Consider the following 54775-nt stretch of genomic DNA (forward strand, 5'->3'; position numbering starts at 1 on the left):
ACGGTATGGCTACGAAACACCAAAACAACGCCTATTCGGCGGCTGAGGGTTGTCGCACTTGGTGGTTGAATTCACCGCTCATGAACCGAAGTGCCCCGACAGGCTCTTGCCGTATGCCAGGGATAGGCTAACGAACCAAGCGACCAAAGCCAGTGCAAGTAGAGCCACAGCCAAGGGAGCTACTGTCTCTAGTAGCGGCGAAGAAACCGCTAACACCGCCGCGCCAACAACGAAGAGGGCGCCGACGAATGCTCCCAGCGGCCGCGCCCACGACTGGAACCGGTAAAGCCCGATCAAGGCGATAAAAGCGGCAGGCAACCCGAAGAGTGAGAGCAAAGAGGCCACCGGCACCCAAAGCGGAGGACTGTCAATTTGAAAGGAGGCATTGACCGCTTGGCTGAACGGGACAAAAGCCGCCGCCACGGTCGCTAGCAAGGCAATGAGGAGCGCTGTTCGGAATGCTTGTTTCATGAGGCCTAACGCCAGAGTTAAGCTGACCCGCGATGGGCCGGCTAGCGAAGCGATGTTAGCGCAGACCGGCCCGAAGGCATGGAGCCACGAAGCGGGTTCGGCTTGAACGACTAGTTAGGGTGCAGCCGATACGACTCGCTCGGCCGTACCGGCGCGGCGAAGGGGCAGTGCGGCTTTCGTGGAACACCCCGGCCGGACCCGCGCCTAACGGCGCCAGGAAAAGCGGTGTAACCCAAGCCTGCAAAGCACGCTTTGCGCGCTTGGGTTACACCGCTTTTCTAGCAGCCCGCTCGCCATTCAGTCGATCGGCGGATGCCGCCTAGCCGTGTCCGACTTTTCTGACAGTAGCCGTGTCCGCCGCGAGAACTTCCGACGCTGCAGCCTAACGCCGGAATTAAGCCGACTTGCGTAGTGGAGGCAAAAGCGTGGCAAGCTTTTTCTGCCACGCTTTTGCTGTAACGAAGCAAGTTCGGCTTGAACGAATTGTTAGGCCTTAGCTGGTTAAGCTGCACGCTTAACCTCTCCGAGGACCAGTCTGTTGGCGCCGGACACCTGCACAGTAAACTCTACTTCACCGGGAAGGCCATCAGCGTCAATGTAGCTTATCTTGGCTATGCTCTGGTCTGTCGAGGCAAATTGTAAATCGACGGACACAATATCGTTTCTGGACACAAGTGCTAGGTTGTGATTTTTTGGACTCTCAAGAGGAGGTTCAAAAACCATGCGGAAATGGGTGGCCGTATTGCCAACATTTACAAGCTTTAATTTATAAGTGACGGTGCCACCACTGCTCCTCGTGCCGGAGTGCTGAGGAACAAATCGTGGCCGCGCAGCGTCACGCCTCAACTCCCGCTCCTCCTGTATGGCTTCATACTCCTGCTTCATCTGTTCGCGGCTGACCAAAACAAGCTGACTTTGCTGTTCGACCGAATTGCGAAGCTCTTCCGCCTGAAGCCGTAGTGCGTCTGTGCTGTGCTTTAGCTCCTCGCCTTGCTGCAAGTAGCCTATTACGAGCCAAAGAAACGCCAGTGGCGCGAAGAATCCTGCGAAGAAATCGCCCCAGGCATTTAGCGGGCCGGGACGTTCGTGTGCAAAGAGCATGTATGCAGCGAAGGCCAGCCAAGCTACGGTCACAACGATTCCGAACCAAAAGCGCTTGTCTTTCATGTTCTTCCCAGATCGCGAGAGTCGACCCTGAGGCCTAACGCCTGAGTTAAGCCGACTTGCGTAGTGGAGCCAAACACATGGCAAGCTTTTTCTGCCATGTGTTTGGTGTAACGAAGCAAGTTCGGCTTGAACGAATTGTTAGGCCTACCCGCCCGCAGGCATGCCTTTGATAATTGAATCGAGAACCGAGTTCTCGAAGTCTTGCAGCTTCTGCCACGTAACCATGTCTAGCTCCGACCAGTTGCCGCCAGCAGACAGCCGTTTGCCTGTCTTGTATGCATCTCGCCAGACGGCCGTACAGCCTGGAGTGCCGATAAGGCCCTGATTTTCGACGATGCGGGAGGCAACGGATCCGACCAATTCTTTGTCGGCTCCGAGCGCAAGCCCCGCAATCTCGCAGTGCCCGTAATCCGGTGCGGCATTGGCAGCAAACGATGCCAAGAACAGAGCCAGAATGGTTGTGGACGACCTCATACGTTGCTCCAAAGTAGGCCTAACGCTTGAGTTAAGCCGAACCGCGTAGTGGAACCAAAGGCATGGCAAGCTTTTCCTGCCATGCCTTTGGTGTAACGAAGCGGTTTCGGCTTGAACGAATTGTTAGGCCCCGGCCCGAGGGAGTCAAATGCATTGGGACCATCCGGAATCAGACATTCCCACGTAGTGGGCCACGCGCAGAATGTCTTCCTTGGAATACTCGGTTGCAGACAAAAATAACGACTCCCCGCTAATTGGAACTATTTGCAGTCCAAGCGTAGTGAGTGAGCTCTTCTCGTGGTCTATCTCGCCTACTTGTATGTTGATTAAGCCACCAAAGCTCGTAATTGCCTCGATCTTGCCATTATTTATTTCAACCCCGCTAAAGTAGGGTGCGGCAAAGCTTTTTATGAGCAGAAAGACAAGGGCAATTCCAAGGACAAAAACCAATACGAAGTACGTGTTGATGTCGTCTATTAGGAGGGTGGCTATGCAGAACAATAGAAGGAGCCCGAATGCTCCGGACAAGGTTACCTTACTTGGCTTCTTGTGAATCGTGATCTTCATGTCCCACCACCGGGGCCTAACGCCTGAGTTAAGCCGACTTGCGTAGTGGAGGCAAAGCCATGGCAAGCTTTTTCTGCCACGGCTTTGGTGTAACGAAGCAAGTTCGGCTTGAACGAATTGTTAGGCGGCGGCCCTTGACAGTTGCACCTATTTAGGTACAATGCGCGCATGCCACCTATCTTGTCTGTCCGCTTCTACTGTACGGCAACAGGCAAAGAGCCTGTCCGCGAATGGCTGATTGAGCAAGTCTCGCCTGGAGCGCGGAAAGCGATTGGTGCAGACATCAAGACTGTCCAGTTTGGCTGGCCAATTGGGATGCCGGTTGTGCGCAAGATGGAGTCAGGCCTGTGGGAAGTACGTAGCAAGATCCCGGAGGGAATTGCCCGTGTGCTTTTCACAGTAGTGGGTGCAGAAATGGTTTTGCTTCACAGCTTCGTGAAGAAGTCGCAGGCGACACCAAAGGCGGATCTCGCTTTGGCAGTGCTCCGCATGAAAGAGGTGAGGACATGAGCAAGAACAAGCACATTGGTAGTGATTTTGACGCTTTCTTGGCAGAGCAGGGCGAACTTGAAGAAGCCACGGCTGTTGCTGTTAAGCGCGTGATTGCATGGCAGATCGAGCAGGCTATGCAAACGACGGGCGTGAACAAAAGCGCTTTGGCCAAGCGTATGCACACAAGTCGGACTGTTGTGGATCGGATACTCGATGCGACTGATACTGGGTTGACGCTCGAGACCATGACGAAAGCGGCGACGGCTCTTGGCTTCAGGGTCAAAGTTGATCTGGTAGCCGCCTAACGCCAGAGTTAAGCTGACCAGCGATGGGCCGGCTAGCGAAGCGATGTTAGCGCAGACCGGCCCGAAGGCATGGAGCCACGAAGCGGGTTCGGCTTGAACGACTAGTTAGGGTGCAGCCGATACGACTCGCTCGGCCGTACCGGCGCGGCGAAGGGGCAGTGCGGCTTTCGTGGAACACCCCGGCCGGACCCGCGCCTAACGGCGCCAGGAAAAGCGGTGTAACCCAAGCCTGCAAAGCACGCTTTGCGCGCTTGGGTTACACCGCTTTTCTAGCAGCCCGCTCGCCATTCAGTCGATCGGCGGATGCCGCCTAGCCGTGTCCGACTTTTCTGACAGTAGCCGTGTCCGCCGCGAGAACTTCCGACGCTGCAGCCTAACGCTTAGTAGATCCCCAAAATGGGGTGTTATCCAATCCTCGCCCCGCTGTCAGGGCGCGGTCAATCAGGGAAATCCTACACGACACCAACGACTTATCCACTTACATCGTGATCGCCGCGGCCGGAAGCTGCCCGGGGAAAACGACGGATGCGGGGTGTCATGTCTTATCGGCCCGAAAGTGGGGTGTTATCTGGCGGTGAAACCGCGGCGGTTGAACGGCCGTCGCATCCGCCGCGCTTGCTGGAGCAAGTGCGGGATCGTTGCCGGTTGAAGCACTACAGCCTGCGCACCGAGCGGGTCTATCTGTACTGGATCAAGCGCTTCATCCTCGCCAACGAGAGGCGACATCCCCGCAACATGGGTGTGGCGGAGGTGGAGGCGTTCCTGTCGTCGCTGGCGACGCGCGATGACGTGGCGGCGAGCACGCAAAATCAGGCTTTGTCGGCGTTGTTATTCCTGTATCGGCAAGTGTTGGGGATCGATTTGCCGTGGATGGAGTCGGTGGTGCGGGCCAAGCGGCCTCAGAAGATTCCGGTGGTGCTGTCGCGTGATGAGGTGACGCGGCTGCTGGCGTTGCTCGATGGCCAGGTGTGGTTGATGGCGGGGCTTCTGTATGGCGCGGGGATGCGACTGATGGAATGTGTTCGGTTGCGGGTCAAGGATGTGGACTTCGGCCGCAACGAGATCTGCGTGCGCAACGGCAAGGGCGGCAAGGATCGCCGGGTACCGTTGCCGCGCAAATTGCGCGAGCGGTTGCGCGAGCAGGTCGAGCGGGTGCGGGTGATCCACGGGCAGGACCTGTTGCTCGGCCTTGGTGAGGTCCACCTGCCGCACGCGCTTGCACGCAAGTATGTCAACGCGGGTCGCGAGTTCGGTTGGCAGTACGTGTTCCCCTCGCCGCGCCACTCGCTGGATCCGCGCACCGGGCGCAAGCGGCGCCATCACGTCGACGAGGCGGTACTGCAACGCGCGGTCAAGACGGCGCGGTCACGTGCGGGGATCGACAAGCCGGCGACCTGCCATACGTTCCGCCACTCCTTCGCTACCCATTTGCTGGAGGACGGCCACGATATCCGCACGGTGCAGGAACTGCTCGGCCACAAGGACGTGGCGACCACCCAGATCTACACCCACGTGCTCGGGCGCGGGGCGGGCGGGGTGTTGAGTCCGCTGGACCGGGACTGACGACGCAACACAGTCGGATGCGGCGCCGGCTCGATCAGCGCAGCAACACCAGCGTCGCCAGCCCGAGGAAGCTCAGGAACCCCATCACGTCGGTCACCGTGGTCAGCACCACGCCGCCGGCCAGCGCGGGGTCGAAGCCGAGCCGCTTGAGCGTCATCGGCACGATCACGCCGCCGGCCGCGGCGGTCAGCAGGTTGATGGTCAGGGCGCAACCGATCACCAGCGACAGCATCGGGTCGTGGAACCACCACAGCACGATCAGCCCCAGGCCGATCCCCAGGCACAGGCCGTTGATCAGGGCCACCGCCAGTTCCTTGCGCAGCAGCACGCCGACGTTGGACGAGCCGATCTGGCCCAGTGCGAGGCCGCGGATCATCAGCGCCAGCACCTGGGTGCCGGCGTTGCCGCCCATGCCGGCGACGATCGGCATCAGGATCGCCAGTGCGACGATCTGCTCGATCGCGCCCTCGAAGCGGCCGATCACGCCGGCCGCCAGGAACGCGGTGCACAGGTTGACGCCAAGCCAGATCAGGCGCCGCCGGAACGCGCGGCGCACCGGCGAGAACAGGTCCTCGTCCTCGTCCAGGCCGGCCGCGCTCAGGGCCTGGTGTTCCGCCTGTTCGCGGATGATGTCGACCACGTCATCGATGGTGATGCGGCCGAGCAGGGTGTGGTTGTCGTCGACCACCGGGGCGCTGAGCCAGTCGTGGTCGGAGAACTGCCGGGCGACCTCGCTGGCCGATTCCTCGACGTCGATCGCGGGCTGCTCGTCGTCGATCAGCTGGTTGATCGGGGTGCCGGCCTCGTGGGTCAGCAGCGCGGCCAGCGCGATCCGGCCGAGGTACTGGTGGCGCCGGCTGACCACGTACAGGTGGTCGGTGTGCTCGGGCAATTCGCCGCGCAGGCGCAGGTAGCGCAGCACCACGTCGACGGTGGTGTCGGTGCGCACCGTCACCACGTCGGGGTTCATCAGGCGCCCGGCGGTGTCCTCGGGGTAGGACAGCACCTGTTCGAGGCGCTCGCGGTTCTCGCGGTCCATCGACTTGAGCACTTCGTCGATGACGGTGTCGGGCAGGTCCTCGACCAGGTCGGCGAGGTCGTCGATGTCGAGGTCCTCGACCGCGGCGACGATCTCGTCGGGGTCCATGTGCGCCAGCAGGCTCTCGCGGACCTCGTCGCCGACGTGGACCAGCACCTCGCCGTCGTCCTCGGCGTCGACCAGGCCCCACACCACCACGCGCTTGCCCGGCGGCAGCGACTCCAGCAGGTTCCCGATCTCGGCCGGCGACAGGGTGTTGACCAGCCGCTTGACCGGCCCGAGCCGCCCGCTGTCGAGCGCCTCGGAGAGCAGCCGCAGCTGGCGCGAGGTCTTGTCGTGGCGGTCGGCTTCGGCCATGCGGACTCCGGAAGGTCGGGCGGGGCGGCAGCCGTTGCGACGGATGCGCGACCGAATCAGGTGTTCATCGCGGCATTATCGCTGTTGCGGTGGGCGCTGCCCAGCACGCTCTTGTAGGAGCGGCTTCAGCCGCGATCGGAAGTCGGACGAGCGGCCAACTATCCGATCGCGGCTGAAGCCGCTCCTACGGGATTGCCAGGTCAATGACCCGTCTGCGCCTCGAGCCAGCGTTCGATCTCGCTACGGTCGCGCGCGCGCATCAGGGCCGGCGCGTTCGCACGCAGGCGGTCGAGGTCGCAATTGCGGATGGTCCGGCGGACCTCCAGCAGCGAGGTCGGATGCAAGCTGAACTGCTCCAGCCCCAGTGCCAGCAGCAGTGGGGCGAATTTCGAATCGCCGGCCAGTTCGCCGCAGACCGCGACCGGGGTGTTGCGGGCCGCGGCCAGCCGGATCACGTCGCGCAGCAGCCGCAGTACCGCCGGGTGCAGCGCGGTGTACAGGTCGCCGAGGGCCTCGTTGTCGCGGTCGGCGGCGAGCAGGTACTGGATCAGGTCGTTGGTGCCGATCGACAGGAAGTCGACCCCGCCGATGAACGTCGACAGCGAGATCGCCGCGGCCGGCACCTCGATCATCGCGCCCAGCGCCACGTAGTCGGCGATCTCGTGGCCTTCGCTGCGCAGGTCGCGGGCGATCCGCATCATCTCGGTGCGGACCGTGCGCACTTCCTCGCGGCTGCTGATCATCGGCAGCAGGATGCGCAGCGGGCCGTAGCCGGACGCGCGCAGCATCGCGCGCAACTGGGTTTCCAGCAGGCCGGCGCGCGCCAGCGACAACCGCACGCCGCGCAGGCCCATCGCCGGGTTGGGTTCGTCGCGCAGGGCCAGCCCGGTACGGTCGGCCTTGTCGGCGCCCAGGTCGAGCGTGCGGATGGTCACCGGGCGGCCGCTCATGCCGAGCACCACGTCGCGGTAGGCGCGGAACTGCTCGTCCTCGTCGGGCAGCTCCATGCGCTGCAGGAACAGGAACTCGGTGCGGTACAGGCCGATGCCGGTGGCGCCCAGCGCGTGCGCTTCGGCGACGTCCTCGCGCGACTCGGCGTTGGCGTAGATCTCGATCTCGCTGCCGTCGCGGGTGCGGTTGGGCTCGCGCCGCAGGCGGTTGAGCTCACGCCGCTCGCGGGCGTAGCCGCGCTGGCGCGCGTGGTGGCTGCGCAGGTCGTCGGGCGCCGGTTCCAGCACCACCCGGCCGGTGCCGCCATCGACGATCAGCGCGTCGCCGTCATTGACCTTCTGCAACACGTTGGCGACGCCGACCACCAGCGGCAGGTGCAGGCTGCGCGCCAGGATCGCGCTGTGCGACAACGCGCTGCCGGTGGCGGTGACGATCGCGACCACGCCCTGCGCCTGCAGCTGGGCGAGCTCGGCGGGCGCGACGTTGTCGGTGACCAGAATCTCGCCGGCGACGCCTTCCATGCCAGCGTCGCGGCGATGCAGGGCGGCATGCACACGGCCGATCACCTGGTCGATGTCGTCCAGCCGGCTGCGGAAGTACGCATCGTCCATGGTGTCGAACACCGAGGCGATGCGGTCGCGTTGCAGCCGCAGCGCGTAGTCGGCGCTGTAGCGGCCGGTCCGGATCAGTTCGTCGAGGCCCTGCAGCAACTCGGGGTCGTCGAGCAGCAGTGCGTGCAGGTCGAGGAACTCGCCGACCTCGCGCGCGAGCGCGCCATGCAGGCGCTCGCGCATGACGTGCATTTCGGTGCGAACGCGGTCGATCGCGTCGTGCAGGCGCTTCAGTTCATCCTCGACCACCGTGGCATCGATGCGTTCCTCGACCACGTCGAGGACATGCGGCAGCCGCACCCGGGCGCGGCCGAGCGCGCTGCCGCGCGACGCCCCGAGCCCGGAAAATTCCTGCCGCATCGGCGCTCCTACTGGTCTTCGTCGAAGCGACGCTCGAACAGGCCGGTGATCGCTTCGGCCACAGCCTCCTCGTCGTCGCCATCGGCCCGCAGCTTGACCACCGTGCCCTGGCCGGCGGCCAGCAGCATCACGCCCATGATGCTCTTGGCGTTGACCTCGCGGCCCTTGGCGATCAGCGTCACGTTGCAGCGGTAGCCCGACAGCAACTGCACCAGCTTGGCGGTGGCGCGCGCATGCAGGCCGAGGCGGTTGGAGACGGTCAGTTCACGTTCGATCATTTGGGGGTCCTTGCTTCCGTCTCAGGCATCGTCCAGCCGCACGCCGTTGCGCGCACCGGCGGCGGCGACCGCCGGCAGTTCGTCCAGCGGCAGCTCGGCGTAGTTCATCACGCGCAGCAGCATCGGCAGGCTCAGTGCCGACACCCGTCGCACCGGCGTGCCCAGTTGCGCGACCCGGGCGGCCAGGTTGCTCGGTGTCGCGCCGTACAGGTCGGTCAGCACCAGCACCCCGTCGCCACCGTCGACCTTGCGCAGGGCGGCGCTGGCACGCGGCAGCCATTCGTCCGGGTCGCCGTCGTACGGCACTTCAAGCGCTTCGGTGCGCAGCGGCAACGCGTCCATCAGGCGGGTCGCCACGCCCACCAGCGCGGTACCGATGCCAAGATGGGTGATGAGGAGGATGCCGACGGCCATCCCGGGAAGTTAACAGACCGGGGCTGATCCCCGGAAGTCGTTGGGCTCAGTCCAGCTCGCGATGGTGCACCGCGACCTCGTCCCAGCCGCGCTCGCGGGCGTGGGCGGCCAACCGCTCGGCCAGGTAGACCGAGCGGTGGCGGCCGCCGCTGCACCCAAAAGCCACGGTGATGTAGCTGCGGGTGGAACCCGATTGCATCCGCGGCAGCCAGGTGTCCAGCAGGTCGCTTATCTGGCCGGCGAATTCCTGCACCTCCGGTTGCGTGTCCAGGTACTCGGCGACCGCCGAATCGCGGCCCGACAACGGCCGCAGGGTCGGGTCCCAGTGCGGATTGGGCAGGCAGCGCGCATCGAACACGAAGTCCGCACCGGCCGGCAGGCCGTGGCGGTAGGCGAACGACTCGAACAGCAGCGACACCGTTCCGTCGTCGCCCAGCCCAAACTCGGTGATGACGTGGCGGCGCATTTGGTGGACGTTGAGGTCGCTGGTGTCCAGTTGGATGTCGGCGAGCTGCCGCAACGGCTTGAGCACCTGCCGTTCCAGCGCGATCGCGTCGGCCAGCGACAGGCCCAGCTGGCTCAGCGGGTGGCGTCGGCGGGTGTCGGCGTAGCGCTTGAGCAGGACGTCGTCGCGGGTATCGAAATAGATCAGCTTCGGGTCCAGTCCCATTTCGCCGACCGCCGACAGCCACGACGGCAGGTTGCCGAGGTCGCTGTGGCTGTTGCGCACGTCGATCCCGACCGCCAGCTTGGCGGCCGTGGCGCCATCCCCCGCGGCGCTGCGCACGAAGTCCGGCAGCAACTCGGCCGGCAGGTTGTCGACGCAGTAATACCCGAGGTCCTCGAAGGTCTTGAGCGCCACCGACTTGCCCGAACCGGACATGCCGCTGACGATTACCAGGGTGGCGTTGGAGGGAGCGTTCGTGGCCATTCAGACTTCGCCGCGTTCAAGGAAGTTGCTGTGCCGTGCGATGAACGCCGCCGCCGGGTCCATGCCTTTCATCCGCAGGCTGTGGAGGCGGGTCGCGGCTTCGGCCAGCACGGCCAGGTTGCGCCCGGGCATCACTGGCAGATGGGTGGTCGGCACGTCGAGGTCGAGTACGCGGCGGGCGCTGTTCTCGCCGGTCAGCCGCTCCAGACCGGTCACGGCCGGGGCATCGTCCGGTTCGTCCGTCGGCCGGGTCAGGTGGATGATCAGGCGCAGGTACTTGTTGTGCTTGACCGCGGTGTCGCCGAACATCTCGCGGATATTGAGAACGCCCAGGCCGCGTACTTCCAGCAGGTCCTGGATCATTTCCGGACAGGTGCCGTCGAGCACGTCGGGGGCGATCTGGGTGAACTCGGGGGCGTCGTCGGCGACCAGCCGGTGACCGCGGCTGATCAGCTCCAGCGCCAGCTCGCTCTTGCCGGCGCCGGCATCGCCGGTGATCAGCACGCCGATCGAGTAGATCTCCATGAACACCCCGTGCAGGGTGATCCGCGGCGCCAGCGTGCGGGCGAGGTGGTACTGCAGGTGGTTCAGCAGCTCGTGCCCGCGCAGCGGCGAACTCCACAGCGGCGTGAGCGATTCCTCGGCGGCCTCGGCGAGGTCGGCGGGGCAGGCCTGGCCCTTGCTGATCACCAGCGCCAGCGGCCGGAACTGCATGATCCTCTCGATCGTTTCCCAGCGGTGGCGCGAGTCCAGCGCATCCAGCCACGCCAGCTCTTCGGTGCCGAGGATCTGCACCTTGTTGGGATAGATCGCGTTGAGGTAGCCGGCCAGCGATGGGCGACGGGCCACGGTCTCGACCGATTCCAGCACACGATCGCGGCCTTCCTGGCCGGCGACCCATTTCAGGTTGAGGCGGTCGCGCTGCTGCTCGAACAGCTCGCCGGCACTGATCCGGGCGTTGCACATCGGCATCGTTTCAGGCCACCGTCGGTCGTTGGGTGCGGATATCGACACCGTCCAGCAGGTAGCGGCCCAGTTCGGCGACGGAGGATGCCGCGCGCAGTCGATCACGGAAGCCGGCGCTGGAAAAATGCTCGGCCAGTTCCGCCAGTTGTTGCAGGTGTTCCTGCAGCGAGTGTTCCGGGATCGCCATGGCGAGCACGAGGTCCACCGGTTCGCCGTCGATAGCGTCGAAATCGACCGGTTCGGCCAGTCGCAGGAAGGCACCCCGGCTCTCGCCAATCCCGGCCACCCGGCCGTGCGGGATCGCCACGCCGTGGCCGATCGCGGTGCTGGCCAACCGCTCGCGCGCCTGCAGGCTCTCGCGGATGGTGGCGCAGGCGGCGTTGCCGCTGGCGTACAGCGGGTCGGCCAGCAACCGGGCCGCGGCGTCGATGACCGAGACGCGGTTGCCCGGCTCGGTCAGGATCGCAATGCGGTCGACGCTCAACAACTCGTGCAACGGCATGGAGGGCTAGCCGAATTCGCCGCTGCGGGCGAGGCTCTCGCCGCGGTTGTGGGCGATCTGCTTTTCCTTGTGTTTCATCAGCAGGCGGTCGAGCTTGTCAGCGAGCAGGTCGATCGCGGCGTACATGTCGATCGCGGTGGCATCGGCATGCAGGGTGCCTCCGGCAAGGTTGACGGTCGCCTCGGCGCGGTGGTTCGGCTTGTCGAGGCTGAGCTGGGCACGGACGTCGAACGGCTGGTCGAAATGGCGTCCAAGCCGCTCGAGCTTGGTTTCCACGTAGTCGCGCAGGGCGGCAGTGACTTCGACATGCTGGCCGTGGGTTTCGATACGCATCGGAGACCTCCTACGTCGCGACTTGGGCCTCCAGCATAGCCCAGCCCGGTGTGAATGGCGGGCGGTCGACGACCGGCGTCACGCCATGCGTACACGGTCCTGTGAAGACGCGATTCCCATCGCTTCGCGGTACTTCGCCACGGTGCGGCGGGCAACCGGGATGCCGGTCGCTTTCAGGCTTTCGGCCAGGCGCGCGTCGGACAGCGGTTTGCGGGGATTTTCCGCTTCGATCAACTGGCGCAGCATCGACTGGATCGCGGTGCTGGAGGCCTCTCCGCCACCGCCGGTATCGATGCCGGACGCGAAGAAACCGCGCAGCGGGATGGTTCCGCGCGGGGTGCGCGCGTATTTGCGCGCGATCGCGCGCGACACCGTGGATTCGTGCAGGCCGATTTCCGCGGCGACCTCGCGCAGGGTCAGCGGCCGCAGCGCGCTGTCGCCGAATTCGAGGAAGCCTGCCTGCTGGCGCAGCAGGCAGCGGGTGACCTTCAACAAGGTGTCGCCGCGTGCCTCCAGGCTCTTGAGCAGCCACCGGGCCTCCTGCAGGTGGCCCTTGAGGTAGCTGGCGTCGGACGCGCTGGCGTGGCGGATCATGCCTTCGTAACCGCGGTGGATGCTCACCCGCGGGCGCATGCTGTCCGACAACGCGACCCGCCACAGGCCATGCTGGCGCCAGATGACCACGTCCGGGGCGACGTAGGTGTCGGTCGCGATCGCGCCGATCTGGGCGCCGGGGCGGGGGTCGAGCGAGCGCAGCAACTGGACGGCGGTGTCGACCTCGGTTTCGTCGAGCTTCATCTCGCTGGCCAGGCCGCTGACCCCGATCCGCGGCAGCCGCTCCAGCGGTCCGTTGGCGAGTTTCCAGGCCAGGTCCCGGCCCGGGGTGTCGGTGGGCAGTTGCTCCAGTTGCAACCGCAGGCATTCGGCCAGGTCGCGCGCGCCGACGCCGACCGGGTCGAAGCGCTGGATCTGGCACAGCGCCGTCTGGATTTCCTCGCTGCCGGCGTGGAGTTCGGCCTCGAGGCCGGCGGCGATCGATTCCAGCGGTTCGCGCAGGTAGCCGTTGTCGTCGATCGATTCGATGAGGGCGACCGCGATCTGGCGATCACGCGGTGACAGCGGGCTCAGGTGCAGTTGCCACAACAGGTGGTCGTGCAGGGTCTCGGCCTCGGCTACCTGTTCGGCTGCCGAGCCTTCGTCACCCGGGTCGCCGGGACCGACGCGCTGGTACCAGGTCTCGCCGTCGTTGGCACCCCAGTCCGCCTCGGGCGGGGGCGGGGTGTCGAGGCTGGAGTCCTGCGCATGGCCATCGCCATTCGACACTGCGTCTTCGGTGCGGTCACTGCTGATCGCGGTTTCCGTCCAGTCCAGCAGCGGGTTGCTTTCCACCGCATTGACCAGCTCGGCCTCCAGCTCGATCGCCGACATCTGCAGCAGGCGGATCGCCTGTTGCAGCTGCGGGGTCATCACCAGGTGTTGGCTGAGGGAGGTTTGGAGACGGGGCTTCATGATGGATTGCAAACGCGACCTGGCGAATCCGACGGCCGTTGCGTTGCATCATCACTACAGGCGGAAGGTTTCGCCCAGGTAGACGCGACGCACGTCGGGGTTGGCAAGCAGCGCGTCCGGAGCCCCCTGCGCGAGCACGCCGCCTTCGTTGAGGATATACGCACGGTCGCAGATACCCAAGGTCTCGCGGACGTTGTGGTCGGTGATCAGCACGCCGATGCCGCGATTCTTGAGGTGGCGCACGATTCGCTGGATTTCCCCGACCGAAATCGGGTCGACGCCGGCGAACGGTTCGTCGAGCAGCATCAGCCGCGGCTTGCTGGCCAGCGCACGGGCGATCTCGACCCGGCGTCGCTCGCCGCCGGACAGGCTTGCGCCCAACTGGTCGGCGACGTGGGTGACCTGCAGTTCGTCCATCAACGCGGCCAGTTCGCGCTCGCGGCCGGCCTTGTCGAGGTCGTCGCGCAATTCCAGCACCACCCGCAGGTTGTCGGCGACGCTGAGCTTGCGGAACACCGACGGCTCCTGCGGCAGGTAGCCGACGCCGTACTTGGAGCGCACGTACATCGGGTCGCCGGTGATGTCCTTGCCGTCGAGCGTGATCTGCCCGGCATCGGCCGGGACCAGGCCGACGATCATGTAGAAGCAGGTGGTCTTGCCGGCGCCGTTGGGGCCGAGCAGGCCGACCACTTCGCCGGCGTCGAGGGTCAGCCCGAAATCACGCACGATCTCGCGCGAGCGGTAGGCCTTGCGCAGGCCCTGGGCGACCAGCATCAGCCGCCCTCCGCGGGCGGTTCGGCGTCGTTGTCGGCGGGTTCGGCCGGCTCTTCACTGGCATCCGCATCCGCATCCGCATCCGCATCCGCACCGGCATCCGCATTCTTCGGCATGATCCGCATGTTGACCCGGCCGTTGCCTTCGCCACCGCTGGTGACCTGGCCGCTGGCCATGTTGTAGACCACGCGCTCGCCGCTGAGGGTGCCGCGTGGCTGCTTGATGCTCACGCTGCCGGTGAACACCACGGTTTCGTTGTTGACGTTGTAGTCGATCTTGTTGGCGACGGCGTTCATCGGCGTGCCGTCGTCGAGTTGCTGCTTCAACCGCGCCGGGCTGCCGTTGAACACCACCCGCGAGATCTCGCCGCCGCGGGTGCTGATCTCGGCGCGGCTGGCTTCGGCGTGCAGGGTGCCCTGGTCGATCGTTACGCCGCCCGACAACACGGTCGGGGTGGCGTCGTCGAGGCTGCCGACCTGCTTGCCGGCGTTGACGTCCATCGGCTTGTCGCGGTCGGACTTGCGCGCCATTGCCAGCGGGCTGGCGACGATCGCGATGGCGACGATCATCCAGCCGGCAAGTCGCCGCAGGGTGGCGCGTTGGGGGAAGTTGTCAGGGGACATAGCGGGAGCGGACCTCGGACTGGAGGGTGTACTGCTTGCTGGCCAGGTTCACCTCGAGACCATTGCCGCGAAGTATAGAGCCGGGCCGATTAATGGTGACCGCGACGGGCGAGGTCACCCGGTCGTCCTCGGGGAAGACGTTCAGCTGTTCGGTGTTGATCGTCACCTTGGGCTCGGTGCGGCCGTCGCTCTCGGCCCTGACCTTGCCGTTGAGGCGCAGCTCGTCACCCTCGGCGCTGACCCAGCCGCGCCTGGCCCGCACTTCCCAGGCATCGCCCTCGCCACCGCGCGGCGGGATCAGGAACAGCGGCGTCGCGATCTCCATCGTCTCGGTGGCCGGGTCGCGGGCGAGTTCCGGCGCGCGCAGGGTGAACGACTCCCGGCCCTGCGCATCCAGCGCGACCAGCTCGAAGTCGCGCAGCACGTAATCGGGCCGGCCACCGGCGGCCATCGCCTCCTCGGCCGGCGCGCTGCGCTTGGACCACAGCGACCAGCCACTGATCGCGGCCACCGCCAGCAACACCAGCGAGACCATCAGGCGCCAGCTCACATCGGGCAGTCTCATGCGGTGCCCTCGACCCGCGCACCCTCGATCCGGGAGACGTCATCCAGCAACGCATCGGCGCGACCCTGCGCCGCCAGCAGCAGATCGCAGAATTCCCGGACGGCGCCCTGTCCGGCCGCGGCGGCAGTGCGCCAGTGGACACGTTCGCGCACCCAGGGATGGGCGCTGGATGGCGCTGCGGCAAAGCCCACCTGCAACATCACCCGCAGGTCGGGCAGGTCGTCGCCCATGAACGAGACCTCGTCCATGCCGATGCCGAGCCGCGCGGCGATTTCGCCGACGCGCGCCAGCTTGTCCTTGACCGCGGTATGTACTTCGGTCAGTCCCAGCTCGGCGGCGCGGTGCTGGACGATGCTGCTCTCGCGCGCGGTGATGAAGGCGACCTCGATCCCCGCCTTGCGCAGCAGCACCAGGCCCAGGCCGTCGTGCACGTGGAAGGCTTTGGTCTCGCGTCCTTCGCTGTCGAACATCAGGCGCCCGTCGGTCAGGGTGCCGTCGACGTCGAAGCAGGCCAGCCGCACCCGCGAGGCGCGCTCGCGGACGCCGGCGGGATAGTCGTTGTGGTGCTGGTAGGGCATCGCTCAGACCACCCGCGCGCGCAGCAGATCGTGGATGTTGAGCGCGCCGACCACGCGCTGTTCGCGATCGACCACCAGCAGGCCGCCGATCTTGTGCGCCTCCATCAGCTGCGCCGCCTCGACCGCGAGCGCCTCGGAGTCGATGGTCTTCGGCGAGCGGGTCATCACCGCATCGATGCGGGTGGTGCGCAGGTCGACGTTGCGGTCGTCGAGGCTGCGGCGCAGGTCGCCGTCGGTGTACAGGCCAAGCAATTTTCCATCGGGCTCGACGATCGCGGTCATGCCCAGCCGCTTGCGGCTCATCTCGACCAGCGCTTCGCTGACGGTGGCAGCGGGACCGACCCGCGGCACGTCGTCGCCGCCGTGCATGATGTCGGCGATGTGCAGCAGCAGGCGGCGGCCGAGCGCACCGGCCGGGTGCGAGCGGGCGAAGTCGTCGGCGGTGAAGCCGCGCGCCTCCATCAACGCGACCGCCAGTGCGTCACCCATCGCCAGCGACGCGGTGGTGCTGGAGGTCGGGGCGAGGTCGATCGGGCAGGCTTCGGCGGGCACGCTGACGTCGAGGTGCACGTCGGCCGCGTGGGCCAGGGTCGAGGTCGGGCGGCCGGTCATCGTGATCAGCTTGTTGCCCTGCCGCTTGAGCACCGGCAGCAGCATCAGCACCTCGTCGCTCTCGCCCGAGTACGACAACGCGATGACGACGTCAGCGTCGGTGATCATGCCCAGGTCGCCGTGGCCGGCCTCGCCCGGGTGCACGTAGAAGCTCGGGGTGCCGGTCGAGGCCAGGGTCGCGGCGATCTTGCGGGCGACGTGGCCGGACTTGCCCATGCCGGTGCAGACCACCCGGCCACGGGCCCCGAGCATCAACCGGCAGGCGGCGCTGAAGTCGCCGTCGAGCCGCTCGGACACGGCGGCGAGCGCCTGTGCCTCGATTTCGAACACGCGGCGACCGCAGCCAGCCAGGGCGGCGTCGGTCGGGCCATCGGCCGGAGCATGGCCGTCATCGGCCATCGGTTTGCTGGGAGTGCTTGGGAATGTTGCCATTTCGGAGCAGGGGGCTTTCCGCTAGGCTAGAACGGTTGATTTTACGCGCATCCCCGCGCAAAAGCCCGCCCATCGCGGGGCGGTTCATTCAATGCTCACCCGTGCGATGCCCACTTGCGCATTGCCCACTCAACCGGTTCCGACTCCCTTGAATCCCGACACCATCAAATCCCTGATCGAGCAAGGCCTGCCCGGCGCCCTCGCCGACGTGCGCGGCGACGACGGCGTGCATTTCGAGGCGACCGTCATCAGCGACGCGTTTGCCGGCAAGTTGCCGCTCGCGCGCCATCGGATGGTCTACGCGACCCTTGGTGATCGCATGGGTGGCGAGATCCACGCGTTGGCATTGAAGACGCTGACACCGGTCGAACGTGCTTCTGCAACACAAGGGCAGGCCTGACCGATGCAGAAGATCGTGGTCGAGGGCGGCGTCCCGCTAAATGGCGAGGTAACGATTTCCGGCGCAAAGAACGCAGTGCTGCCGATCCTGTGCGCGACGCTGCTGGCCGACGCGCCGGTGGCGATCCGCAACGTGCCGCACCTGCATGACGTGGTGACCACGGCCAGGCTGCTGGCCGAGATCGGTGCCGGCGTCAGCTTCGACGAGCGCGCGCCAGGCGGAAGCGGGAGCATCACCGTCGACCCGACCACCGTGCACAGCCAGGTCGCGCCCTATGAACTGGTGCGGACCATGCGTGCCTCGGTGCTGGTGCTCGGTCCGCTGTTGGCCCGTTATGGCCACGCCGAGGTGTCGCTGCCCGGTGGCTGCGCGATCGGCTCGCGCCCGGTCGACCTGCACATCAAGGGCCTGCAGTCGCTGGGTGCGGACGTCACGGTCGAGAACGGCTTCATCAATGCCCGCGCCGACCGCCTCAAGGGCGCGCGCCACGTGTTCGAGATGGTCAGCGTCGGCGCGACCGAGAACGTGCTGATGGCGGCGACCCTTGCCGAGGGCACCACCATCCTCGAGAACGCCGCGCTGGAGCCGGAGATCGTCGACCTCGCCGAATGCCTGAAGGCGATGGGCGCGAAGATCGAGGGCGCCGGCACCGGACGGATCGTGATCGAAGGTGTCGAGCGGCTGCACGGCGGTACCCATTCGGTGGTGCCGGACCGGATCGAGACCGGCACCTTCCTGGTCGCCGCGGCGATGACCGGCGGCCGCATCACCGCGCGCTGCTCGCGGCCGGACACGATGAAGGCGGTACTGGACAAGCTGGTCGAGGCCGGCGCCGACATCGATTGCATCGACGACCGCATCACCCTCGACATGCACGGCCGTCGGCCGAAGGCAGTCAACATCACCACCGCACCGCACCCGGCGTTCCCGACCGACATGCAGGCGCAGTTCATGGCGATGAACTGTGTTGCCGACGGCGTGGGGGTGATCAACGAGACGATCTTCGAAAACCGCTTCATGCACGTCAACGAACTGCTGCGGCTCGGTGCCGACATCCGCGTCGACGGCCACACCGCGGTGGTGCGCGGCGTCGACCAGCTCAGCGGCGCGCCGGTGATGGCGACCGACCTGCGTGCATCGGCCTCGCTGATCCTGGCCGGCCTGGTGGCGCAGGGCGAAACCACCATCGACCGGATCTACCACCTGGATCGCGGTTACGAGAACATCGAGGAAAAACTGTCGGGGCTGGGGGCGAAGATCCGCCGCATCGGGTGACCCGCCGTCACCGGCCTTTCGGTCGCTGGCCTTTCGTAGGAGCGGCTTCAGCCGCGATCGGTAATCGGCATGGGCGACCCACCATTCGATCGCGGCTGAAGCCGCTCCTACGAAAGACCAGACAGCGTCGCTACGAAAAACGCCCCGCATTGCGGGGCGTTCGGGGCTCGAAGCTGATTCGGTCGCGCGTCAATGCACCGACTTCACCCGCAGGTCGATCGCGTCCTCGCCATCCTCGCGTTGCAGAATCCGCGCAGGCACCGGCATGCCGTCCACGACCCACGCGATGGTCTGCTTGTCGCCGTCGGTGTTGACCAGCTTGGTCGCCTGTTTCTGCTCGCCGCCGACGCTGATCTTCTCCTTGCCGGCGACCTTGTAGCTCATCTGCTTGACCCGGCCGTTGTCGACCATGCGGTAGTTCAACGGCTTGCCGGCTTCCAGGTCGCGCACCAGGGCGAGGTTGATCATCAGCGCGTCGAGATCGCCGGGCTTGAGCTTGACCGGGCCGGCACGATCGGCCTTGACGTCGCCGCTCCAGCTCGCGACGCCCTTGGACCAGTCGTAGGTCGCGTTCTTGTCGGACTTCTTGACCAGCACGTTGGACGAGTCCTTGCTGCTGACCGGACGCCACTGGCCGCCGTTCTCCTCGAACACGGTGCTCTGGCTCAGCGATGCCAGCGAGTTGCTGATGTCGAGGCTGTAGCGCCAACGGTCATCGCCGGCCGGGGCCAGGGTCATCTTGCCGTTGGCCTGCATGCCCATGTAGCTGGCCTGGTAGTCGGCGCTGAACGGTTCGACCGCCTGCGCGGGAAGGCTGGCCACGGCCAGCAACGTTGCCGCGGCAGTCGCGGCGAACAGTGCGTGCAGCCGCGAGCGGGGCTTGTCCAGCGTGCGTGCGTGCGTCGTCGTCATCGCCATTCAATCAACTCCTCTGTATTCGACCAGGCGCAAGTCATAGGTGTCTTCGCCGTTTTCGCGTTGCAGGATGCGGATCGGGGTGGGGACGTTGCGGGCCACCCAGATCACGGTCTCCTCGTTGGCGTCCTTGGCCCGGGTGGCTTTCATCGCCTTGTAGGACAGGTTGCCGACGGTGATGCTGTCGACCTGTCCGGCGACGACGTAGGTGTGGTCGCGCGTGCGGCCATCGTCGACGAACCGGTAGTGCAGGGTCTTGCCCGGCTCGGCGTCGCGGATCACCGCGAGGTTGATCAACAGGCCGGTCATGTCGCCGGCCTCCAGCGCGACCGGGCCCGGATGGTCCTCATCGACCTCGCCCTCCCAACGCGCCGCATTCGAACGCCAATCGTAGAAGCCGATGGTTTGCTTGCGCGTGAATATCGACTTGTTGACCGTCGCCTGGGTCAGCGGGCGGTAAGTTTCACCGGCCACGTCGAACACGGTGCTCTGTTCGGCGTTGATACCGGCCAGGCCGAACAGCCCGCGCGTGCCGCGCATGACCAGGTCGACCCGCCAGCGCGGCGGTTGCTGCCGGACCAGTTGCATGGTTGCCTCGCCAAGCGGCTTGCCGGCCTTGTAGACCAGGTAATTGGCGACGAACGGCTGCAGCGCCGGCTCGGGTGCCGGCACATCGGCTTGCGCGGCAGTCGCAACCGACGCCGCTTCCTGTGACGGGGCTGCCTGCGGTGGCGTTTGCGCCATTGCCACCAAGGGCAGCAACAGGGCGAGGGCGGCGGGAAGCAACGGTCGGCGCATCGGGTTCATCGCAGGAAAGGTGGAGGCGGACGGGTGGGGGTTGCCGGCGGCAGGGCCGGTTCGGGGAGGACAGTGCCAGTGCCAAGCTGAAGCGGAGCCGACAGCGGCTGGCCGTCGAGCTCGACCCGCGATCCGTTGGCCGGCCCGGCCAGTCGTACCCGGCCGGAAACCAGCCATTGCAGCGTCGCCAGCAACAGTGGGTGTTCACGGGCCAGCACGCGCTGCGCCAGTCGCTCGGCATCGTCACCGGGCTCGACGGCAACCCGGGCCTGTGCGATCACCGGCCCGCCATCGAGCTCGGGAGTCACGTAGTGGACGCTGGCGCCATGCACGCTGGCACCCGCATCAAGCGCCTGCTGGTGCGTGTGCAAGCCCTTGAACGCGGGCAGCAGCGACGGATGGATATTGATGATGCGGCCGTGCCGCGCGCTGACTTCGCGCGCGCTGAGCAGTCGCATGTAGCCGGCGCAGACGATCAGGTCGGGAGCAACGGCATCGACCTGGCTGAACAGATTTTCATCGCACGCCGTGCGGCTGGCGAAATCGCGCGGACGGACCGCGATCGCCGGCACGCCGATGTCGCGCGCGCGTTCCAGCGCGAACGCCGAGGGCTTGTCCGAAAAAACCCCGGCCAGCTCGGCGGCGAGGTGGCCGCCGTCGATTGCATCGATGATCGCCTGCAGGTTGCTGCCGCGGCCGGAGGCGAGGACCGCGATGCGGAAAGCCACGGTGTCGCCTCAGCCGATATGCACGCGCTCGCCATCGGCGGCCGGGACGACCTCGCCGATCCGGCGATGGGCCAGCGCCAGGCCTTGCAGTTCGGCCTCGACCGCGGCCACTTCGCCCTGCGGCACCACCAGCACGAAGCCGACGCCGCAGTTGAAGGTGCGCCACATCTCGACGTCGGCCACCGCGCCCTCGCGCTGCAGCCAGTCGAACACTGGCGGCAGCACGATGGCGGAGGCCTCGATCCGCAACCCGAGTCCGTCCGGGATCACCCGGATGATGTTCTCGCTCAGCCCGCCACCGGTGATGTGCGCCATCGCGTGGATGGCGTTGCCATGGGCGCCGCGCAGCAGCTCCAGCACCGGTTTGACGTACAGCGCGGTCGGCGCCATCAGCGCGTCGAGCAACGGCACGCCGCCGACATCGACATCGGCCGGCCGGCCTGCGCGATCGAAGATCCTGCGGATCAGCGAGTAGCCATTGGAGTGCGGACCCGACGAGGCGATGCCGATCAGCACGTCGCCGGCCTCGACCCGGGCGCCGTCGCGCAGTTCGGACTTTTCGACCGCGCCGACGGTGAAGCCGGCCAGGTCGTACTCGCCGGGGCCGTACATGTCGGGCATCTCGGCGGTCTCGCCGCCGATCAGCGCGCAGCCGGCTTCCTCGCAGCCGCGGGCGATGCCGCCGACCACCGCCACCGTGGTGTCGATGTCGAGCTTGCCGGTGGCGAAGTAGTCGAGGAAGAACAGCGGCTCGGCGCCCTGCACCAGCACGTCGTTGACGCACATGCCGACCAGGTCGATGCCGATGGTGTCGTGGCGGCCGAGTTGCTGGGCAAGTTTCAACTTCGTCCCGACGCCATCGGTGCCCGAGACCAGCACCGGCTCGCGGTACTTGCCCGACAGGTCGAACAGCGCGCCGAAGCCGCCCAGCCCGCCCATCACCTCGGGCCGGAAGCTGCGCTTGACCAGCGGCTTGATCCGCTCGACCAGTTCGTTGCCCGCGTCGATGTCGACACCGGCATCGCGGTAGGTCAGCGGGGTGGGGGGCGTGGGTGCATCGGGAGTGGAGGCGGTCACGTCGGGCTCGAGGGCGCGGGGAATCCTCGATTTTAGCAGCCGCCGTCGGCCCGGCGCTTCCCGCGTCAGCGCGGCTAGCCGCCTGGCTTCAATGGACGTACCGGCCCCCGTGGGGCACCATTTCCCGCACACCCACCCCCAGGGACAACGATGGCGCGCGCAAACGCTGTGGCAACCGATGCGGCAATCGGCCGCAACGCCCGGAGTACCGGCCTGCGATGGCTGCTCGCGGCAGGCGTGGCGATGCTGTTGCTGGCCAGCTTCGCCGCCTCGGCGCAGCGGGTCGAGGGCACGCGTGCCGCGGCGCAGGGCGTGTATTCGGCCGAGGTCGAGGTCAACACCCAGGGCGCCGGTGAACGCGACACCGCCTTCGCCCGCGCGCTGGCGCAGGTGCTGGGCAAGCTGTCGGGCGACCGCAACGCCGCGTCCCAGCCCGGCATGGCGCAGGAGTTGCGGCAGGCCGAGCGTTACGTCGAAGGCTTCGACTACCGCCAGGACGAAGGTGTTTCGGCCAGCGGCGCGCCCAGCTTCGACACCATGCTGGTGGTGCGCTTCGACCAGGACAAGGTCGATTCACTGGCCGCCGCGATGGGCCTGGCGGTCTGGCCGCAGCCGCGCCCCAAGCCGGTGTTGTGGCTGGCGATCGACGACGGCAGTGGCCCGCGCCTGGTCGGCCTGTCGAAAGCGGCCGCGGCGAGTTCGACCCTCGATCGCGCGAAGAAGCGCGGTTATCGGCTGGGCCTGCCCAATGGCAGCGCCGCCGAACAGGCCGTGGTCGGTGCGATCTGGCGTGGCGACACCGCCGCGGTCGCGCGCGCATCCCGCCGTTACAGCCCGCCGATGCAGCTGATCGGCAAGCTCTACCGCAACGACGGTGGCTGGAAGGCTGACTGGATCTTCGTCGACAACGGCAGGGTACTGTCGCGCTGGAGCGAGGAAGGCACCAACGCGCGGCAGGTCATGGCCACCGGCGCCGACGGCGCGGCCGATGCGTTGATGAAGCGCTATGCCAAGCGTTCCGAAGCGGGTCCGCCGGGAACCTACCGGGTCGCCTTCACCGGGCTCGACAGCGCCGATGACTACGTGCGCCTGTCGGGCTACCTGCAACAGCTGGCGGTGGTGCGCGGCATCACGCCGTTGAGCGCGACGCCACAGTCGGTGGAGTTCAACCTCGACCTGGTCTCGGGCCTGTCCGGCCTCGCGCGCATGGTCGCGGGTGACGACGTGCTGGCGGCAAGCGCCCTCGGCAGCCCGCTGGACGGCATGGACACGGCTGTCGATGGCCAGCCCGACGACGTTGGCGAGCGCGCCCCGGCCGTATACCGGCTGCGCTGAAGGACCTGCCTTGATGGAACACAACCATCCGCTGGACGACATCGCCCGGTTCCTGCGGCGGCTGCAATGGACGGCACTCGGGGTAGGCCTGTGCTGGCTGCTGTGGCTACTGGCGCCGATCCTGACCCCGTTCGTGCTCGCGGCCATGCTGGCGTGGCTGGGCGATCCGCTGGCCGACAAACTGCAGCGCGCCGGCCGCTCGCGCAACGCCGCCGTCGCCCTCGTGTTCACCGCGATGGCCTTGCTGGTGATCCTGGCGCTCGTGTTGCTGGTCCCGACCATCGAGGACCAGATCCACACCCTGGTGCTGTCGATGCCGAAGTACCAGGCCTGGTTCATGCAGACCGCGCTGCCGTGGGCCGAGGCCCGCACCGGTATCGAGCTGACGCGCTGGCTCGACATCGGCAGCCTGATCGACCTGGTCCGCGACAACTGGGAGCGCGCCGGCGGTGTCGCATCCACCCTGCTGGGCTACATGTCGCGATCGGGTTTCGCGCTGTTGGCGCTGGTCGCCAACGTGGCACTGCTGCCGATCATCACGTTCTTCTTCCTGCGTGACTGGGACCTGTTGGTCGCCCGCGTGGCATCGCTGGTGCCGCGCGACCACCTGGCTACCACCAGCCGCCTGGCGCGCGAGTCCAGCGAGGTGCTCGGCGGGTTCCTGCGTGGCCAGTTCCTGGTAATGCTGATCCTCGGAGTGATGTATGGCGTCGGGCTGTGGGGCGTTGGCCTCGATCTCGGCATCCTGATCGGCATCATCGCCGGGTTGCTGACGTTCGTGCCGTACGTAGGCCCCGCCAGCGGCATCATCCTGGGTTGCATCGCCGCGCTCGTGCAGTTTGGCGACTGGCAACACGTCGCGGGTGTGCTCGTGGTGTTCGGCCTCGGCCAGGTGATCGAGAGTTACTGGCTGACACCCAAGCTGGTCGGCGACCGGATCGGGTTGCATCCGGTCGCGGTGATCTTCGCGGTGCTGGCCGGCGGCCAACTGTTCGGATTCCTCGGCATGTTGCTGGCACTGCCGGTGGCCGCCATCGCCAACGTGCTGCTGCGCTATGCGCAGGAGCGCTACACCCACAGCCGGCTGTACGCCGGCGAGCAACCTGCGATCGTCATGGACCGTGCGACGGGCACCTATCCGCGCGAACCGGAAGGCGAGTGAAACCGGGGGCGCCCGGCGAGCGGCCGACGCCCGCGTCGCCCGGACCGCAACTGCCACTGGCGCTGCGTTATCCGCCGGACCAGCGGCTGGATACGTTCGTCGGCGCCGCCGCGGGCGCCATCGAGCAGTTGCAGGCACTGGCCGACGGCGGCAGTGGGGACTGGCTGTACCTGGCCGGTCCCGGGGGCGTCGGCAAGACCCATCTGTTGCTGGCCACCTGCGCCGCCGTGGAGGCATCCGGTCGGCGTGCCGCCTACCTGCCGCTGGCCGCCGCGGCAGGTCGCGCCGGGGATGCGTTGCACGCGTTGGAAGGCAACCACGTGTTGGCGTTGGACGGACTGGAGGCGATTGCCGGGAACCGTGGGGACGAGGTCGCCCTGTTCGACGCGCACAACCGCGCGCGCACCGCGGGCAGCCGGATCATCTACGCCGCCCGCGCGACGCCCGACGCGCTCGGAATCGGCTTGCCCGACCTGCGTTCGCGGCTCGCGCAGTGCAGCCGGATCGCCCTGCAACCGCTCGATGAGCAGGGCCGTCGCGAGGTGCTGCGCCAGCGTGCCCGTCGGCGTGGCTGGGTGCTGGAGGAGACCGCGCTGGACTGGCTGCTGAAGCGGGTCGAGCGCGACATGGCCGGCCTGACCGCATTGCTGGACAAGCTCGACCGCGCATCGCTGGCGGCGCAGCGGCGCATCACCGTGCCGTTCCTGCGGCAGTTGCTGGGTGGGTGAGCGGAGCCCGCTGATTCCGGCTCTGGCAGGGCTCCTTTATCCGGCTCTTTTCGGGTTCTTGTAGGAGCGGCTTCAGCCGCGATGGAGAGTCGGACGCACGCGCCGGCTCCAGATCGCGGCTGAAGCCGCTCCTACAACCGGCCGGGGCTGGCGCGCAGCTGTCCGTCCAGTTCGGCCAGCCGCCGTGGCGTGCCGACATCAGTCCAGCGGCCGCGATGGTGCTCGCCACTGACCCGCCCACGCGCCATCGCCGCGCGCAGCAGCGGCGCCAGCTTGAAGCGCGGCGGTTGTTGGTCGACGCCTTCGGCCGCGCCGATGACCTGTTCCCAGTCGTCCAGCAGCGACGGTCGATACAGGCCGATGCCGGCGAACGTGAGCCGTGGTTCGCCGTCGGCCGAGAGCCAGCCACCGTCGCCCAGCGAGAAATCGCCGCCGGGATGTTGCGGCGGGTTGTCGACCATCACCAGATGCGCATCACCGACCGGTTCATCGGGAAGCGCGGTGAAGTCGTAATCGGTCCAGACGTCGCCGTTGACCGCGATGAACGTTGCGTCCGGGCCGGCCCCGTCGCGGAGCAGGGCCAGCGCGTGGTGCATGCCGCCGCCGGTTTCCAGTGGAGTGGCGCCTTCGTAGGAAAAATGCAGCCGCAGGCCCCAGCGCGCGCCGTCGCCGAGCGCCTGCGGGAACTGGTCGGCCAGCCAGCTGGTGTTGACCACGACCTCGCGCACGCCGCGTGCCGCCAGTTTTTCCAGGTGCCAGGCGATCAGTGGCTTGCCGCCGGCTTCGAGCAGCGGCTTGGGCGTGCGATCGGTCAGCGGCCGCATGCGTTCGCCGAGGCCCGCGGCGAGGATGAGGGCTTTCATGCCATCGCCTTCATCACAGCGTCGGCCGCACGTGGCGGTCGATGATCGCGGCCAGTGGCGCAAACTCGGGATACTTCGGCAACACCGCGTCGAGATAGGCGACGAAACGCGGGGCGTCGGCGAGGTATTTCGGCTTGCCGTCGCGATGGTTCAGGCGCGCGAAGATTCCCATGACCTTGAGGTGGCGTTGCACTCCGATCAGGTCGGCATCGCGGCGGAAGCGCGCGAGCGCCGGTACCGGCAGCCCGGCTGCGAGCGCGCGGGCATGGTAGCGGTCGAGCCAGCCGTCCACCCGGGCTTCGGGCCAGCCCAGGAACGCGTCCTTGAACAGGCTCAGTGGATCGTAGGCGATCGGTCCGCGCACCGCGTCCTGGAAATCGAGCACGGCCGGGCCATCGGCGGGATCGCCTGCCACCGGCATCAGGTTGCGCGGCATGAAATCGCGGTGCACGAACACCTGCGGCTGCGCCAGCGCGGCATCGACCAGGCGGCGGTACGCCAGTTCCAGCTCCTCCAGTTCCCCGCAGTCGAGCGCGACGCCGAGGTGCCGGCCGAGGTACCACTCGTCGAACAGGCGCAGTTCACGGGCCAGCAAGGCCTCGTCGTAGGCGGGCAGGTCGGCGGGGCAGGGCAGTGCCTGCAGCTTCAGCAACTGGCCGATCGCGGCGTCGAACAGGGCGTCGGCGTTGTCATCGTCGATGACCTGCAGGTAGGTGTCGACGCCGAGGTCTTCCAGCAGCAGGAAGCCGGCATCGGTGTCCGTCGCCAGCACCCGGGGTACCCGTACGCCGTTGCTTTCAAGCAACTCGCGGATGTGCAGCCATGGCCGCGCGTCCTCCTTGTCCGGTGGCGAGTCCATCACGATCAGGGTGGGGGCGTCGATCGCGTCGCCGGCGCTGGCGCGCCAGTAGCTGCGGAAGCCGGCGTCGGTCGAGGCGCGGGCGAGCGCGAGTCCGGCATCACCGGTGGCGGCACGGGCCCAAGCCAGGCGCGCGGCGGCGCGATCGGGGCAGTCGACAGGCTGGGTCATGCGGGCTCCGGGGCGGCATCGGCCGCAGAGCGCACAGGTTACCGGTCTGCCATGCCGCAGGGAATCGCGCACAGCGGTGAATGCAAGACACCCCGGCAAGGGCCGGGGTGTCGGATAACGCGTGGCAATTGTGGAAAGACGTCAGCCTGGCCGGTCGACCTTCTTGCCGCTGACCATCTGGTAGATGACGAGCAGGATGATCGCAGCGATGATCGCGATCACCCACACCACGAACCGGTTGGAAACCCCGAGCATGCCGGCGATGTAGCCGCCGGCGACCGCGCCGAGGATTCCGAGCAGGATCGTCATGATCCAGCCCATCGGGTCGGCGCCCGGCTTGAAGAAACGTGCGAGGACGCCGATCACGGCGCCGCCGATGATGTACCCCAGAATGCCATCGAACATGATTGCTCCTCAGCCTTGGTTGGTACCGCCGCCCGATCCTAACAGCAACTGTCCTAGCAGCAACCGTGCTCGCCGCGCTCCTGGGTGCTGGCCGCGGCCGCCACGCCGGTGGTCTCGCCGCGCGTGCCGGCCTGGTGGTGGGCGGCGATCACGTGGGCGACGCAGGCGGTGACCCGCTTGCCCATCGGGATGTGCAGGAACTCGTTGGGGCCGTGCGCGTTGGAATGCGGCCCGAGCACGCCGGTGATCATGAACTGCGCGCCCGGGAACTTCTCGCCGAGCATGCCCATGAACGGGATCGAGCCGCCTTCGCCCATGTACATCGCCGGCTTGCCGAAGAACGCCTGGCTGGCGTCGTCGATCGCCTGGCTCAGCCATGGCGACAGCGCCGGGGCGTTCCAGCCGGTCGAGGATTTTTCCAGTTCCAGTTCGACATGTGCGCCATTGGGCGGGTTGTCGAGCAGGGTGCGCTTGAGGATCTCGCCGGCCTTCTTGCCATCCAGTGTCGGCGGCAACCGCAACGACAGCTTCACCGCGGTGTGCGGGCGCAACACGTTGCCGGCCGAGGCCAGCGGCGGGATGCCGTCGATGCCGGTCACCGACAGCGCCGGGCGCCAGGTGCGGTTGAGCACCAGTTCACCGAGGTCGTCGCTCATCGGCTGCATGCCGTCGAGCAGCGGGAACTTGTCGAACACCGCGCTGCCGAGCACCTCGGCGCACTTGCGGGCCTGCTCCAGACGCTCGGCCGGGACCTCGACGTGCAGGCCCTCGACGATGATCCGGCCGGTGTCCTCGTCCTCCAGCCGCGACAGCAGCTGGCGCAGCAGGCGGAAGCTCGACGGCACCACGCCGGAGGCATCGCCCGAGTGCACACCCTCGTCGAGCACTTTCACCGTGAAATTGCCGCCGGCCAGGCCGCGCAGCGAGGTGGTGCACCACAGTTGTTCGTAGTTGCCGCAGCCCGAGTCCAGGCAGACCACCAACGACGGCTTGCCGATGCGGTCGGCGAGATGGTCGACGTAGGCCGGCAGGTCGTAGCTGCCGGACTCCTCGCAGGCCTCGATCAAGATCACGCAGCGCGCATGCGGCAGGCCCTGCTCCTGCAGCGCCAGGATCGAGGTCAGCGAGCCGAAGATCGCGTAGCCGTCGTCGGCGCCGCCACGGCCGTACAGCCGGTCACCCTTGATCACCGGTTTCCACGGGCCGAGGTCGTCGTCCCAGCCGGTCATCTCCGGCTGCTTGTCGAGGTGGCCGTACAGCAGCACCGGGTCCTCGTCGCTGCCACCGTTGGCGGCCGGGATGTCGACGAAGATCAGCGGCGTGCGGCCTTCCAGCCGGACCACCTCGACCTGCATCCCGGCGATCGGCTGTGCCTTCGCCCAGGTTTCCATCAGCACGACCGCCTGCTCCATGTAACCGTGCTCGACCCAGTCGGCGTCGAACATCGGCGACTTGTTCGGGATGCGGATGTAGTCGACCAGTTGCGGAACGATCTCGTCATCCCACTTGCCCCCCACGAAGCTCTCGACAAGCGCGGAATCGAACGTGCTGGCAGCCATGGGCGGACCTCGGGAATGCAAAGAAAGCCATTGTAACGCCGTTGCCGTAGGGCTTTTCCTACACCGCGCGGCGGCATCGTCCGGGATGCGGGTGGAGGTTTCGCCAATGGGCGGGGAAGGGGCGTGGGCCGAGACTTTGGCCACCGGCAAAGGATTGCCTGCCGGAACACGAAACCCAACTTTCCCCAGGAGTCCACCATGAAATTTCTTTCCGTCGTCGCCAGGTCGCTGTTGCTGTCGTTGCTGTTCGCTGGCTCCGCCTTCGCTGCCGACCAGGTCAACATCAACACCGCCGATGCCGCCACCCTCGACGAGGTGCTGGTCAACGTCGGCCCGTCCAAGGCCAAGGCTATTGTCGACTACCGCGAGGCCAACGGCGCGTTCCGCAGCGCCGAGCAACTGGCGATGGTCAAGGGCATCGGCCTGAGCACGATCGAGAAGAACCGCGACCGGATCGTTGTCGGTGGCGCCAAGAGCAAGAAGGCCAAGAAGGCCAAGTAACCCACGTAACCCACGCGCGCGGGAATGAAATCCGCGCCGGGTGCGCAGATACGGGCCTGGATGCCCACTGGACATCGGGAGCTTCCCGGACATGGATGTGCGCCGGCCACCACGGAAGGATCCGCGGTGGCCGGCAACTTTTTGCACCTGCAAAATCGGCGTCGCTAGACTGGTCGCACTCCACCGGACCTTCCGCCCATGAGTGTCGCCCCCGGGTCGCGCGTCATCCCCGCCAACGAGTACCGCCGCGAGCGCTGGCGCAACCAGCTCGGCTGGACCCGCGAGATTTGCCGCGGCGGCGATGCCGACGATTGGGACTGGCGCCTGTCGATCGCCGAGATCGAGCGTGACGCGGCGTTTTCGACCTTTCCCGGCGTCGATCGCGAGCTGGTGCTGCTGGCGGGCAACGGCCTGCGCCTGCGCTTCGACGATGGCGATACGGTCGAGTTGCAGCCGCCGCACGACAGGCACCGCTTCGCCGGTGAACGTGCGGTCAGCGGCGAACTGCTCGACGGCATCACCCACGACTTCAACCTGATGTGGCGGCGCGAGCGCGTGCAGGCCGATCTGTGGCATCGGCCACTGGTCGGGCCGATGGTGATCTTTGCCGAACCGCGGGCGACCTGGGCGGTGCACCTGGTCGCAGGACAGGCGCGGTTTGCCGACGACTCCGGCCTGCCGCCGCTGGCTACCGGCGACACCGCGATCCTCGCTGCGGGCGAGGATCGCTTGCGGCACGTGCTCGAGGGCGGAGGCGAGGCGCTGTTGATCCGTATCGCGCCGCGCTGATCGTCCCCGGTACGCTTCGCCTCAGTACACGTCGCGCCGGTACCTTCCGTCGGCCGCCATCGCCTCCAGCGCCTCCACGCCGAAGATGTCTGCAAGCACCGCGTCAACTGCGGGGGCCATGCCTTCGAGGCTGCCGCAGACATAGATCGCGCCGTTGTCACCGAGCCAGCCGCGCAGGTCGTCGGCCGCCTCGGCCAGCAGGTGCTGGACGTAGCGTCGCGGCGCCTGGTCGCGCGAATACACAAGGTCGAGCCGTTGCAACTGGCCGGCGGCCTGCAAGCGTTCGAGTTCGTCGCGATGGAACCCGTCGTGGGCGGCGCTGCGCTCGCCGAACACCAGCCAGTTGCGGTGTTGACCGGCCCTGGTCCGCGCCTTCAGCACCGCGCGCAGGCCGGCCAGGCCGGTGCCGTTGCCGACCAGCAGCACCGGACGGTCGTCAGCCGGGGGATGGAACGACGGGTTGCTGCGGATCCGCAGGTCGACCGTTCCGTCGGGCGCCACGTGGTCGGTCAGCCACCCGCTGCCGCTGCCAAGCCGGCCGTCGGGCGTGCGCATCTGCCGGACCAGCAACTGCAGGCTGCCGTCGTCCGGCAACGAGGCGATCGAGTATTCGCGATGCGGCAGCGGCTTGAGCACCTCGGCGAGTTGCTGCGGCGTGTGGCCACGCACGCTGGCGGCTTCGGGAAGCTGCGAGCGGACGACGACGTCAGCTAGGGCTTCGTCCCGGCCGTCGCATTGCACCCGCACATCGCCGTCGAAGTGGCCATCGGCCAGCCATGCGGTGACGGTCGTCGCTGCGTGGCGCGGACCGATCTCGGCGATGTCGCCGGCCTGCCAGTCCATGTCAGCGGCGGCCTCGGGCACCAGCGCGAGATGGAAGGCCGGGCCGCCAGGACTGCCGGCATTGAGCAGCGTCCGCTCGACCAGCCGCCATTGGCCGTACTGCGGTGCGCTCCAGTCGGGCAGGTCGGGGCGGCCCCCCAGTTGCCCGATATGGTGCTGCCAATGACGCAGTGCGCCGGTGTCGTCGCCATCGACCTCGATCCGGTCGAACAACGGACGCGCACCCGCGTGGTGGAGCCACTGGTCGAGCGCACGGCCGAAACCGCAGTAGCTGTCGCCATACTCGCGGTCGCCGAGCGCAAGTACGCCGTAGCGCAAGCCCGACAGCGAGGACGCGTCGCCACGCATCTTCCGGGCGAACGCGCGTGCGGCGTCCGGCGCTTCACCTTCGCCAAAAGTCGACACGACGAACAGCACGCGGCGACCGTCGATGAGTGCGGCCGGAGCGAGCTTGCCCAGCGGTTGGACCTCGACCGCGCAACCGGCTTCCTGCAGGGCGGCGGCGGTCAGCCAGGCCAGTCGTTCGGCAGTGCCGGTCTGGCTGGCGTGGGTGATCAGGATCTCGTCGGTATCGACGTCGGCAGTGGTGTTGCCCGTCGCCGTCGGCGCTCCCGCATCTACACTGCGCGCCAACGCCCTGGCCGCGCGCTGCTTGCGGCGACGGTCGAGGTAGAGCATCCAGCCGCTGATGGTGAACAGCGGCATCAGCAGGCTGGCGAGCATGAACACCACCACGCCGCCGGTGCCGAAGAAGCTGCCGCGATGCAGCGCGAACATGCTGGCGCCGATCTTCTGCCGCCACGTGCCATCGTCGTAGCGCTGGTGCGCGACCACGTCGAAGTTCCAGCGGTCCAGTTGCAGTTCGTTGCGGGCGCGCTCGTGGGCGGGGTCGGCGTCGAGGTAGCGGAAGCTCAACGGCTCGCCGTCCTCGTCCTTCGGCCAACCCAGCGTGGCGGTGCTCCACGCCGGCGCCCTGTCGTTGAAGGCCTGCCAGGCCGAGTCGATGTCGAGCGGCGGCGGTGTGCCGCGATCGGTAGTTTCGCGCGGCTGCGCGCGCTCCTGCTTGCCGGCCCAGTCGTTGACCGCATCGCGATACCAGCCGTACGACCACCACAGGCCGGTCAGCGCCATCACCAGGTAGGCGACCAGCACCCAGGTGCCGACCACCGAATGCAGGTGCCACAGGAAGTTGCGGCCCTTCTGCCGCCAGTCCAGCCCCAGCCAGGTGCGCAGGCTGCCCCAGCGGCGGGGCCAGCGCAGGTACAGGCCCGAGAGGCAGAAGAACACCAGGATGACGGTCGAGGCGCCGACGATCTGCTTGCCGACGTCGTCGGCGACCAGCCAGCGGTGCAGCCGCATCGTGACGCTGAAGAACTCCTTGTAACGGGGTTCGGCCAGTACGTGGCCATCATAGGGATCGACATGCACGCGCTTGCCGCGGCGGCCGCCGTCCTTGGCCGCAAAGCCGACCACGGCGCTGTCGTCCGGTTCGTTCGACAACTGCAGCGAGGCGATCGCGTCCTCCGGCCGTTGCGTGCGCACGCGTTCGACCAGGGCCTCGGGTGACAGCGCTGCACCACGCGGCTCGACGGTCATCACCCCGGGGTTGAGCGCCTTCAGCAGTTCGTCCTCGAAACTGAGCATGCCGCCGGTGAAGCCGACCAGCGCCAGCACCACGCCGGCCGTGATGCCGAGCAGCCAGTGGACCTGGAATATCGCGTTGCGGAAGGTGAGGTTGGACAAGGTTGAACTCGACATCAGGTCTCCGCCCAGCGGCGCAGCAGGTTGTGGTAGACGCCGGTCAGCCGCAGCACGGCGTCCGGGTCGGCGTTGGAGGCGGTCAGTGCCTGGATCGATGCATCCAGTTCGAACAGCATCTGGCGTTGGCCGTCGTCGCGGACCAGGCTCTGCGCCCAGAAGAACGATGCCAGCCGTGCGCCACGCGTCACCGGAGCGACCCGGTGCAGGCTGCTGGACGGATACACGATCAGGTCGCCGGCGGGCAGCTTGACCTCGTGCTCGCCGTAGGTGTCGTTGATGATCAGCTCACCGCCGTCGTACTCGTCGGGTTCGCACAGGAACAGCGTGCACGACACGTCGGTGCGCAGGTTGAGTGGCGGCGAGCCGGCCGGCACCGCCAGCGCCATCACCGAGCCATCGACGTGGAAGCCGTACTGGCCGCCGCCTTCGTAGCGGTTGAAGCGCGGAGGCAGCGTCCGCGCCGGCAATACGGCCGAGAAGTACAGCGGGTTGCCGGCCAGCGCCGCCAGGACGGCCTCGCCCAGTTGCGCGCGCAGTGGCGACGACTCCGGCAGTTGCAGGTTGCGCTTGACCTTCGCCCCCTGCGGGCCGACGGTCTGCTTGCCGTCGGTCCAGTCGGCGCCATCCAGCGCCTGCCGGAACTGCGCCACCTGCCCGGAATCCAGGACGGCGGGAACGTGCAACAGCATGGTGGCCTCCTTGAACATGCGGACGCCTTCCCGCATCGGGAAGGCGTCCGTGCCGCATCGCCGGTTGCGCGACCCTTCGGGCCACGGCCGGCAACGTGTGGTCAGAAACTGAAGCTGGCGCTCAGCATCGCCGAACGAGGCGCACCCGGGGTGTAGCGGTAGCCGCTCTTGTTGATCGCCGCCACGTAGTCCTCGTCGAGCAGGTTATAGAGGTTCAGGCGCAGGTCGAGGTGTTCGTTGACCGCGTAGCTGGCGACCGCATCGACCACCCAGTAATCCTCCGTGAACGCCGGGGTGCCGACCGCGCCGTCATTGCCGCGCTTCATCTCGCCCGAATATCGCGCGCCGCCACCGACGGTCAGCCCGAACGGGAACTGGTAGGTGGTCCAGGCGGTGAACGCGCTGCTCGGGGTATAGGCCAGGTCGGTCGAGCCGTCGACGGAAACCGTCGGGCCCTCGACCACCTCGGCGTCCATCGTGGTGAAGCCGGTCGAGACCATCCACGCATCGGTGATCCGGCCGACCGCGCTCATCTCCACGCCGCGCACGCGCTTGCGGCCGGTCTGGTAGTACTGCTGGTCCACCGGGTCCTGCACGATCTCGTTGGTGACCTCGGTGTCGTACAGCGCGGCGGTCAGCAGCAATGCGTCGTTCCCGAGGCTCCACTTGGTGCCGATCTCGGCGGTGCGCGCCTTCTGCGGATCGAACAGCGGGTTGTTGGCGTTGTTCTCACGGTCGCTCAGCTCCAGGCTGCCGCCGCCCGGGGGCTGCTGCGAGATGGCGTAGTTGGCGTAGATGCTGCCGTTTTCGGCCGGCTTGTAGAGCGCGCCGAGCTTCCAGTTGATCAGCGTGTCGGAAGTTTCGGCGTCGACGCCGGGGAGGATCGAGCCTTCCGGAAGCGCGCCGCAATCCGGGCCGCGACGGCCTCCACACGGCACCAGGTTGCTGAACTCGGTGCTGTAGTGGTCGACGCGGACGCCGCCGTTGAGCTGCCACTGCGGGTTGAGCTTGATGGTGTCGAAGGCGTAGATCGCGGCGGTGTCGGTGCGGCCATCGCCACGCGCACCGGTGTAGGCCCACTGCAGTCCACCGACGGCGGGGTCGGGGTTGTACAGGTTGGCGGCCGGCCAGGCGCTGTCGCCGATCCCGTCGATGCCCTGGGTCTGCAGTTCCTCGCGGGTCAGCTCGATGCCGGTGCTCAGGTCGTGCTGCACGCGGCCGGTATCGAAGCGTGCGGTCAGGCTGGTCTGGTTGGTGAGGATCTCGTTGCGGTTGTCCTTGAACGTCGGCAGGCTGCGCGCGACCGTCCAGGTCGACGGGTCGTCGATGTCGGGCGTGACCAGGTTCGCGGTCGAGCCCATGAACGCGGTCAGCAGGTAATCCTGCTGCGTGCGGCCCCAGCGGGTGGTGTTGATCAGGCGGGCGTCGTCGGACAGGTCATGCTCGACGCGCACCGTGGCCATGTCGGCGGTGACGTCATCGTAGTCCGACAGGGTGCCGTAGAAGTTCTCCGGGTCGACCGTGGGCGCGGCTGCGATCTCCGGGCGGGTCGGGTCGGGCGAGGAGTAGCCGGGCAGGCCGATGGTCGGCACTCCGCCGTCGGGCAGGTTCTCCTGTTGCACGTGCAGCAGGTCGATGTAGATCCGGGTGGCGCTGTCGAGCCCGAAGCCGAGCGACGGCGCGACGCCCCAGCGCTTGTTCTCGACCACGTCGCGGCCGGGTACGCCGCTGTCCTGCGCCATCAGGTTGAGGCGGAACGCGTTGCCGTTGCCGAAGGTCTGGTTCCAGTCCGCGGTGGCGCGCTTCTGATCCTCGCTGCCAACGGACACCAGGCCGGAGACGCGGTCGCGCAGGAACGGATGTTTGGTCACCAGGTTGATCGCGCCAGTCGGCGCGGTGCGGCCGTGGTCGGTCCCGGCCGGGCCCTTCGCGACTTCGATCTGTTCGACGTTGAACACGTCGCGCGAGATCGAGCCTAGATCGCGCACGCCGTCGACGAAGATGCTGCCGGAGCTGTCGAAACCGCGCAGGTAGACGCTGTCGCCGGTGGTGGTGTTGCCGTTCTCGCCGACATAGAAGGTGCCGACGCCCGGGCTGTTGCGCAGCGCCTCGGTCAGTGTGGTCGCGCCCTGCTCGTTGAACAGGTCGCTGCCGATGACGTTGATGGTCTGGGTGGTATCGACCAGCGGCTGGGTGTACTTGGGCGACGACAGGTGGCCGGAGGAATAGGTCTTGACGCGCTTGCCTTCGACCAGCACCTGGTCGAGCGTGGTGGTCTGGGCGTCCGCGGCGGGGCCGCCGGTGGTCTGGGCCGAAGCGGCCATCGGCGCGCCGAGCGCGAGGCCGGCGACCAGCGACGCGGCGGTCAGCGACTGCGGCGATGCCGCGCGGGAGAAGGTGTGCTTGCGACTCTTGATGTGGGCCATGTCCATTGCCTTGGGGAAGTGAGCCGGACAATGGTAAACGCAAACAAGAATGATTCGCAATAAAGTTTGAGCAGGATGGGTCCGCTGTCGGGATGGCTCAGCGGTCGTCGCGGGTCCAGACCACGCCATCCTCGACCCTGACCGGGAACCTGACCACCGGCTCGTAGGCCGGCGCGCACAGGGCGCGGCCATCGCGCACGTCGAACTTGGCACCGTGCAGCACGCATTCGATGGTGGCCTCTTCTCCGTCGAAGTTGCCGGCCGACAGTTCGAAATCCTCGTGCGAGCACTTGTCCTCGAGCGCGTGGAAGTCTCCGTCGTAGTTCAGCACCAGGATCGGGGTGTCGCCGTCCCAGGCGACCGTGGATTCGCCGGGCAACAGTTCCGCGGTGGTGCAGACGCGGACCCAGTCGGTCACGGCAGTTCCTTTTCCAGTACCGCAAATCGCAGGTCGTCGCGCAGCGGCAGGCCGAAGCGCGGGTCGGTCGCGGGGAAGGGTTTCGTCTGGCCGGTACGGCGGTAGCCGCGGCGCACGTACCAGTCGATCAGCTCGATGCGCAGGTCGATCACCGTCATCCGCATCAGCGGCAGCCGCCAGTCCACGGCGGCGGTGCGTTCGGCCTCGCCGAGGATCGTCCGGCCCAGTCCGCTGCCCTGCAGTTCGGGGCGCACCGCGAACATGCCGAAGTAGCCGGCGCCGTCCTCTTCGGCGACGTGGGCGCAGCCCAGCAGCACGCCGTCGCGCTCGGCCAGCACGATGCGGCTGCGCGGGCGGTCGATGTCGGCCAGCAATACCTCCGGCACGATCCGGTTGCCGTCGAGCAGGTCGGCCTCGGTGGTCCAGCCGACGCGGCTGGTTTCGCCGCGGTAGGCGGAGGTGACGAATTCGACGAGCGCGGGGACGTCGGCGGCGGTGGCGTTGCGGAAGGTCAGGTCGGACATTGGGAGTTGCGTCGCGTTTGGTGTGCGCAATTGTAGGAGCGGCTTCAGCCGCGATCGTGGGGTCGTGTGCCCCGCCGGAGATTCAATCGCGGCTGAAGCCGCTCCTACAACAGCAATTTGCGGACCTTGTGGAGGGCGGCGATGAAGGCGTCGATCTCCTCGAAGGTGTTGTAGAACGCGAACGAGGCGCGGCAGGTCGCGGGCACGCCGAAGTGCTGCATCAGCGGGTGCGCGCAATGGTGGCCGGAGCGTACCGCGACGCCTTCGAGGTCGAGCAGGGTGGCGAGGTCGTGCGCGTGCGCGCCTTCGACCAGGAAGCTGATCACCGCCGCTTTCTCGCGGGCTCGGCCGAAGATGCGCACGCCTTCGACTTGGTCCAGCCGCTTCGTCGCATACGCCAGCAACCCCTGCTCGCGCGCCTCGATGTTGGCCATGCCGATCACCGACAGGTAGTCGACCGCGGTGCCGAGGCCGATGAAGCCGGCGATGTTCGGGGTGCCGGCCTCGAACTTGTGCGGCGCGTCGTTGAACACGGTGCCGTCGAAACGCACCTGCTTGATCATCTCGCCGCCGCCAAGGAACGGCGGCATCGAGTCGAGGTGCTCGCGCCGCGCCCACAGCACGCCGGTGCCGGTCGGGCCGGCCATCTTGTGGCCGGTGATGGCGTAGAAGTCGCAGCCGATCGCGGCCACGTCCAGCGGCCGGTGCGGCGCGGCCTGCGAACCATCGACCACGGTGACGATTCCGCGCTTGCGGGCCTCGCGGCAGATCTCGCGCACCGGGTTGACCGTGCCGAGCACGTTGGAGACGTGGGCGACGCCGAGCAGCTTCACCTCGGGCGTCAACAGCGAATACAGCTGCGCGAGGTCGAGGTCGCCGTGCTCGTCGATGTCGGCGACCTTGATGGTCGCGCCGGTGCGCTCGGCGACCAGCTGCCACGGCACGATGTTGGCGTGGTGCTCCATCCGGGTCAGCACGATCGCGTCGCCCGGCTGCAGCCGCGGCAACGCCCAGCTGTAGGCGACCAGATTGATCGCGAAGGTGGTGCCGCTGCACAGCACCAGTTCGTCGGCACGGACGTTGAGGAACTTCGCCAGCTTGCCCCGCGCGCCTTCGTAGGCCTCGGTCGCCTCGCTGCCGAGCGCATGCACCGCGCGGCTGACGTTGGCGTTGTGGTTGCGGAAGAAGTCGTCGACGGTGTCGATCACTACCGCCGGCTTCTGCCCGGTATTGGCCGAGTCGAGGTAGACCAGCGGCTTGCCGTGGACCTGCCGCCTGAGTACCGGGAAGTCGTCGCGGATGGCTGCCCAATCCACGCTTGTCGCCCCCCCTCCCGCTTGCGGGAGAGGGTTGGGGTGAGGGCGCTGTTGCTCCTGATTCATACCACCTCCATCGCGCTGGCCACCGAGCGCGCCAATGCCGCATCCAGCCGCGCCGCCACCGCCTCGCGCACCCCGGCATCCTCGAACACCGACAGCGTCTCGCGGCAGAACGCCGCCGTCAGCAGCGCACGTGCAGTCGGCTCCGGAATGCCGCGCGAACGCAGGTAGAACATCGCATTCCGGTCGAGCTGGCCAACCGTCGCGCCGTGCGCCGCCTGCACCTCGTCGGCGTGGATCACCAGCACCGGCTGGGTGTCGATCTCCGCGCCCTCGTTCAGCAGCAGGTTCTTGTTGGACAGGTTGGCGTTGGTGCCGTCGGCGCCTTCGCGGATCAGGATGCCGCCATGGAACACCACGCGGCCACGGTCGGTGCCGATGCCGCGCCAGGTCAGCTCGCAGGCGGTGTCGCGCGCGGCGTGGTCGATGCCGAGGCGGGTATCGAGATGGCGCTTGCCGTCGGCCAGCAGCACGCCGTTGGCATGCAGCCGCGCGTTGTCGCCCTGCAGGGTGACGTTGAGTTCGTGTCGCGACAGCGCGGCGCCGAGTTCGAGGTCGAGCCGGCGGTATTCGGAATCGCGCGCCAGCACCGCGTCGGTACGGTGCAGCAGGGTGGCGCCGGTCGACTCGTCCTGCACCCGCGCGTGCAGCAGGCGCGCGTCGCGGCCCAGGTGCACGTGCATCAGCGAGTTGCCGAGGTGGCGGTGGGCGCCGGTCGACAGCTGGTGTTCGACCACGCGCAGTTCGGCGCCGGCCCTGAGTTCGACGAGGTGGCGCAGGTGCCATGCCTGGTCGGTGTTGGCGGGGATACCAACGAACACCAGGTGGACGGGGGCTTCGGCGCGGACGCCGGCCTCCGCGCGCAGCACCACGCCTTCGTCGGCCAGCGCGGCGTTGACCTTGGCGAAGACCTCGTCGGCGCGCTCGAAGCGGCGTGCGAGGAAGTTGGCTTCGCGTGCGTCACCCTCGCGCAACACTTGCGACAGCGGCTGCAGGGTCACGCCTTCCGGCAGACCCGCGAGATCGGAGTGGCCGGCTTCGAAGCGGCCGTTGACGAACACGATCCGTGGCACCGGAATGTCCGTCAGCACGGCAGCATCGAATGCCGGCGTGGCCTCGGCGGGCGCGAACGTGCGACGCTCGAGCGCGCGCAGTGGCGTGTACTTCCACGCTTCGACCCGCGCGTGCGGCAGGCCGTCGTGCAGCGCGGCATCGAGCGCGGCCCGACGGGTTCCGCCAAGACCGGCTGCATCGCGCGCGGGCAGGGCGTCGAAAGAGGATGCAAGCGAGTCGAGCAGGGCGCTCATCAGGCGGCCGCCCCCGGCGTGATGCGGTCCTTCACCCACTCGTAGCCGTGCTCCTCAAGCTGCAACGCGAGCTCCGGTCCGCCGCTCTCGATGATGCGGCCGTCGGCCAGCACGTGCACCACGTCGGGCTTGATGTAGTCGAGCAGGCGCTGGTAGTGGGTGATGACGAGGAACATGCGCTCGGGCGAACGCAATGCGTTGACGCCCTCGGCGACGGTCTTGAGCGCGTCGATGTCGAGTCCCGAATCGGTCTCGTCGAGGATCGCCAGCTTCGGCTCCAGCAGCGCCAGCTGGAAGATCTCGTTGCGCTTCTTCTCGCCGCCGCTGAAGCCCTCGTTGACGCCGCGGTGCAGCAGCTCGTCCTTCAGGTGCAGCACGGCGAGCTTTTCGCGCACCAGCTTGAGGAACTGCATGGAATCGAGCTCGGCCTCGCCGCGCGCCTTGCGCTGGGCATTCAGCGCGGTTCGCAGGAAGTAGGTGTTGTTCACGCCCGGGATCTCGACCGGGTACTGGAACGCCAGGAACACGCCGGTTGCGGCACGCTCTTCGGGTTCCAGCGCGAGCAGGTCCTGACCGTTGAAGGTCACCGAGCCGGCGGTGACTTCGTAGCCTTCGCGGCCGGCGATGATGTTGCCGAGCGTCGACTTGCCGGCACCGTTCGGCCCCATGATCGCGTGCACCTGGCCCGGCTGCAGTTCGAGCGACAGGCCCTTGAGGATTTCCTTGCCGGCGACGGCGGCGTGGAGGTTTTCGATCTTCAGCATGGTTTCTTTCTCGTTTCCCGCGAACGGGTGAGTTGTGTTTTTGTAGGAGCGGCTTCAGCCGCGATTTGGAGTCGGCACGCACGACCGGGTATCCGATCGCGGCTGAAGCCGCTCCTACAGAAGCTCCGGCCTCAGCCGACCGAACCTTCCAGGCTCACTTCCATCAGCTTCCTGGCCTCGACCGCGAACTCCATCGGCAGCTCGCGGAACACCTGCTTGCAGAAGCCGTCGACGATCATCGACACCGCGTCCTCCTGGCCGATGCCACGCGAACGGCAGTAGAACAGCTGGTCGTCGCTGATCTTGGAGGTGGTCGCCTCGTGCTCGACGGTAGCGGTCGGGTGCTTGACCTCGATGTACGGGAAGGTATGCGCGCCGCACTGCTTGCCGATCAGCAGCGAGTCGCACTGGGTGTAGTTGCGCGCGCCCTCGGCGCTCGACGCCACCTTGACCAGCCCGCGGTAGGTGTTCTGCCCGCGGCCGGCGCTGATGCCCTTGCTGATGATCTTGCTCTTGGTGCGCTTGCCGACGTGGATCATCTTGGTGCCGGTGTCGGCCTGCTGGCGGTGGTGGGTCAGCGCGACGGAGTGGAACTCGCCGGTGGAGTCGTCGCCGATCAGCACGCAGCTCGGGTACTTCCAGGTGATCGCCGAACCGGTCTCGACCTGGGTCCAGTGGATCTTGCTGCGCGCGCCGCGGCACTCGCCGCGCTTGGTCACGAAGTTGTAGATGCCGCCGACGCCGTTCTCGTCGCCGGGGTACCAGTTCTGCACGGTCGAATACTTGATGTCGGCGTCTTCCAGCGCGACCAGCTCGACCACCGCCGCGTGCAGCTGGTTCTCGTCGCGCATCGGCGCGGTGCAGCCTTCCAGGTACGACACCTGGGCGCGGTCCTCGCAGATGATCAGGGTGCGCTCGAACTGGCCGGTGTGGCCGGCGTTGATGCGGAAGTAGGTGCTCAGCTCCATCGGGCACTTCACGCCCTCGGGGATGAACACGAAGCTACCGTCGGAGAACACCGCCGAGTTGAGCGCGGCGAAGTAGTTGTCGCCCACCGGCACGACCGAGCCGAGGTACTTCCGGACCAGCTCCGGGTGCTCCTTGATGGCTTCGGACATCGAGCAGAAGATCACGCCCTTTTCGGCCAGCTCCTTGCGGAAGGTGGTGCCGACCGAGACCGAGTCGAACACCGCATCCACCGCGACGCCGGCCAGCTTGGCGCGCTCGTGCAGCGGCACGCCGAGCTTGTCGTAGGTGTCGAGCAGTTCCTGCGGGACTTCGTCGAGCGACTTGTACTTCGGGCCTTTCGGCGCGGAGTAGTAGCTGATCGCCTGGAAGTCGATCGGCGCGATCTTCAGCTTGGCCCAGTGCGGCACCGGCATGGTCAGCCAGTGGCGGTAGGCCTCCAGCCGCCAGTCGGTCATCCACTGCGGCTCGTCCTTCTTGGCCGAGAGCGCGCGGACCACGTCCTCGTCGAGGCCGGGCGGCAGGCTGTCGGATTCGATGTCGGTGATGAAACCGGCGTCGTACTTGCGGCCGAGCTGGGCGTGGATCTCGGCGTTCTGCTCGACCGGTCGGAGCGGGGTTTCTATGATGTCGGTGGCCATTGGGCTGCCTACTGTCGTGATGTGGGGGCGGGCAAACCCGATCGGACGGGCTTGCTTGGAACAGGTCTGCTTGAATCAGGCATTGGCCAGGCGCAGGTCGATGCGCCTGGACGGTGTCGCGGGGCCGGGTGGCGGCACGCCGTCGATCATCTGCGCCAGGGTCACGCTGCGCAGCGCCTCGACCACCACGTCGTTGATCCGTCGCCAGTTGGCACGCACGCCGCAGTGGTCCTCGATCGTGCAGTTGCCCTCGTGGACGCTGCACTCGGTCATGCCGAGCGGGCCTTCCATCGCCTCGACGACCTCGATCAGGCTGATCGCCGCGGCCGGGCGCGCGAGGCGGTAACCGCCATTGGCGCCGCGGAAGCCCTCGACCAGTCCCGCCTGCGCCAGCGGCTTGAGCAGCTTGCTGACGGTCGGTGCTTCCAGGCGGGCGCGCTCGGCCAGTTCCGAGGCGCTGAGCACGGCATCGGACTGGGCGGCGAGGGCGGTCAGGACGACCGTCGCGTAGTCGGTGAGCTTGGTGACGCGGAGCATGGCGGCGAACCGGGAGGGAGTGGTCGGATCGGGGGTTGAATCAATCCGTACCGGAATTGTACTGATTAAGCCGGCCCCGGCCAAGCAGCCGGCTCGCCGGGGTTCATCCGCGCGGAAGTCCGGCACAATGGAGTTTCGTCCCCGTCCGGAATACCTGCATGCCGCGCAAGATCGTCGCCCGCCGCTCCGTCATCCACGGCAATGGCGTATTCGCCGTTGAACCGATCGCCAAGGGCGAGCGCATCGTCGAATACAAGGGCCGCCGCCGCACCCACGAAGATGTCGATGCCGGCGACAGCGGTGACGCCGATTCCGGCCACACCTTCCTGTTCACCCTCAACGACGAGTACGTGATCGACGCCAACTTCGAGGGCAGTACCGCCAAGTGGATCAACCACAGCTGCAAGCCCAACTGCGAGGCGGTGCTGGAAGAGGATGACGGCGATGACCGCCGCAAGGACCGGGTGTTCATCGAGGCGACCCGCAAGATCAAGCCCGGCGAGGAGCTGGCCTACAACTACGGCATCACCCTCGACGAGGCGCACACGCCGCGGATGAAGAAGATCTGGGAATGCCGCTGCGGGGCGAAGGAGTGCACCGGGACGATGCTGCAGCCCAAGCGCAAGAAGAAGGGCTGAGCCATAGCGCCTGGCCTTTTTGTAGGAGCGGCTTCAGCCGCGATCGGGAATCGGCGCGCGACGGGACATCCGATCGCGGCTGAAGCCGCTCCTACAGGAGCCCGGGGCCTTCGCCCATTGGACCAACGTCACCGGTCCGCCATGGGGCATCGTCACAGTCCACCGTTACCATGGGGCGATTCCATCGCACACGAAGGAGCCCCGCATGACCTCGATCGAAGGCAAGGTCGCCCTCGTCACCGGCGCTGCCAGCGGCATCGGCAAGGAGATCGCGTTCGAGCTGTCGCGCGCCGGCGCGCTGATCGCGATCGCCGACATCAACCTTGATGGCGCCCGCGCCGTCGCCGCCGAGATCGAGCAGGCCGGTGGCCGTGCGATCGGGGTGGCGATGGACGTCACCGACGAGGCCGCGGTCAACGCCGGCACCGGGCATGTCGTGGCCGAATTGGGCGGGGTCGACATCCTGATCTCCAACGCCGGCATCCAGATCGTCAACCCGATCGAGCACTACAGCTTCGCCGACTGGAAGAAGATGCTGGCGATCCACCTCGACGGCGCGTTCCTGACCACGAAAGCCGCGCTGCCGCACATGTACAAGGCTGGCGACGACGGCAAGCCACGCGGCGGCACGGTCATCTACATGGGTTCGGTGCACTCGCACCAGGCCAGCAAGCTCAAGTCGGCCTACGTCACTGCCAAGCACGGCCTGCTGGGCCTCTCGCGGACGCTGGCGAAGGAAGGCGGCGAGCGCGGCGTGCGCAGCCACGTGGTCTGCCCGGGCTTCGTGCGCACCCCGCTGGTCGACAAGCAGATCCCGGAGCAGGCGAAGGAGCTGGGGATCAGCGAGGAGCAGGTGATCCGCGACGTGATGCTCGGCCACACCGTCGATGGCATCTTCACCACGGTCGAGGACGTCGCGCAGACGGTGCGCTTCCTGTGCGAGTTCCCGAGTGCCGCGCTGACCGGGCAGAGTTTCGTGGTCAGCCACGGCTGGCACATGCAGTAGCGACGCGCCGATGGCCGCCAAGCCGAAGCTGCGCCTGCCCGAGCACGTCGCACTGGTGTTGCAGGGCGGCGGGGCGCTGGGTTCCTACCAGGCCGGGGTCTTCCAGGGCCTGCACGCCGCCGGGGTCGATCCCGACTGGGTCGCCGGCATCTCCATCGGCGCCTTCAACGCCGCGATCATCGCCGGCAACCCGCCGCAGCGGCGGGTCGATGCACTGCACGAATTCTGGGAGACGATCTCGCAACCGTACTTCCTGCCGGCGACCACGCTGGGGCAGGAGGCGCATTTCCTCGACATCAACGAACACGCCCGCGCCTGGCTCGACACCTGGGAAGCCTGGCGGGCGATGACCGAGGGCCAGCGCGGCTTCTACCAGCCGCGCAGCTGGACCAGCTGGCTGCCGGGGCAGAACCCGCTGCAGCCGACCGGGCCGACCGTCGCCAGCTACTACGACACCAGCCCGATGATCGCGACGCTGGAGCGGCTGGTCGATTTCGACCGGCTCAACGACGGCGATATGCGGGTCTCGGTCGGCGCGGTCGATGTCGCCAGCGGCAACCTGGAGTATTTCGACAACCGTTCGATGCGGCTCGACGCGCGCCACATCCTCGCATCCGGCGCGCTGCCGCCGGCGTTCCCGGCGGTCGAGATCGACGGCCGCTTCTACTGGGACGGCGGGCTTGTCTCCAACACCCCGCTGTCGTACCTGCTGCAGGCCGAACCGCAGGCCGACACCCTGGTGTTCCAGATCGACCTGTGGAACGCGCGCGGCGAACTGCCGCAGACCCTGCTCGACGTCGCCGAGCGCGAGAAGGAGATCCAGTACTCCAGCCGCACCCGGATGGTCACCGACATCCAGCGCGTCGGCCAGCACTACCGGCGGCTGCTGCGCGAACTGCTGGAGGAGATCCCGGCCGACGTGCGCGAGTCCAACCCGTGGTGCCGCCATGCCGCCGAGCTGGCCTGCGACAACCGGATCGGCGTGATCCACCTGATCTACCGTGAGCGTGCGCGGTTCGGCCACTTCAAGGACTACCAGTTCGGCCGGGTGGCGATGCGCGAGCACTGGCAATCCGGCCTGGCCGACATCGGCCGCGCGCTGGCGCACCCGGAATGGCTGAAGCTGCCGACGGGGGAGAACACCTTCGTGACCCACGATGCGACGGCTGAGGACGAGGGGTAAAGCCCGCGTTGTTGTAGGAGCGGCTTCAGCCGCGATCGGGCCGGCGATCGCTCGTCCGTTTGCCGATCGCGGCTGAAGCCGCTCCTACGTGGGGTGATTGACCCTGCTTCAGTAAAGTCGATGCACCTCGCGCCCGAATGGTTGCCATGACTTGCGACAGTCGGTACGCCGGCCGATCCGGTCTAGTCTGCGCACCGAATCCCGCCCTGTCCGGACCTTCCATGCGCTTCCCGCTGTTGCTGCCCATCCTTGCCATCCTGGCGCTGCCCGCTCATGCGGTCGAGGCGCCGGTGGACGGTATTCCCACCAGCGGCCGCACGATCGAGATCGACGGACGGATCGACCCGGTCGAATGGCAGGGCGCGCGCCACTTCGACGACTTCGTCCTGACCCAGCCGCTGTCGCTGCAGCCCTCGCCGTATGCGACCGAGGCCTGGGTGCTGTCCACGCCCGACGGACTCGCGGTCGCATTCCGCAGCCTGCAGGCACCCGACGTACCGCGCGTGCGCACCCGCACCCGCCGCGACGAGGACGCACAGGTCGACCGGGTCAACGTCGCGATCGATTTCGACGGCGACGGCCGCACCGGCTACAACTTCATGGTCACGCTGGCCGGCGGCATCGCCGACGAGGTGATCACCAACGAAGGCAGCTACAGCAGCGACTGGGACGGCAGCTGGACGCACGCGGTCAGCGAGGACGAGGCCGGCTGGAATGTCGAGATGCTGATCCCCTGGTACATCGCGCCGATGCGCAAGGCCAACGGCGGCACCCGCACGGTCGGGCTGTACCTCGACCGCGTGATCGGATCGACCGGCGAGCGCGTCGCCGCGCCGGGCGCGAGCTTCCAGCGTGCTCGGTTCCTGTCTGATTTCCGCAAGGTCGAATTGCCCGCCTACAGCCAGTCGCTGCTTGCGATCACGCCGTACGTTGTCGGCGTGCACGACTTCACCGGCAACGGCAGCGGCGGCCGTAACGACTTCGATGCCGGCGCCGACATCTTCTGGAAGCCCAACGGCCAGACCCAACTGACCGCGACCATCAACCCCGACTTCGGCCAGGTCGAAAGCGACGACCTGGTGGTCAACTTCGGTGCGGAAGAAACCTTCTTCAGCGACAAGCGGCCGTTCTTCACCGAAAACCAGGGCATCTTCAATTTCGGACTTCTGATCGACAACAGCCAGCTGATCTACACCCGCCGCGTCGGCGGCGCGGCCGACGACGGCAGCGGTGCGGGCGACATCGATGCGGCGGTCAAGCTCAACGGCAGCCTGGGCGGCACCAACTACGGACTGATGGCGGCGGAAGAAGGTGGCGAGGCCGGACGCTCGTTCCGCGCGCTGCGGCTCAACCACGATTTCGAGCGCCAGAACGTCGGCCTGCTGGCGACCCAGGTGCTGCGTCCGTACCTCGACCGCGAGGCGCGCGTACTCGGCATCGACCACCGCTGGCAGCCGACCGACGCGCTCACCATCACCAGCAACGTGGTCGGCAGCGACATCGAGCAGGCCGGCCAGACCACCCGTGGCAGCGGTGCGACCACCGTGGTCGAGTACGAGATGGGCAATGGTTGGCGCCAGCAATGGCTGGCGATGCATTTCGGCGACGACCTGGAAGTCAACGACTTCGGCTACCTCGGTCGCAACAACCTCAACTACGCACATTGGCAGGTCAGCCGTCGCCTGACCGGATTGGCGCAGGCGTCCGCCTACGCCTCGCACGACTACCGCGGCCGCATCATCGGCATGGACAACGACCATGGCCTGCGGCTGCAACGGCAGCTGCGCCTGATCCGCTCCAGCGAGCGACGCGATGGCGGCAGCGAGTACCTGCAGCTCAACATCAACGCGCCGTACTACTCCGACCTGTTGACGCGCGGCAACAACGCGCTGCGGCAGCCAGGCAACTTCAGCCTGTCGTTCGAACGCGACCGGCCGCGCAAGCGCAACTGGGCATGGGAGCTCGACGCCTGGGCCGGCAGTGGCGGCCTGTCCGGCAACGACGAGATCGGCTACAGCCTGGAGTTTTCCCCGACCTACTACTTCAGCGACGCCCTCAGCGCATTCGTCGGTGGCTACGCCGAGTACACCCCCGACTGGCTGGTCTGGCAGCACGACAACCTGGTCGGCCGTTTCGAGCAGCGCTCGCTGCAGTTCAACGCGGGGCTGGACTGGAGCATCGGCCAGCGCCAGGAACTGCGGTTGAAGCTGCAGGCGATCGGGCTGGACGCGCAACTCATGGAAGCGGTGGAGGTCGCTCCGGACGGCAGTGCGGTGGCGGTCGATACGGCATTGCCCGGCAACGAAGTCGATGATTTCAGCCTGCGCAACCTCGGCTTCCAGGTCCGCTACCGCTACATGCTCGCGCCGTTGTCGGACCTGTACGTGGTGTACGGGCGTGGCGGCTACATGCTCGACGAATTCTCCGTGGGGCCGCGCGACCAGTTGCAGGACAGCTTCAGCCTGCGCGACAGCGAGCAGTTGCTGGTGAAGCTGGCGTACCGGTTCGAGTTATAGGACGTAGATGCCCTTCGGGCTTTTGTAGGAGCGGCTTCAGCCGCGATCGGAATCAGCGCGGGCAAACGGCTCCACGATCGCGGCTGAAGCCGCTCCTACGAAGAGCGACTGCCGGGCACCCAGTCTTCCGGCGTGGTTATCTGGAACAATCCCTCGCGTTGGCAGCGCCGCGCCAGCGAAAGCAGGTGACGGTCGCGGCTGACCAGCCAGCGGGCGCCGGCGTCTTGCGCGAGCTGCAGGAACTTCTGGTCGTCGGGATCGCTGCAGCGGGGCAGGGTGGTATCGGGTGGGCGACCCGCGACGAGGTGGATCGCGTCGAACGGCTGCACTAGCGCGTCATGGGCTTCGGTCAGCGCGGCGCAATGGGCCTCCTTCAGGGCCAATGCCGGGTAGCGCAATACACGCAGCCATTCGTCCCGGCATTCGTTGCTGCCGATCGCAACGACGTCGCCACTCGCCAAGGCTTGGCGCAGCGATGCTGCCCGCGGGTCGTCGAACAGCAGCAGGTCCAGCCACACATTGGTATCCAGCACCACGCGTGGTGCGGTCGCCAGACCGGTCATGGAGATCGCGTCACGATGGTCGGCCGTGCAACGGTCATGGGGCCGCTGCGATTCGTTGCGTTATTGCTGCACTTCACGGATATCCGCCGACGCGATCCGCCACGCGCGCTGCTCCGCGGTGGCACCGTCGACCACCGCGCGGCGCAGGGTGTAGGCGCCGACATAACGGTGGACGCTGCCGTCATCGCGGGTTGCGGCCAGCGCGACCGGGACCTCGATGTAGCGTGAGCCGGCCGCCGGTTCGATCCGGCCGGGCGGCATGACTTCGACTGAAACTTCGGCGGTGTCATCGAAGCCGTCGGCGAACTGCTGTGGCGACTGCCCGCTGGCCTTGCCGCCATCCGACCACAGTGCGTACGCGCGGCCGTAGCTGCCGCCGTTGATGGCGTCGTAATACGCGCGGACCACCGCAACCGCTTCGTCGGCGCCGGGGCCGTCGCTGGTGACCGGGGTGGAGGGCAATTCGCTGGGCGCTGGCGGTATCGATTGGCCATCGACGGCATCCGGCAAGCCGTCGCCGTCGAGGTCGACGAGGTTGCCTTCGTCATCGATCGCGGTGCCCGCCGGCAGTTCGATCGCGGGTGGTTGCGGCGGACCGACCTGGCCCGGCCCCGGCTGGCCTGGCATGCCGGTCACGCTGCCGCTGGCCTGGTCGGGCGCAGGCAAGGCCTCGCCAGCGGTCACCTCTTCCTGCGCCGTGTCGGATGGGCGATCGCCGCAACCTCCGAGCGCGAACACCGCCGCTAACAGCAGCCCCCGGAAAATCCTTGCGTGTGTCTCGAAGCGAGTTGATTGTCCAGCCATTACGGTTTCCGATTCACTCGTCCAGGTTGACCACGACCACGCCGCGCTCGATCCGGGTCGACTCGATCCGGCGTGCGCTGATGCGATCGAGCAGGTTGTTGTCGAGCCGGTAGACCGGTTCCTCGCGCGCGTAGTCGGACAGCCAGGCATTCAGCAGTTCGCGCGAGGTGCCGTTCATCACCCCGCCCAGCGCGGGTACGTCGACCGCCTCGATCACCGGATCCTGCAAGTGCAGGCCGAGGGTGCCCATGTCGAAACGCAGCCCGCTGCTGAGCGCGAAGTGCCCGGTGGTGGCCATGCTGCTGCTGCCCATCGCCGACAGGCCGACGTCGAAGTCGAGCCGCAGGCGGGTACTGTCATACGGGATCGACAGCGTCGGGTTGGTCAGGCGCAGCGAGACCAGCCCGCCGAGCTTGTCGTATTCCTTCGGGAAGTTGCGGTCCAGCGAATGCTGCAGCTGCGGCTGGGTAAACGTCACCTGGCTGCCGAGCATCGCCCCCAGCGTGTTGAGGGTGGAGCAGCCAGCGGCCACCAGCGCGACCGCGAACAGCAGCACCAGCATGTTGGACTTGCGTACGACGGTGCCGCGGACAGCCGGTTTGCGCATGATCGATCCCTTGCAGATTGTGGGCGACGGCCACGTTACGCAGCCGCGGTGAACGATGGGTTAGCGCGCCCCGATTGCCGGCGTGCCGCCCGATGCTAGCGCGAAGCGGTTTCGGCGGGGGTGTCTTCGACGGGCAAGTCGTCCGCACCGGCCCGCAGTCGCGGCAGCGGATCCAGCGCACCGCCGTCGCCGTAGATGCCGTAGTGCAGATGCGTCGGCGTCCCCCGGGCGTTGCCGCTGTCGCCCACGAAACCCAGCAGGTCACCCGGAAGCACCACGCCGCCCTTTGAAAGACCCGCCGCCCACCCGTCGAGGTGGGCGTAGTAATGGCGTTCCATGCCCGGCCCGAGCACCCAGACCTGGCGCCCGCCCAGCCCGCCCTCGCGCACGGCGCTGATGACCCCGCGTGTGGTGCTCGCAACCGCGGTGCCACGTTCGGCGAAGATGTCGACGCCTTCGTGGCGGCGGTCGGTATCGCGCGCTGCGCCCCAGGTGTCCGCAACCGCGCCCACCGCGACCCCATCGACCGGCATCGGCAGGGAGACCGGGGCCGGCATCCGCGAAATCTCCCACGTCATCCGGGTCGAAGCCATGAACGGTTGTTGCCAGGCCCACCAGCCCGCGGCCGCCAGGCCGGCGAGCACCAGCGCGGTGGTCAGCAGGCGGCGGGCGAGGGGGGTGTAATCGCGAGGAACGGAATCGGCCATGGCGCCGACGCTACCGCGTGCTCGCGCATTGGCGCGTCAATATCCCGGTCAATCCTCCTCGTGCCTCGGCTTGTACGCGTCGACCAGCCTGCGCTGCACTTGATCCGGCACTGGTTCGTAATGGCTGAAGTCGAGCGAGTAGCGGCCGCGCCCGGCGGTCACCGACTTCAACTCGGCGGCATAGCCTTCCAGTTCCGACAGCGGCACCTGCGCCTTCACCGCGATCTCGCCACCACGCAACACGTCGGTGCCGTTGATCCGCGCGCGCTTGCCGGCGAGTCCGCCGCTGATATCGCCCATGTTCTGTTCCGGCGCGTTGACCTCCAGGTCGACGATCGGCTCCAGCACCTGCGGCCGCGCCTTGCCGATCGCGTCGAGGAACGCCTTCTTGCCGGCGGCGACGAATGCCACCTCCTTGCTGTCGACGCTGTGGTGCTTGCCGTCGAGCACCACCACGCGCACGTCCTGGATCGGGTATCCGGCGATCGCGCCGCTGTGCAGCACCTGTTGCACGCCTTTCTCGATCGCCGGCATGAACTGGCCCGGGATCGTGCCGCCCTTGACCTGGTCGACGAACTCGAAACCGGCGCCGCGCGGCAGCGGTTCGACCCGTAACTGCACCTCGCCGAACTGCCCGGCGCCGCCGGTCTGTTTCTTGTGGCGGTGGTGGCCCTCGGCCTTGCCGCTGATGGTCTCGCGATAGGCGATGCGCGGCGGGTGCGAGGTGACGTCGATGCCGTGGCGGTCCTTCAGCCGGTCCAGGTTGACCCGCAGGTGCAGGTCCGACAGCCCGCGCACGACGGTCTCGTTGGTCTCGGCCTCATGCTCGACGTGGAAGCACGGGTCCTCCTCGGCCAGCTTGTGCAACGCGCCGGCCAATTTTTGTTCCTGCCCTTTGCTGGCGGCGTCGATGGCCAGCCCGAACATCGGCCGCGGGAAGTCCAGCGGCGACAGGCGGATGCTGTCCTCGTCATGGCTGTCGTGCAGCACCGCGTCGAAGTGCAGGTCATCGACCTTGGCGACCGCGGCGATGTCGCCCGGGACCGCGCGGTCGACCTCGACGTGGTCCTTGCCCTGCAACCGGAACAGGTGGCCGACCTTGAACGGCTTCTTGCCATCGTCGACGAACAGCTGGCTGTCCTTGCGCACCGTGCCCTGGTAGACCCGGAACACCCCGAGCTTGCCTACGAACGGATCGTTGGTGATCCGGAACACGTCGGCGATCACGTGCGCCTTCGGGTCCGGCACGGCTTCGATGCGCTGGTGGTCGGCACCTTTCTCGAACGGCGGCGGGTTGGCTTCGGCCGGGTTCGGCAGCCACTTTTCGATCACGTCGAGCAGTTCCTTCACGCCGACGCCGGTGCGCGCCGAGCAGAACAGCACGGGCACCAGGTGGCCCTCGCGCAGGCACTGCTCGAACACTTCGTGCAGGTCGTCGCCGGACAGCCCGTCCTCGCCGATGTCGAGATAGCGCTCCATTACCGTCTCGTTGACCTCGACCACCTGGTCGATGATCTTGCGGTGCCAGTCGGCGACCGGGCCGACGTCGCTGTCGCCGCTGGTGTTGCCAAGGCAATCGACCACCCGGCTGGCGCCGTCCGCGGGCAGGTTGAGCGGCAGGCATTCCGGTCCGAACTCGTCACGGATGCCATCCAGCACCGCGACCGCGTCGGCGCCGTCCTGGTCGATCTTGTTGACCAGGATGACCCGGCACAGCCCACGCGCCCTGGCCCTCGCCATCATCCGCCGGGCGCCGTAGTCGACCCCGCTGGCAGCGTCGAGCACGATCGCCACGGTCTCCACCGCGGCCAGTGCCGACAGCGCCGGGCCGCGGAAATCGGGATAGCCGGGGGTGTCGATCAGGTTCACGTGGGCACCGGCGTGGTCGATGCCGGCGATCGCGATGTCGACCGAATGGCCGCGCTGCTTCTCGACCGGGTCGAAATCGGACACGGTGCTGCCGCGTTCGATGCTGCCTGCCGTCTGGATGGTGCCGCCGGCGAGCAGCAGGGCTTCGAACAGGGTGGTCTTGCCGGCGGCGGGGTGGCCTGCGAGGGCCACGTTGCGGATGTCTTGGGTGCTGTGGGACATGAGCGGACTTCTCCCTGCGCTGAGGGTGGAAGGCCGTCATGGCTGTCCGCGCTGCGCGACCGAGCGTGGTGCGCTCGGCGGGCGGTCATGGCGGGAGGCCGGCACGGGGCCGGACCGCAAGCCTCGCGCCGGCGATTGGGGGAGTCAAGCGGTGCGCGCGACCGGGCCACATGCCGGGCTAACACCCGGGCGCGTAGCCTGCGGACTCCCCCACCAGACCAGGAGTCACCCCATGGGTATTTCCCGCCACGCCACCGCACGCTGGGAAGGCGACCTCAAGACCGGCCGCGGCCAGCTCAGCACGCCTGACAGCGGGCTGATGGAGAACACCCGCTATGCCTTCAGCAGCCGCTTCGGCGACGAGAAGGGCACCAATCCCGAGGAACTGATCGCCGCCGCCCATGCCGGCTGCTTCACGATGGCGCTGTCGGCCAAGCTGACCGAGGCCGGCCATCCGCCGACCCGGCTGGACACCGAGGCCGCGGTCGACCTGTCGATGGAAGGCGGGCCGGCGCTGTCGCAGATCACCCTGAAGGTCGAAGCCGAGGTGCCCGGGATCGACGACGCGAAGTTCCAGTCGATTGCCGAGGACGCCAAGGCCAACTGCCCGATCTCCAAGGCGCTGAGCGCGGTGCCGATCTCGATGCAGGCGACCTTGAAGGCGGGTTGAGGCAGCAGGCGAAGCGCGGCGGCAGTTTCGGGCAGGGCAGGTGCCTACCAGTCGATCTGGCCGCGCGTGACCACACGGCAGCGGCCACCCGACCAGACCTCGCCGTCGTGGTCGACGCGCAGTTGCAGCCGCGCATCGAAACCGACCTCGCGGCCCTGGCTGGCGATGTAGCTACCGTCCCGGCCGGGCAGCGCATCGTTGCTCGCCAGCCACGCCGCCAGCGCCGCGTTGGCGGCGCCCGAGGCGGCGTCCTCGAATGTGCCGTTGGTGCCGACGAAGGCACGCACCACCAAGTCGTAATCCCGCCCGGCATCTGCACGGGCGAACGCGCACAGGCCCATGCTTTCGGTCGTTGCAGCCAGGGCCTCGATCGCGGCCCAATCCGGCGCCGCGCCGCGCAGGGCGGCCTCGTCGCGTACCTCGGCCATCCACCAGCGCCGGCCGCCGTCGATCAACGCAGGTGGCAGCGCGCTTTCCGGCAACGCGGCAAGCGCCACGGCAAGGCGCTGGTCGGCGCGGTCGGCGACCTCGAGTGTCGATGCCTTCGGCGTGCGGACCGCGATCTTGCGGCTGGCGTCCTCGCCCTCGACCGACAGCGGCAGCACCCCGATGGCGCATTCCTGCCGCACCTCGCCGTCGCGCGACTGCAGCATGCCGGCCTCTATCAGTGCGAACGCGGTGCCGATGCTGGGGTGCCCCGCGAACGGCACCTCGCGCTGCGGGCTGAACATACGGACGCGGTAATCCGCGCCGGGCGCGGTGGGCGCGAACACGAAGGTGGTCTCCGGCCGCCGGGTCCAGCGGGCGATGGCCTGCATCGTGGCCTCGCCCAGGCCGTCGGTATCGAACACCACTGCCAGCGGGTTGCCGGCCCCGGGGCGGTCGGCAAAGACATCCAGTTGCATGTAGCGGCGCAGCGTCATCGGGGGAGGCAATCCACTGGGAGCGACCGGAATGGTCGAATGGGCGGGCGGCGCACGGTCGCAGCGCCGTGTTCGACTAGAATCGACGCTTCGTGCCGGTCGACGGACCGCGCGATTCTAGACTGGTTGCAGGCATACCGATTCGACGCGAGTTAAACGGGGACACGTGGTGGCGCAAGCGCAACGTTGGGTGGTACTCAAGTTCGGCGGCACCTCGGTGTCCAGCCGGACCCGTTGGGACAGCATCGGCCGCATCGCCGCCAAACGGGTGGCCGACGAGAATGCGCGGGTGCTGGTGGTGGTGTCCGCGCTGTCGGGCGTGACCAACGAGCTTCTGGCGATAAGCAATGGCGACGACGTCCGTGGGCGGATC

At 67.4% G+C, this 54775-nt stretch carries 58 protein-coding genes (1 of these 58 cut by a window edge); 16 read left to right on the forward strand and 42 right to left on the reverse strand.

Going from position 1 to position 54775, the window contains the following annotated elements; genetic code table 11:
• Positions 1-78: 78 nt before the first annotated feature.
• From ACT9F5_RS11600 to ACT9F5_RS11615, 4 genes are all read right to left on the reverse strand, one after another.
• Complete coding sequence (locus ACT9F5_RS11600) at positions 79-471, reverse strand: hypothetical protein (RefSeq protein WP_445120119.1); 393 nt, start codon at positions 469-471, stop codon at positions 79-81.
• Between the two features lie 501 nt (positions 472-972).
• Positions 973-1638, reverse strand: coding sequence for a hypothetical protein (locus tag ACT9F5_RS11605; protein ID WP_445120120.1), 666 nt, complete (start codon positions 1636-1638; stop codon positions 973-975).
• A 144-nt stretch (positions 1639-1782) separates the two neighbouring features.
• The gene (locus ACT9F5_RS11610; protein WP_445120121.1) at positions 1783-2112 is read right to left on the reverse strand and encodes a hypothetical protein; all 330 of its coding nucleotides are present in this window, start codon (positions 2110-2112) and stop codon (positions 1783-1785) included.
• A 144-nt stretch (positions 2113-2256) separates the two neighbouring features.
• Positions 2257-2679, reverse strand: coding sequence for a hypothetical protein (locus tag ACT9F5_RS11615; protein WP_445120122.1), 423 nt, complete (start codon positions 2677-2679; stop codon positions 2257-2259).
• A gap of 168 nt (positions 2680-2847) precedes the next feature.
• On the opposite strand from ACT9F5_RS11615, the gene ACT9F5_RS11620 reads away from it, so the two are divergent.
• The 3 genes from ACT9F5_RS11620 (at position 2848) to ACT9F5_RS11630 (ending at position 5039) form a co-directional block, all read left to right on the forward strand.
• On the forward strand, positions 2848-3189 hold the full coding sequence (locus tag ACT9F5_RS11620) for a type II toxin-antitoxin system RelE/ParE family toxin (protein WP_445120123.1): 342 nt from the start codon (positions 2848-2850) through the stop codon (positions 3187-3189).
• Entirely contained in the window at positions 3186-3476 is a 291-nt protein-coding gene (locus tag ACT9F5_RS11625; RefSeq protein ID WP_445120124.1) for a Fis family transcriptional regulator, read from the forward strand. Before ACT9F5_RS11620 ends, ACT9F5_RS11625 begins: the two co-directional genes overlap by 4 nt.
• A gap of 615 nt (positions 3477-4091) precedes the next feature.
• Positions 4092-5039, forward strand: a complete 948-nt coding sequence (locus tag ACT9F5_RS11630) for an integron integrase (protein ID WP_445120396.1) — start codon at positions 4092-4094, stop codon at positions 5037-5039.
• Positions 5040-5073: 34 nt separating this feature from the next.
• Here ACT9F5_RS11630 and mgtE read toward each other — a convergent pair whose 3' ends face one another.
• From mgtE to ACT9F5_RS11700, 14 genes are all read right to left on the reverse strand, one after another.
• Positions 5074-6435, reverse strand: coding sequence for a magnesium transporter (gene mgtE / locus ACT9F5_RS11635; protein ID WP_445120125.1), 1362 nt, complete (start codon positions 6433-6435; stop codon positions 5074-5076).
• A gap of 200 nt (positions 6436-6635) precedes the next feature.
• The gene (gene ptsP, locus ACT9F5_RS11640) at positions 6636-8357 is read right to left on the reverse strand and encodes a phosphoenolpyruvate--protein phosphotransferase (protein WP_445120126.1); all 1722 of its coding nucleotides are present in this window, start codon (positions 8355-8357) and stop codon (positions 6636-6638) included.
• A gap of 8 nt (positions 8358-8365) precedes the next feature.
• Positions 8366-8635, reverse strand: a complete 270-nt coding sequence (locus ACT9F5_RS11645; RefSeq protein WP_445120127.1) for an HPr family phosphocarrier protein — start codon at positions 8633-8635, stop codon at positions 8366-8368.
• A 21-nt stretch (positions 8636-8656) separates the two neighbouring features.
• The gene (locus tag ACT9F5_RS11650; protein WP_445120128.1) at positions 8657-9049 is read right to left on the reverse strand and encodes a PTS sugar transporter subunit IIA; all 393 of its coding nucleotides are present in this window, start codon (positions 9047-9049) and stop codon (positions 8657-8659) included.
• Between the two features lie 46 nt (positions 9050-9095).
• On the reverse strand, positions 9096-9980 hold the full coding sequence (gene rapZ, locus ACT9F5_RS11655) for an RNase adapter RapZ (RefSeq protein ID WP_445120129.1): 885 nt from the start codon (positions 9978-9980) through the stop codon (positions 9096-9098).
• A complete protein-coding gene (gene hprK / locus ACT9F5_RS11660) occupies positions 9981-10946 on the reverse strand; it encodes an HPr(Ser) kinase/phosphatase (protein ID WP_445120397.1) in 966 nt (321 codons plus the stop codon).
• 10 nt (positions 10947-10956) lie between these two features.
• On the reverse strand, positions 10957-11448 hold the full coding sequence (locus ACT9F5_RS11665) for a PTS sugar transporter subunit IIA (protein WP_445120130.1): 492 nt from the start codon (positions 11446-11448) through the stop codon (positions 10957-10959).
• A gap of 6 nt (positions 11449-11454) precedes the next feature.
• Complete coding sequence (gene hpf / locus ACT9F5_RS11670; RefSeq protein ID WP_445120131.1) at positions 11455-11781, reverse strand: ribosome hibernation-promoting factor, HPF/YfiA family; 327 nt, start codon at positions 11779-11781, stop codon at positions 11455-11457.
• A gap of 78 nt (positions 11782-11859) precedes the next feature.
• The gene (locus tag ACT9F5_RS11675; protein WP_445120132.1) at positions 11860-13290 is read right to left on the reverse strand and encodes an RNA polymerase factor sigma-54; all 1431 of its coding nucleotides are present in this window, start codon (positions 13288-13290) and stop codon (positions 11860-11862) included.
• 54 nt (positions 13291-13344) lie between these two features.
• Complete coding sequence (lptB, locus tag ACT9F5_RS11680; protein ID WP_445120133.1) at positions 13345-14064, reverse strand: LPS export ABC transporter ATP-binding protein; 720 nt, start codon at positions 14062-14064, stop codon at positions 13345-13347.
• Positions 14064-14687, reverse strand: a complete 624-nt coding sequence (lptA, locus tag ACT9F5_RS11685; protein ID WP_445120134.1) for a lipopolysaccharide transport periplasmic protein LptA — start codon at positions 14685-14687, stop codon at positions 14064-14066. The genes lptB and lptA overlap by 1 nt, the downstream gene beginning before the upstream one ends.
• Positions 14677-15252, reverse strand: coding sequence for an LPS export ABC transporter periplasmic protein LptC (lptC, locus tag ACT9F5_RS11690; protein ID WP_445120135.1), 576 nt, complete (start codon positions 15250-15252; stop codon positions 14677-14679). Before lptC ends, lptA begins: the two co-directional genes overlap by 11 nt.
• Positions 15249-15830 (reverse strand): KdsC family phosphatase, encoded by a 582-nt coding sequence (locus tag ACT9F5_RS11695; protein ID WP_445120136.1) that lies wholly within the window; start codon positions 15828-15830, stop codon positions 15249-15251. The genes lptC and ACT9F5_RS11695 overlap by 4 nt, the downstream gene beginning before the upstream one ends.
• A 3-nt stretch (positions 15831-15833) precedes the next feature.
• Positions 15834-16841: a KpsF/GutQ family sugar-phosphate isomerase gene (locus ACT9F5_RS11700; RefSeq protein ID WP_445120137.1), complete on the reverse strand. Its 1008-nt coding sequence runs from the start codon at positions 16839-16841 to the stop codon at positions 15834-15836.
• Between the two features lie 181 nt (positions 16842-17022).
• Here ACT9F5_RS11700 and ACT9F5_RS11705 point away from each other — a divergent pair, with 181 nt between their 5' ends.
• Both ACT9F5_RS11705 and murA read left to right on the forward strand, forming a co-directional pair.
• Positions 17023-17274 (forward strand): BolA/IbaG family iron-sulfur metabolism protein, encoded by a 252-nt coding sequence (locus ACT9F5_RS11705; RefSeq protein WP_445120138.1) that lies wholly within the window; start codon positions 17023-17025, stop codon positions 17272-17274.
• A gap of 3 nt (positions 17275-17277) precedes the next feature.
• Positions 17278-18549: a UDP-N-acetylglucosamine 1-carboxyvinyltransferase gene (murA, locus tag ACT9F5_RS11710; protein WP_445120139.1), complete on the forward strand. Its 1272-nt coding sequence runs from the start codon at positions 17278-17280 to the stop codon at positions 18547-18549.
• 189 nt (positions 18550-18738) lie between these two features.
• On the opposite strand, the gene ACT9F5_RS11715 is transcribed toward murA, so the two are convergent.
• Genes ACT9F5_RS11715 through purM form a run of 4 tightly spaced genes read right to left on the reverse strand, consistent with a single transcriptional unit; the run spans position 18739 to position 22199 of the window.
• Entirely contained in the window at positions 18739-19461 is a 723-nt protein-coding gene (locus tag ACT9F5_RS11715; RefSeq protein ID WP_445120398.1) for a DUF3108 domain-containing protein, read from the reverse strand.
• A gap of 6 nt (positions 19462-19467) precedes the next feature.
• Entirely contained in the window at positions 19468-20262 is a 795-nt protein-coding gene (locus ACT9F5_RS11720; protein ID WP_445120140.1) for a DUF3108 domain-containing protein, read from the reverse strand.
• A gap of 5 nt (positions 20263-20267) precedes the next feature.
• Complete coding sequence (purN, locus tag ACT9F5_RS11725) at positions 20268-20990, reverse strand: phosphoribosylglycinamide formyltransferase (RefSeq protein WP_445120141.1); 723 nt, start codon at positions 20988-20990, stop codon at positions 20268-20270.
• A 9-nt stretch (positions 20991-20999) separates the two neighbouring features.
• Entirely contained in the window at positions 21000-22199 is a 1200-nt protein-coding gene (gene purM, locus ACT9F5_RS11730; protein ID WP_445120142.1) for a phosphoribosylformylglycinamidine cyclo-ligase, read from the reverse strand.
• A gap of 111 nt (positions 22200-22310) precedes the next feature.
• On the opposite strand from purM, the gene ACT9F5_RS11735 reads away from it, so the two are divergent.
• Genes ACT9F5_RS11735 through hda form a run of 3 tightly spaced genes read left to right on the forward strand, consistent with a single transcriptional unit; the run spans position 22311 to position 25292 of the window.
• Entirely contained in the window at positions 22311-23402 is a 1092-nt protein-coding gene (locus ACT9F5_RS11735; RefSeq protein WP_445120399.1) for a DUF2066 domain-containing protein, read from the forward strand.
• A 13-nt stretch (positions 23403-23415) separates the two neighbouring features.
• Positions 23416-24564 carry an AI-2E family transporter gene (locus ACT9F5_RS11740; protein WP_445120143.1) on the forward strand — a complete coding sequence of 383 codons (1149 nt, stop codon included), beginning with the start codon at positions 23416-23418 and terminating at the stop codon, positions 24562-24564.
• Complete coding sequence (gene hda, locus ACT9F5_RS11745) at positions 24561-25292, forward strand: DnaA regulatory inactivator Hda (protein ID WP_445120144.1); 732 nt, start codon at positions 24561-24563, stop codon at positions 25290-25292. The genes ACT9F5_RS11740 and hda overlap by 4 nt, the downstream gene beginning before the upstream one ends.
• A 131-nt stretch (positions 25293-25423) precedes the next feature.
• On the opposite strand, the gene murU is transcribed toward hda, so the two are convergent.
• The 4 genes from murU to ACT9F5_RS11765 form a co-directional block, all read right to left on the reverse strand.
• A complete protein-coding gene (gene murU / locus ACT9F5_RS11750) occupies positions 25424-26155 on the reverse strand; it encodes an N-acetylmuramate alpha-1-phosphate uridylyltransferase MurU (protein WP_445120145.1) in 732 nt (243 codons plus the stop codon).
• Positions 26156-26168: 13 nt separating this feature from the next.
• On the reverse strand, positions 26169-27185 hold the full coding sequence (locus ACT9F5_RS11755; RefSeq protein ID WP_445120146.1) for a phosphotransferase: 1017 nt from the start codon (positions 27183-27185) through the stop codon (positions 26169-26171).
• 141 nt (positions 27186-27326) lie between these two features.
• Complete coding sequence (locus ACT9F5_RS11760; RefSeq protein ID WP_445120147.1) at positions 27327-27590, reverse strand: GlsB/YeaQ/YmgE family stress response membrane protein; 264 nt, start codon at positions 27588-27590, stop codon at positions 27327-27329.
• 53 nt (positions 27591-27643) lie between these two features.
• Complete coding sequence (locus tag ACT9F5_RS11765) at positions 27644-29149, reverse strand: M20/M25/M40 family metallo-hydrolase (protein ID WP_445120148.1); 1506 nt, start codon at positions 29147-29149, stop codon at positions 27644-27646.
• A 198-nt stretch (positions 29150-29347) separates the two neighbouring features.
• Between ACT9F5_RS11765 and ACT9F5_RS11770 the strand changes: the two genes are divergently transcribed.
• Entirely contained in the window at positions 29348-29650 is a 303-nt protein-coding gene (locus ACT9F5_RS11770) for a helix-hairpin-helix domain-containing protein (protein WP_445120149.1), read from the forward strand.
• A gap of 198 nt (positions 29651-29848) precedes the next feature.
• The gene (locus ACT9F5_RS11775) at positions 29849-30439 is read left to right on the forward strand and encodes a HutD family protein (protein ID WP_445120150.1); all 591 of its coding nucleotides are present in this window, start codon (positions 29849-29851) and stop codon (positions 30437-30439) included.
• A gap of 21 nt (positions 30440-30460) precedes the next feature.
• Here ACT9F5_RS11775 and ACT9F5_RS11780 read toward each other — a convergent pair whose 3' ends face one another.
• The 10 genes from ACT9F5_RS11780 to ACT9F5_RS11825 form a co-directional block, all read right to left on the reverse strand.
• A complete protein-coding gene (locus ACT9F5_RS11780; protein ID WP_445120151.1) occupies positions 30461-33040 on the reverse strand; it encodes a PepSY domain-containing protein in 2580 nt (859 codons plus the stop codon).
• A complete protein-coding gene (locus ACT9F5_RS11785; protein WP_445120152.1) occupies positions 33040-33732 on the reverse strand; it encodes a Fe2+-dependent dioxygenase in 693 nt (230 codons plus the stop codon). The genes ACT9F5_RS11780 and ACT9F5_RS11785 overlap by 1 nt, the downstream gene beginning before the upstream one ends.
• A 101-nt stretch (positions 33733-33833) precedes the next feature.
• Positions 33834-36158, reverse strand: a complete 2325-nt coding sequence (locus tag ACT9F5_RS11790; RefSeq protein WP_445120153.1) for a catecholate siderophore receptor Fiu — start codon at positions 36156-36158, stop codon at positions 33834-33836.
• A gap of 97 nt (positions 36159-36255) precedes the next feature.
• Entirely contained in the window at positions 36256-36576 is a 321-nt protein-coding gene (locus tag ACT9F5_RS11795; RefSeq protein WP_445120154.1) for a Rieske 2Fe-2S domain-containing protein, read from the reverse strand.
• Positions 36573-37100 (reverse strand): GNAT family N-acetyltransferase, encoded by a 528-nt coding sequence (locus ACT9F5_RS11800; RefSeq protein ID WP_445120155.1) that lies wholly within the window; start codon positions 37098-37100, stop codon positions 36573-36575. Before ACT9F5_RS11800 ends, ACT9F5_RS11795 begins: the two co-directional genes overlap by 4 nt.
• Before the next feature lie 104 nt (positions 37101-37204).
• On the reverse strand, positions 37205-38482 hold the full coding sequence (locus ACT9F5_RS11805; RefSeq protein ID WP_445120156.1) for a SufS family cysteine desulfurase: 1278 nt from the start codon (positions 38480-38482) through the stop codon (positions 37205-37207).
• Positions 38479-39786, reverse strand: a complete 1308-nt coding sequence (sufD, locus tag ACT9F5_RS11810; RefSeq protein ID WP_445120157.1) for a Fe-S cluster assembly protein SufD — start codon at positions 39784-39786, stop codon at positions 38479-38481. The genes ACT9F5_RS11805 and sufD overlap by 4 nt, the downstream gene beginning before the upstream one ends.
• Entirely contained in the window at positions 39786-40550 is a 765-nt protein-coding gene (gene sufC, locus ACT9F5_RS11815) for a Fe-S cluster assembly ATPase SufC (RefSeq protein WP_445120158.1), read from the reverse strand. Before sufC ends, sufD begins: the two co-directional genes overlap by 1 nt.
• Positions 40551-40681: 131 nt before the next feature.
• Entirely contained in the window at positions 40682-42157 is a 1476-nt protein-coding gene (gene sufB, locus ACT9F5_RS11820) for a Fe-S cluster assembly protein SufB (protein ID WP_445120159.1), read from the reverse strand.
• 75 nt (positions 42158-42232) lie between these two features.
• Entirely contained in the window at positions 42233-42694 is a 462-nt protein-coding gene (locus ACT9F5_RS11825) for an SUF system Fe-S cluster assembly regulator (protein ID WP_445120160.1), read from the reverse strand.
• A 158-nt stretch (positions 42695-42852) separates the two neighbouring features.
• Here ACT9F5_RS11825 and ACT9F5_RS11830 point away from each other — a divergent pair, with 158 nt between their 5' ends.
• From ACT9F5_RS11830 to ACT9F5_RS11845, 4 genes are all read left to right on the forward strand, one after another.
• On the forward strand, positions 42853-43332 hold the full coding sequence (locus tag ACT9F5_RS11830; protein ID WP_445120161.1) for an SET domain-containing protein-lysine N-methyltransferase: 480 nt from the start codon (positions 42853-42855) through the stop codon (positions 43330-43332).
• 205 nt (positions 43333-43537) lie between these two features.
• Positions 43538-44338 carry a 3-hydroxybutyrate dehydrogenase gene (locus ACT9F5_RS11835; protein WP_445120162.1) on the forward strand — a complete coding sequence of 267 codons (801 nt, stop codon included), beginning with the start codon at positions 43538-43540 and terminating at the stop codon, positions 44336-44338.
• Between the two features lie 10 nt (positions 44339-44348).
• Positions 44349-45521: a DUF3734 domain-containing protein gene (locus tag ACT9F5_RS11840; RefSeq protein ID WP_445120163.1), complete on the forward strand. Its 1173-nt coding sequence runs from the start codon at positions 44349-44351 to the stop codon at positions 45519-45521.
• Positions 45522-45742: 221 nt separating this feature from the next.
• A complete protein-coding gene (locus ACT9F5_RS11845; protein WP_445120164.1) occupies positions 45743-48037 on the forward strand; it encodes a DUF5916 domain-containing protein in 2295 nt (764 codons plus the stop codon).
• A gap of 95 nt (positions 48038-48132) precedes the next feature.
• Here the strand turns inward: ACT9F5_RS11845 and ACT9F5_RS11850 are convergent, their stop codons facing one another.
• The 5 genes from ACT9F5_RS11850 to fusA form a co-directional block, all read right to left on the reverse strand.
• The gene (locus ACT9F5_RS11850; RefSeq protein ID WP_445120165.1) at positions 48133-48600 is read right to left on the reverse strand and encodes a putative toxin-antitoxin system toxin component, PIN family; all 468 of its coding nucleotides are present in this window, start codon (positions 48598-48600) and stop codon (positions 48133-48135) included.
• 60 nt (positions 48601-48660) lie between these two features.
• Positions 48661-49284: a hypothetical protein gene (locus ACT9F5_RS11855; RefSeq protein WP_445120166.1), complete on the reverse strand. Its 624-nt coding sequence runs from the start codon at positions 49282-49284 to the stop codon at positions 48661-48663.
• 133 nt (positions 49285-49417) lie between these two features.
• Positions 49418-50011, reverse strand: coding sequence for a hypothetical protein (locus ACT9F5_RS11860; protein ID WP_445120167.1), 594 nt, complete (start codon positions 50009-50011; stop codon positions 49418-49420).
• A 95-nt stretch (positions 50012-50106) separates the two neighbouring features.
• Positions 50107-50718 (reverse strand): peptidoglycan DD-metalloendopeptidase family protein, encoded by a 612-nt coding sequence (locus ACT9F5_RS11865; RefSeq protein WP_445120168.1) that lies wholly within the window; start codon positions 50716-50718, stop codon positions 50107-50109.
• A 48-nt stretch (positions 50719-50766) separates the two neighbouring features.
• Positions 50767-52809 carry an elongation factor G gene (gene fusA / locus ACT9F5_RS11870; protein ID WP_445120169.1) on the reverse strand — a complete coding sequence of 681 codons (2043 nt, stop codon included), beginning with the start codon at positions 52807-52809 and terminating at the stop codon, positions 50767-50769.
• A gap of 232 nt (positions 52810-53041) precedes the next feature.
• Between fusA and ACT9F5_RS11875 the strand changes: the two genes are divergently transcribed.
• Positions 53042-53479 (forward strand): OsmC family peroxiredoxin, encoded by a 438-nt coding sequence (locus ACT9F5_RS11875; RefSeq protein WP_445120170.1) that lies wholly within the window; start codon positions 53042-53044, stop codon positions 53477-53479.
• Positions 53480-53523: 44 nt separating this feature from the next.
• Here ACT9F5_RS11875 and ACT9F5_RS11880 read toward each other — a convergent pair whose 3' ends face one another.
• Positions 53524-54402, reverse strand: coding sequence for a PhzF family phenazine biosynthesis isomerase (locus tag ACT9F5_RS11880; RefSeq protein ID WP_445120171.1), 879 nt, complete (start codon positions 54400-54402; stop codon positions 53524-53526).
• Positions 54403-54571: 169 nt separating this feature from the next.
• On the opposite strand from ACT9F5_RS11880, the gene ACT9F5_RS11885 reads away from it, so the two are divergent.
• Positions 54572-54775, forward strand: the 5' portion of a protein-coding gene (locus ACT9F5_RS11885) for a bifunctional aspartate kinase/diaminopimelate decarboxylase (protein WP_445120172.1). The gene runs 2379 nt beyond the window's last position; 204 of the gene's 2583 nt are visible here — the first part of the coding sequence; it begins with the start codon at positions 54572-54574; its stop codon lies beyond the right edge, outside the window.

Source organism: Lysobacter sp. F6437 (assembly GCF_052547215.1).

Coding starts and splice junctions, on each gene's coding strand:
- ACT9F5_RS11600 (WP_445120119.1), bottom strand. CDS start 471: ATGAAACAAGCATTCCGAACAGCGCTCCTCATTGCCTTGCTAGCGACC.
- ACT9F5_RS11605 (WP_445120120.1), bottom strand. CDS start 1,638: ATGAAAGACAAGCGCTTTTGGTTCGGAATCGTTGTGACCGTAGCTTGG.
- ACT9F5_RS11610 (WP_445120121.1), bottom strand. CDS start 2,112: ATGAGGTCGTCCACAACCATTCTGGCTCTGTTCTTGGCATCGTTTGCT.
- ACT9F5_RS11615 (WP_445120122.1), bottom strand. CDS start 2,679: ATGAAGATCACGATTCACAAGAAGCCAAGTAAGGTAACCTTGTCCGGA.
- ACT9F5_RS11620 (WP_445120123.1), top strand. CDS start 2,848: ATGCCACCTATCTTGTCTGTCCGCTTCTACTGTACGGCAACAGGCAAA.
- ACT9F5_RS11625 (WP_445120124.1), top strand. CDS start 3,186: ATGAGCAAGAACAAGCACATTGGTAGTGATTTTGACGCTTTCTTGGCA.
- mgtE (WP_445120125.1), bottom strand. CDS start 6,435: ATGGCCGAAGCCGACCGCCACGACAAGACCTCGCGCCAGCTGCGGCTG.
- ptsP (WP_445120126.1), bottom strand. CDS start 8,357: ATGCGGCAGGAATTTTCCGGGCTCGGGGCGTCGCGCGGCAGCGCGCTC.
- ACT9F5_RS11645 (WP_445120127.1), bottom strand. CDS start 8,635: ATGATCGAACGTGAACTGACCGTCTCCAACCGCCTCGGCCTGCATGCG.
- ACT9F5_RS11650 (WP_445120128.1), bottom strand. CDS start 9,049: ATGGCCGTCGGCATCCTCCTCATCACCCATCTTGGCATCGGTACCGCG.
- rapZ (WP_445120129.1), bottom strand. CDS start 9,980: ATGGCCACGAACGCTCCCTCCAACGCCACCCTGGTAATCGTCAGCGGC.
- hprK (WP_445120397.1), bottom strand. CDS start 10,946: ATGTGCAACGCCCGGATCAGTGCCGGCGAGCTGTTCGAGCAGCAGCGC.
- ACT9F5_RS11665 (WP_445120130.1), bottom strand. CDS start 11,448: ATGCCGTTGCACGAGTTGTTGAGCGTCGACCGCATTGCGATCCTGACC.
- hpf (WP_445120131.1), bottom strand. CDS start 11,781: ATGCGTATCGAAACCCACGGCCAGCATGTCGAAGTCACTGCCGCCCTG.
- ACT9F5_RS11675 (WP_445120132.1), bottom strand. CDS start 13,290: ATGAAGCCCCGTCTCCAAACCTCCCTCAGCCAACACCTGGTGATGACC.
- lptB (WP_445120133.1), bottom strand. CDS start 14,064: ATGCTGGTCGCCCAGGGCCTGCGCAAGGCCTACCGCTCGCGCGAGATC.
- lptA (WP_445120134.1), bottom strand. CDS start 14,687: ATGTCCCCTGACAACTTCCCCCAACGCGCCACCCTGCGGCGACTTGCC.
- lptC (WP_445120135.1), bottom strand. CDS start 15,252: ATGAGACTGCCCGATGTGAGCTGGCGCCTGATGGTCTCGCTGGTGTTG.
- ACT9F5_RS11695 (WP_445120136.1), bottom strand. CDS start 15,830: ATGCCCTACCAGCACCACAACGACTATCCCGCCGGCGTCCGCGAGCGC.
- ACT9F5_RS11700 (WP_445120137.1), bottom strand. CDS start 16,841: ATGGCCGATGACGGCCATGCTCCGGCCGATGGCCCGACCGACGCCGCC.
- murA (WP_445120139.1), top strand. CDS start 17,278: ATGCAGAAGATCGTGGTCGAGGGCGGCGTCCCGCTAAATGGCGAGGTA.
- ACT9F5_RS11715 (WP_445120398.1), bottom strand. CDS start 19,461: ATGACGACGACGCACGCACGCACGCTGGACAAGCCCCGCTCGCGGCTG.
- ACT9F5_RS11720 (WP_445120140.1), bottom strand. CDS start 20,262: ATGCGCCGACCGTTGCTTCCCGCCGCCCTCGCCCTGTTGCTGCCCTTG.
- ACT9F5_RS11735 (WP_445120399.1), top strand. CDS start 22,311: ATGCTGTTGCTGGCCAGCTTCGCCGCCTCGGCGCAGCGGGTCGAGGGC.
- ACT9F5_RS11740 (WP_445120143.1), top strand. CDS start 23,416: ATGGAACACAACCATCCGCTGGACGACATCGCCCGGTTCCTGCGGCGG.
- murU (WP_445120145.1), bottom strand. CDS start 26,155: ATGAAAGCCCTCATCCTCGCCGCGGGCCTCGGCGAACGCATGCGGCCG.
- ACT9F5_RS11755 (WP_445120146.1), bottom strand. CDS start 27,185: ATGACCCAGCCTGTCGACTGCCCCGATCGCGCCGCCGCGCGCCTGGCT.
- ACT9F5_RS11760 (WP_445120147.1), bottom strand. CDS start 27,590: ATGTTCGATGGCATTCTGGGGTACATCATCGGCGGCGCCGTGATCGGC.
- ACT9F5_RS11765 (WP_445120148.1), bottom strand. CDS start 29,149: ATGGCTGCCAGCACGTTCGATTCCGCGCTTGTCGAGAGCTTCGTGGGG.
- ACT9F5_RS11770 (WP_445120149.1), top strand. CDS start 29,348: ATGAAATTTCTTTCCGTCGTCGCCAGGTCGCTGTTGCTGTCGTTGCTG.
- ACT9F5_RS11775 (WP_445120150.1), top strand. CDS start 29,849: ATGAGTGTCGCCCCCGGGTCGCGCGTCATCCCCGCCAACGAGTACCGC.
- ACT9F5_RS11780 (WP_445120151.1), bottom strand. CDS start 33,040: ATGTCGAGTTCAACCTTGTCCAACCTCACCTTCCGCAACGCGATATTC.
- ACT9F5_RS11785 (WP_445120152.1), bottom strand. CDS start 33,732: ATGCTGTTGCACGTTCCCGCCGTCCTGGATTCCGGGCAGGTGGCGCAG.
- ACT9F5_RS11790 (WP_445120153.1), bottom strand. CDS start 36,158: ATGGCCCACATCAAGAGTCGCAAGCACACCTTCTCCCGCGCGGCATCG.
- ACT9F5_RS11800 (WP_445120155.1), bottom strand. CDS start 37,100: ATGTCCGACCTGACCTTCCGCAACGCCACCGCCGCCGACGTCCCCGCG.
- ACT9F5_RS11805 (WP_445120156.1), bottom strand. CDS start 38,482: ATGAATCAGGAGCAACAGCGCCCTCACCCCAACCCTCTCCCGCAAGCG.
- sufD (WP_445120157.1), bottom strand. CDS start 39,786: ATGAGCGCCCTGCTCGACTCGCTTGCATCCTCTTTCGACGCCCTGCCC.
- sufC (WP_445120158.1), bottom strand. CDS start 40,550: ATGCTGAAGATCGAAAACCTCCACGCCGCCGTCGCCGGCAAGGAAATC.
- sufB (WP_445120159.1), bottom strand. CDS start 42,157: ATGGCCACCGACATCATAGAAACCCCGCTCCGACCGGTCGAGCAGAAC.
- ACT9F5_RS11825 (WP_445120160.1), bottom strand. CDS start 42,694: ATGCTCCGCGTCACCAAGCTCACCGACTACGCGACGGTCGTCCTGACC.
- ACT9F5_RS11830 (WP_445120161.1), top strand. CDS start 42,853: ATGCCGCGCAAGATCGTCGCCCGCCGCTCCGTCATCCACGGCAATGGC.
- ACT9F5_RS11835 (WP_445120162.1), top strand. CDS start 43,538: ATGACCTCGATCGAAGGCAAGGTCGCCCTCGTCACCGGCGCTGCCAGC.
- ACT9F5_RS11840 (WP_445120163.1), top strand. CDS start 44,349: ATGGCCGCCAAGCCGAAGCTGCGCCTGCCCGAGCACGTCGCACTGGTG.
- ACT9F5_RS11845 (WP_445120164.1), top strand. CDS start 45,743: ATGCGCTTCCCGCTGTTGCTGCCCATCCTTGCCATCCTGGCGCTGCCC.
- ACT9F5_RS11850 (WP_445120165.1), bottom strand. CDS start 48,600: ATGACCGGTCTGGCGACCGCACCACGCGTGGTGCTGGATACCAATGTG.
- ACT9F5_RS11860 (WP_445120167.1), bottom strand. CDS start 50,011: ATGCGCAAACCGGCTGTCCGCGGCACCGTCGTACGCAAGTCCAACATG.
- ACT9F5_RS11865 (WP_445120168.1), bottom strand. CDS start 50,718: ATGGCCGATTCCGTTCCTCGCGATTACACCCCCCTCGCCCGCCGCCTG.
- fusA (WP_445120169.1), bottom strand. CDS start 52,809: ATGTCCCACAGCACCCAAGACATCCGCAACGTGGCCCTCGCAGGCCAC.
- ACT9F5_RS11875 (WP_445120170.1), top strand. CDS start 53,042: ATGGGTATTTCCCGCCACGCCACCGCACGCTGGGAAGGCGACCTCAAG.
- ACT9F5_RS11880 (WP_445120171.1), bottom strand. CDS start 54,402: ATGACGCTGCGCCGCTACATGCAACTGGATGTCTTTGCCGACCGCCCC.